This window comes from Shewanella putrefaciens, assembly GCF_016406325.1.
Taxonomy (GTDB): Bacteria; Pseudomonadota; Gammaproteobacteria; order Enterobacterales; family Shewanellaceae; genus Shewanella; species Shewanella putrefaciens.
In genome coordinates this window covers 3,804,598-3,862,268 of record NZ_CP066370.1, presented here as the reverse complement: position 1 = coordinate 3,862,268, position 57,671 = coordinate 3,804,598, and the positions used below count along the sequence as shown (strand labels likewise).

The 57,671-nt window shown below is 45.2% G+C and carries 48 protein-coding genes (2 of these 48 only partly in view); 25 read left to right on the top strand and 23 right to left on the bottom strand.

Annotated elements, in window-relative coordinates; translation table 11 throughout:
- The 4 genes in view from motA to JEZ96_RS17145 are tightly spaced (at most 34 nt apart) and all read left to right on the top strand, a layout consistent with a single transcriptional unit that may run on beyond the window.
- On the top strand, positions 1–779 hold the 3' portion of the coding sequence (motA, locus tag JEZ96_RS17160; RefSeq protein WP_011787879.1) for a flagellar motor stator protein MotA. It extends 79 nt beyond the left edge of the window; only the last 779 of its 858 coding nucleotides appear in the window; the start codon falls outside the window, past its left edge; the stop codon is at positions 777–779.
- Complete coding sequence (locus JEZ96_RS17155) at positions 779–1,696, top strand: flagellar motor protein MotB (protein ID WP_128090232.1); 918 nt, start codon at positions 779–781, stop codon at positions 1,694–1,696. The genes motA and JEZ96_RS17155 overlap by 1 nt, the downstream gene beginning before the upstream one ends.
- Positions 1,697–1,730: 34 nt before the next feature.
- Positions 1,731–2,165: a PilZ domain-containing protein gene (locus tag JEZ96_RS17150; protein ID WP_011787881.1), complete on the top strand. Its 435-nt coding sequence runs from the start codon at positions 1,731–1,733 to the stop codon at positions 2,163–2,165.
- An 8-nt stretch (positions 2,166–2,173) separates the two neighbouring features.
- Positions 2,174–2,461: a hypothetical protein gene (locus tag JEZ96_RS17145; RefSeq protein WP_011787882.1), complete on the top strand. Its 288-nt coding sequence runs from the start codon at positions 2,174–2,176 to the stop codon at positions 2,459–2,461.
- A 149-nt stretch (positions 2,462–2,610) separates the two neighbouring features.
- On the opposite strand, the gene fis is transcribed toward JEZ96_RS17145, so the two are convergent.
- The 3 genes from fis to prmA form a co-directional block, all read right to left on the bottom strand.
- On the bottom strand, positions 2,611–2,916 hold the full coding sequence (gene fis / locus JEZ96_RS17140; protein ID WP_006083371.1) for a DNA-binding transcriptional regulator Fis: 306 nt from the start codon (positions 2,914–2,916) through the stop codon (positions 2,611–2,613).
- A gap of 16 nt (positions 2,917–2,932) precedes the next feature.
- Entirely contained in the window at positions 2,933–3,901 is a 969-nt protein-coding gene (dusB, locus tag JEZ96_RS17135) for a tRNA dihydrouridine synthase DusB (protein ID WP_061783192.1), read from the bottom strand.
- Between the two features lie 174 nt (positions 3,902–4,075).
- On the bottom strand, positions 4,076–4,957 hold the full coding sequence (gene prmA, locus JEZ96_RS17130) for a 50S ribosomal protein L11 methyltransferase (RefSeq protein ID WP_011787884.1): 882 nt from the start codon (positions 4,955–4,957) through the stop codon (positions 4,076–4,078).
- 454 nt (positions 4,958–5,411) lie between these two features.
- Here prmA and JEZ96_RS17125 point away from each other — a divergent pair, with 454 nt between their 5' ends.
- The 4 genes from JEZ96_RS17125 (at position 5,412) to JEZ96_RS17110 (ending at position 9,813) form a co-directional block, all read left to right on the top strand.
- Positions 5,412–6,137: a fumarate reductase cytochrome b subunit gene (locus JEZ96_RS17125; protein ID WP_011787885.1), complete on the top strand. Its 726-nt coding sequence runs from the start codon at positions 5,412–5,414 to the stop codon at positions 6,135–6,137.
- 181 nt (positions 6,138–6,318) lie between these two features.
- Complete coding sequence (locus JEZ96_RS17120; RefSeq protein WP_011787886.1) at positions 6,319–6,990, top strand: fumarate reductase cytochrome b subunit; 672 nt, start codon at positions 6,319–6,321, stop codon at positions 6,988–6,990.
- A gap of 85 nt (positions 6,991–7,075) precedes the next feature.
- Entirely contained in the window at positions 7,076–9,082 is a 2,007-nt protein-coding gene (locus tag JEZ96_RS17115; protein WP_025008128.1) for a fumarate reductase flavoprotein subunit, read from the top strand.
- Complete coding sequence (locus JEZ96_RS17110; protein ID WP_025008129.1) at positions 9,082–9,813, top strand: fumarate reductase iron-sulfur subunit; 732 nt, start codon at positions 9,082–9,084, stop codon at positions 9,811–9,813. Before JEZ96_RS17115 ends, JEZ96_RS17110 begins: the two co-directional genes overlap by 1 nt.
- 50 nt (positions 9,814–9,863) lie before the next feature.
- Here JEZ96_RS17110 and JEZ96_RS17105 read toward each other — a convergent pair whose 3' ends face one another.
- A complete protein-coding gene (locus JEZ96_RS17105) occupies positions 9,864–10,148 on the bottom strand; it encodes a putative quinol monooxygenase (protein ID WP_025008130.1) in 285 nt (94 codons plus the stop codon).
- The gene (locus JEZ96_RS17100) at positions 10,145–11,167 is read right to left on the bottom strand and encodes a zinc-binding alcohol dehydrogenase family protein (protein WP_025008131.1); all 1,023 of its coding nucleotides are present in this window, start codon (positions 11,165–11,167) and stop codon (positions 10,145–10,147) included. The genes JEZ96_RS17105 and JEZ96_RS17100 overlap by 4 nt, the downstream gene beginning before the upstream one ends.
- Positions 11,168–11,301: 134 nt before the next feature.
- Here JEZ96_RS17100 and JEZ96_RS17095 point away from each other — a divergent pair, with 134 nt between their 5' ends.
- Complete coding sequence (locus tag JEZ96_RS17095; protein WP_061783193.1) at positions 11,302–12,228, top strand: LysR family transcriptional regulator; 927 nt, start codon at positions 11,302–11,304, stop codon at positions 12,226–12,228.
- 51 nt (positions 12,229–12,279) lie between these two features.
- Here the strand turns inward: JEZ96_RS17095 and rho are convergent, their stop codons facing one another.
- On the bottom strand, positions 12,280–13,545 hold the full coding sequence (gene rho, locus JEZ96_RS17090) for a transcription termination factor Rho (protein WP_011787892.1): 1,266 nt from the start codon (positions 13,543–13,545) through the stop codon (positions 12,280–12,282).
- 212 nt (positions 13,546–13,757) lie between these two features.
- Positions 13,758–14,084: a thioredoxin TrxA gene (gene trxA / locus JEZ96_RS17085; protein WP_011787893.1), complete on the bottom strand. Its 327-nt coding sequence runs from the start codon at positions 14,082–14,084 to the stop codon at positions 13,758–13,760.
- Between the two features lie 152 nt (positions 14,085–14,236).
- Here trxA and rhlB point away from each other — a divergent pair, with 152 nt between their 5' ends.
- Together rhlB and JEZ96_RS17075 are read left to right on the top strand one after the other, a co-directional pair.
- The gene (gene rhlB / locus JEZ96_RS17080) at positions 14,237–15,556 is read left to right on the top strand and encodes an ATP-dependent RNA helicase RhlB (RefSeq protein WP_011787894.1); all 1,320 of its coding nucleotides are present in this window, start codon (positions 14,237–14,239) and stop codon (positions 15,554–15,556) included.
- The gene (locus JEZ96_RS17075; RefSeq protein ID WP_061783194.1) at positions 15,557–16,483 is read left to right on the top strand and encodes a Ppx/GppA phosphatase family protein; all 927 of its coding nucleotides are present in this window, start codon (positions 15,557–15,559) and stop codon (positions 16,481–16,483) included. It abuts the gene before it with no gap.
- A 267-nt stretch (positions 16,484–16,750) separates the two neighbouring features.
- Here JEZ96_RS17075 and JEZ96_RS17070 read toward each other — a convergent pair whose 3' ends face one another.
- The 10 genes from JEZ96_RS17070 to nadC form a co-directional block, all read right to left on the bottom strand.
- Positions 16,751–17,287 carry a thioredoxin family protein gene (locus JEZ96_RS17070; RefSeq protein ID WP_011787896.1) on the bottom strand — a complete coding sequence of 179 codons (537 nt, stop codon included), beginning with the start codon at positions 17,285–17,287 and terminating at the stop codon, positions 16,751–16,753.
- A gap of 548 nt (positions 17,288–17,835) precedes the next feature.
- Positions 17,836–18,240 (bottom strand): 8-oxo-dGTP diphosphatase MutT, encoded by a 405-nt coding sequence (gene mutT / locus JEZ96_RS17065; RefSeq protein WP_011787897.1) that lies wholly within the window; start codon positions 18,238–18,240, stop codon positions 17,836–17,838.
- 51 nt (positions 18,241–18,291) lie between these two features.
- Complete coding sequence (yacG, locus tag JEZ96_RS17060; RefSeq protein ID WP_011920039.1) at positions 18,292–18,501, bottom strand: DNA gyrase inhibitor YacG; 210 nt, start codon at positions 18,499–18,501, stop codon at positions 18,292–18,294.
- A gap of 157 nt (positions 18,502–18,658) precedes the next feature.
- Positions 18,659–19,393, bottom strand: a complete 735-nt coding sequence (zapD, locus tag JEZ96_RS17055; protein WP_011787899.1) for a cell division protein ZapD — start codon at positions 19,391–19,393, stop codon at positions 18,659–18,661.
- Positions 19,386–20,003, bottom strand: coding sequence for a dephospho-CoA kinase (gene coaE, locus JEZ96_RS17050; RefSeq protein ID WP_128090233.1), 618 nt, complete (start codon positions 20,001–20,003; stop codon positions 19,386–19,388). The genes zapD and coaE overlap by 8 nt, the downstream gene beginning before the upstream one ends.
- A 342-nt stretch (positions 20,004–20,345) precedes the next feature.
- Positions 20,346–21,272 (bottom strand): prepilin peptidase, encoded by a 927-nt coding sequence (locus JEZ96_RS17045; RefSeq protein WP_025008132.1) that lies wholly within the window; start codon positions 21,270–21,272, stop codon positions 20,346–20,348.
- A gap of 165 nt (positions 21,273–21,437) precedes the next feature.
- Positions 21,438–22,703, bottom strand: a complete 1,266-nt coding sequence (locus tag JEZ96_RS17040; RefSeq protein WP_011787902.1) for a type II secretion system F family protein — start codon at positions 22,701–22,703, stop codon at positions 21,438–21,440.
- 381 nt (positions 22,704–23,084) lie between these two features.
- On the bottom strand, positions 23,085–24,794 hold the full coding sequence (gene pilB / locus JEZ96_RS17035; protein WP_061783195.1) for a type IV-A pilus assembly ATPase PilB: 1,710 nt from the start codon (positions 24,792–24,794) through the stop codon (positions 23,085–23,087).
- A gap of 74 nt (positions 24,795–24,868) precedes the next feature.
- Positions 24,869–25,342, bottom strand: coding sequence for a type IV pilin protein (locus JEZ96_RS17030; protein ID WP_025008133.1), 474 nt, complete (start codon positions 25,340–25,342; stop codon positions 24,869–24,871).
- A gap of 883 nt (positions 25,343–26,225) precedes the next feature.
- Positions 26,226–27,113, bottom strand: coding sequence for a carboxylating nicotinate-nucleotide diphosphorylase (nadC, locus tag JEZ96_RS17025; RefSeq protein ID WP_011787905.1), 888 nt, complete (start codon positions 27,111–27,113; stop codon positions 26,226–26,228).
- Positions 27,114–27,431: 318 nt separating this feature from the next.
- Here nadC and ampD point away from each other — a divergent pair, with 318 nt between their 5' ends.
- The 9 genes from ampD (at position 27,432) to JEZ96_RS16980 (ending at position 45,688) form a co-directional block, all read left to right on the top strand.
- Positions 27,432–27,971, top strand: coding sequence for a 1,6-anhydro-N-acetylmuramyl-L-alanine amidase AmpD (gene ampD, locus JEZ96_RS17020; RefSeq protein ID WP_025008134.1), 540 nt, complete (start codon positions 27,432–27,434; stop codon positions 27,969–27,971).
- A 112-nt stretch (positions 27,972–28,083) separates the two neighbouring features.
- On the top strand, positions 28,084–28,935 hold the full coding sequence (gene ampE, locus JEZ96_RS17015) for a beta-lactamase regulator AmpE (protein ID WP_025008135.1): 852 nt from the start codon (positions 28,084–28,086) through the stop codon (positions 28,933–28,935).
- Positions 28,936–29,444: 509 nt separating this feature from the next.
- Entirely contained in the window at positions 29,445–30,197 is a 753-nt protein-coding gene (gene pdhR, locus JEZ96_RS17010; RefSeq protein WP_025008136.1) for a pyruvate dehydrogenase complex transcriptional repressor PdhR, read from the top strand.
- 82 nt (positions 30,198–30,279) lie between these two features.
- Positions 30,280–32,946 carry a pyruvate dehydrogenase (acetyl-transferring), homodimeric type gene (gene aceE, locus JEZ96_RS17005; protein WP_011787909.1) on the top strand — a complete coding sequence of 889 codons (2,667 nt, stop codon included), beginning with the start codon at positions 30,280–30,282 and terminating at the stop codon, positions 32,944–32,946.
- Between the two features lie 12 nt (positions 32,947–32,958).
- A complete protein-coding gene (gene aceF / locus JEZ96_RS17000) occupies positions 32,959–34,965 on the top strand; it encodes a dihydrolipoyllysine-residue acetyltransferase (RefSeq protein WP_061783198.1) in 2,007 nt (668 codons plus the stop codon).
- Positions 34,966–35,112: 147 nt separating this feature from the next.
- Positions 35,113–36,540, top strand: a complete 1,428-nt coding sequence (lpdA, locus tag JEZ96_RS16995) for a dihydrolipoyl dehydrogenase (protein ID WP_025008137.1) — start codon at positions 35,113–35,115, stop codon at positions 36,538–36,540.
- A gap of 131 nt (positions 36,541–36,671) precedes the next feature.
- A complete protein-coding gene (locus tag JEZ96_RS16990; RefSeq protein ID WP_061783199.1) occupies positions 36,672–41,135 on the top strand; it encodes an EAL domain-containing protein in 4,464 nt (1,487 codons plus the stop codon).
- 93 nt (positions 41,136–41,228) lie between these two features.
- Positions 41,229–43,445 (top strand): patatin-like phospholipase family protein, encoded by a 2,217-nt coding sequence (locus tag JEZ96_RS16985; protein WP_198779824.1) that lies wholly within the window; start codon positions 41,229–41,231, stop codon positions 43,443–43,445.
- Between the two features lie 200 nt (positions 43,446–43,645).
- On the top strand, positions 43,646–45,688 hold the full coding sequence (locus tag JEZ96_RS16980; protein ID WP_061783200.1) for a M13 family metallopeptidase: 2,043 nt from the start codon (positions 43,646–43,648) through the stop codon (positions 45,686–45,688).
- Between the two features lie 48 nt (positions 45,689–45,736).
- On the opposite strand, the gene JEZ96_RS16975 is transcribed toward JEZ96_RS16980, so the two are convergent.
- Both JEZ96_RS16975 and hxpB read right to left on the bottom strand, forming a co-directional pair.
- Complete coding sequence (locus tag JEZ96_RS16975) at positions 45,737–46,063, bottom strand: DUF2845 domain-containing protein (protein WP_011787915.1); 327 nt, start codon at positions 46,061–46,063, stop codon at positions 45,737–45,739.
- Positions 46,064–46,117: 54 nt separating this feature from the next.
- The gene (hxpB, locus tag JEZ96_RS16970; protein ID WP_025008138.1) at positions 46,118–46,771 is read right to left on the bottom strand and encodes a hexitol phosphatase HxpB; all 654 of its coding nucleotides are present in this window, start codon (positions 46,769–46,771) and stop codon (positions 46,118–46,120) included.
- Between the two features lie 435 nt (positions 46,772–47,206).
- Between hxpB and acnB the strand changes: the two genes are divergently transcribed.
- Positions 47,207–49,804 (top strand): bifunctional aconitate hydratase 2/2-methylisocitrate dehydratase, encoded by a 2,598-nt coding sequence (acnB, locus tag JEZ96_RS16965; protein ID WP_014611441.1) that lies wholly within the window; start codon positions 47,207–47,209, stop codon positions 49,802–49,804.
- Positions 49,805–49,882: 78 nt separating this feature from the next.
- Here acnB and rsd read toward each other — a convergent pair whose 3' ends face one another.
- Positions 49,883–50,368 carry a sigma D regulator gene (gene rsd, locus JEZ96_RS16960; protein WP_082785973.1) on the bottom strand — a complete coding sequence of 162 codons (486 nt, stop codon included), beginning with the start codon at positions 50,366–50,368 and terminating at the stop codon, positions 49,883–49,885.
- Positions 50,369–50,464: 96 nt separating this feature from the next.
- Here rsd and JEZ96_RS19570 point away from each other — a divergent pair, with 96 nt between their 5' ends.
- The 4 genes from JEZ96_RS19570 to JEZ96_RS16940 all read left to right on the top strand — a co-directional run bounded on the left by JEZ96_RS19570 (position 50,465) and on the right by JEZ96_RS16940 (position 55,661).
- Positions 50,465–50,845, top strand: a complete 381-nt coding sequence (locus tag JEZ96_RS19570; protein WP_229781386.1) for a hypothetical protein — start codon at positions 50,465–50,467, stop codon at positions 50,843–50,845.
- Positions 50,826–51,890 carry a uroporphyrinogen decarboxylase gene (gene hemE / locus JEZ96_RS16950; protein WP_011787920.1) on the top strand — a complete coding sequence of 355 codons (1,065 nt, stop codon included), beginning with the start codon at positions 50,826–50,828 and terminating at the stop codon, positions 51,888–51,890. Before JEZ96_RS19570 ends, hemE begins: the two co-directional genes overlap by 20 nt.
- A 311-nt stretch (positions 51,891–52,201) precedes the next feature.
- Positions 52,202–54,781, top strand: coding sequence for a putative bifunctional diguanylate cyclase/phosphodiesterase (locus JEZ96_RS16945; protein WP_011787921.1), 2,580 nt, complete (start codon positions 52,202–52,204; stop codon positions 54,779–54,781).
- 76 nt (positions 54,782–54,857) lie between these two features.
- Positions 54,858–55,661 carry an SDR family oxidoreductase gene (locus JEZ96_RS16940; RefSeq protein ID WP_011787922.1) on the top strand — a complete coding sequence of 268 codons (804 nt, stop codon included), beginning with the start codon at positions 54,858–54,860 and terminating at the stop codon, positions 55,659–55,661.
- A gap of 3 nt (positions 55,662–55,664) precedes the next feature.
- Here JEZ96_RS16940 and JEZ96_RS16935 read toward each other — a convergent pair whose 3' ends face one another.
- The 3 genes from JEZ96_RS16935 to purH form a co-directional block, all read right to left on the bottom strand.
- Positions 55,665–55,892, bottom strand: coding sequence for a hypothetical protein (locus tag JEZ96_RS16935; protein WP_011787923.1), 228 nt, complete (start codon positions 55,890–55,892; stop codon positions 55,665–55,667).
- Positions 55,893–56,075: 183 nt separating this feature from the next.
- Entirely contained in the window at positions 56,076–57,374 is a 1,299-nt protein-coding gene (gene purD / locus JEZ96_RS16930) for a phosphoribosylamine--glycine ligase (RefSeq protein WP_011787924.1), read from the bottom strand.
- 70 nt (positions 57,375–57,444) lie between these two features.
- A protein-coding gene (gene purH, locus JEZ96_RS16925; RefSeq protein WP_198779823.1) for a bifunctional phosphoribosylaminoimidazolecarboxamide formyltransferase/IMP cyclohydrolase crosses the window boundary here: on the bottom strand, positions 57,445–57,671 show its 3' end. The gene runs 1,405 nt beyond the window's last position; 227 of the gene's 1,632 nt are visible here — the last part of the coding sequence; the start codon falls outside the window, past its right edge; the stop codon is at positions 57,445–57,447.

Below are 57,671 nucleotides of genomic sequence, written 5' to 3'. Positions count from 1 at the left end.
CATTATGGCAGCCTGCTGAAATTTTAATCATTATGGGTGCTGGAGTTGGGGCGCTTATTATTGCTAATCCACAATCAGTACTAAAAGAAATGCTGGAGCAATTAAAAGAGCTATTTAATAAAGGAAAAGAAGATCCTGAGCTATACCCTCAATTATTTCCTTTAATGGGCACTTTAATGGCCCAGATCCAATCTCAGGGTTTAAAAGTGCTCGATGAACATTTAGAAAACCCACAACAGAGCTCAATTTTTTTAATGTATCCAGCGGTGCTAAAGCACCCAAATGTTCTTCAGTTCTTAATCGATAACTTACGCGTACAATCTATCGGAAAAATATCTCCCCATGATTTAGAACATATATTAGAAGAGGAGATCCATCGAATAGAAGAGGACAGACTAAGGCCATCGGAAGCATTTAGCAAAGTGGGTGAAGCCATGCCTGGTTTTGGTATTTTAGCCGCTGTACTCGGTATTATTATCACTATGTCAAATATTGACGGGCCAATTACCATGATTGGTGTCAAAGTTGCTGCTGCATTAGTTGGAACATTTATCGGTATTTTTGCCTGTTATTGTTTTTTCGATCCTATGGCTAAAGCATTGGAGCATTTAGTCGATCGCAAGTCAGCACAGTTACGTTGCATTGCCGCTATTTTAGTGACCTTTTCCAAAGGGAAACCCCCTATGATGGCGATTGATGCAGGGCGTAAGCAAATACAAAGTGAGAATCGTCCCTCGTTTATAGAATTAGAGCGTTGGATGGAGGGGCAGAGAAGCTAATGCTCCATAAAAATGAGCCGATTATTATCAAGCGGCGAAAGCGCGGAAAGCGTAATCATGGTCATGGTGGGGCGTGGAAAGTGGCTTTTGCCGACTTTACTCTCGCGATGATGGTGCTCTTCATGGTCCTGTGGATCATGCAAATTGCCGATCAAAAAGAGCGAACTATGATAGTGCAATATTTGCGTGGGGATATGAATCCAACGGGACCGATAAATCCATTTGAGCTAAGCCAATCATCCTCGATCATTGATCTGGAAGGAAATATGTCTATTGCTCCCACTATTATACCTTCTCACCCTTCTCCACGTGCTGGCGCTGAAGGTATTGAGGAGGGCGCACTGATCCCTGGTCAATTTGATACTCAGGAACAACTCACTGTTTTAGCAAGGCAATTGAATCGAGTCGTACAAAGTTCGAGTATGGCGGAGAATATCACTGTCACTATAGTCCCCCAGGGTATCCGTATTTTGATCCATGATAATGTTAATCGATTTATGTTTACTCGCGGCAGTGCGCAGATGCAGCCCTATTTTGAAGAGTTACTGTTATCTTTAGGGCCAATTTTAAAAAATATCACCAACAGCATGGTTATCTCTGGTCATACCGACTCCACGCCTTATGCCGGCAGTTTATTTACCAATTGGGAGTTATCGAGTGAAAGAGCACTATTAGCACGAAGAGTGCTTGAGCGTGGTGGTGTTAAGCGTGATCAGGTGATTCAGGTAACAGGTATGGCAGATCAGGTTCCTTATATTACTTCGGATACTGCTGCGGCGGCTAATCGTCGAATTGAGGCGCTTATTTTAACCTCCTCTGCCGAGCAGTTATTAAGGGGCATGATAGGCGCGCCTAACGAGACTATCCAGAACGGTATTAGCATTAACGATATAAAACGACAGACTATCGCGCATTAGTGTTTGCACTTGTACTCATTTGTTAGGTATGACTATGAATATGTATGAAGAGTTTGTACATTCTGAGGATGAGGTTGAACCTACGCTTGAGTATCAAATTATTGAGTTTGATAATCGGCGAACTCATCAGAGACTCAGCCTACGACATGATAAAAGAGTGCCATTAGCGTTTGCCTGTGATGGCTTAACGGTTAACTTATCAACGACTCGTTGGTTTATCCTCACGCCACTCGGTACCGCGAACATAAAAGACATTAGTATTGGCGGTGTTGGCATTTTATGCAGTGAACCATTATCCATAGGGATGAAATTCTATATTGAACTTGATCAATATAGAGTCCTATGTGAAGTCACTCGAGAACACTCAATTAAAGGTCATTTAAAATTTTTGGGTGCTCGTTGGATTAATGGTAACGATACCGAGGTTCAAAATTTAATCGACGCAATTAAATTACGAGCCAAAATATAGGGCATGCAATGGCTGCATCTTTTAATCGTAATGGCTCAGATAAGCTACAAAAAGTCTTCCTTTATCTTATACTGCTAAACTGGCTATTACTCATTGTTATCGCTATCAATATCAACACATTGCGCTTTAGTAATGGTGTTATGATTTCCGTTATGATTTTTATATATAACTATTTTCTTGCCCATTTATGCTTTATACGCGCCGCAAGAGCCCAAGATGCCTACCTCATTTATCCTGTGGTGATTGGCGCACTCAGTTCCTTCTTTCTCGTTGTCTATTTTTTCTTCTTGCTTTAAATCGGGCTAGGTGTTGATAAGATATTTTCACTCAGTCTGTTCCAATATTATTCGGTGCAGTACACCCTTATATTTAAACTGATAATACAAAAAAGGGCTTCTCATTAATGAGAAACCCTTTTTCAATACGACAGCTTAACCCTTGCGGATTAGTTCATGCCGTATTTTTTCAATTTTTTACGCAGAGTACCACGGTTGATACCTAGCATGTTTGCTGCGCGGGTTTGGTTGCCACGAGTGTGTTGCATGATGATGTCAAGCAGAGGCGCTTCTACTTCGCTTAGCACCATTTCATAAACTTCCTGTGCTTCCTGACCGTCCAACTGTGCGAAGAAGTTAGTTACGGCACGTTTCACTGCGTCACGTAATAACTGGGGCTTGATAGTGCCGTTTGCGGTTTCGATTTTGCCAACGGTAAGCTGGTGAACTTCTGTATTAGTTGTCTGATCAAACATTCTATTCTGCTCTTTATTAATTCTGTGCTAATTCATCAAAATAACATTCCACGAGGGAATACTGTTCTGCAGCGGTTTCCAGCCGATTAAAGTCAGACCTAAATTGGCGCTGAGCTTCTTGGTCTAGGTACCATCCCATATGTTTTCTAGCGAAGCGGATGCCCTTATATTCGCCATATAAATCATACAGTTTGGTGAGGTGTTCCAGCATAACTTCTCGTTGCTGGGCAACCTCAATGGGCGCTAGCTTATTACCCGTTTCCAAGTAGTGCTGGATTTCTCTGAAAATCCAAGGTCGTCCTTGAGCACCCCGTCCTATCATCAGAGCATCGACACCAGTGTAGTCCAGCACGAAGCGGGCCTTTTCCGGACTGTCGATATCCCCATTGGCGACAACAGGAATCGAGACATTCTGTTTGATTGCTTTAATAGTGTCGTACTCGGCATCGCCTTTGTACATGCATTGTCTCGTACGGCCGTGAACGGCGAGTGAGGCAATACCACAATCCTCAGCAATCTGGGCGATTTGAACACCGTTCCTGTGTTCTGGAGCCCAACCTGTGCGAATCTTTAACGTGACGGGCACATTCACTGCGGCGACCACGGCTTGTAAAATGGCTTTTACTAAGGGTGGATTTTGCATCAGTGCTGACCCAGCCAGCTTTTTATTCACTTTTTTTGCAGGACATCCCATATTGATATCAATGATGTGGGCGCCTTGTTCAACGTTGAACTGAGCAGCCTGTGCCATTAAATCAGGATCGGCCCCTGCAATTTGCACTGAGCGTATACCTTCCTCGCCAGAATGCATCATGCGTTGGCGGCTTTTATCTGTTTCCCAAACATCAGGATTAGATGAAAGCATCTCTGACACCGCAAGGGCTGCGCCATAACGAAGACAGAGATTACGGAAGACTTGATCGGTGACACCTGCCATTGGTGCCACGATCAGCTGATTCTTCAGTTGATAGGGTCCAATCTGCATTTATGATTCACCTTAGCTCTTCAAAGGGGCGCTATAGTAGCCCTTTTTGTTGGCCGTGAAAAGGTCAATAAATGACCTAGGCGCAATTTTTTTTCTTGACTTTTAAGCGTTGAGAAGTAATTAGCAAAATTAGCCGAAGCCAGCCGTGGCGCATGTTAGGCCATGGCATTACTGCTATTTACGCTTACCTGTCAAGCGACTCCAGTCTTCTTTGTGAGCTGCTTCGTCCATATCGAACCATTGACTGTAAAAGTCTGAGATTTCTTGCGCTTGTTCTTTGAGAAGGCCTGAAAGCGCTAATTTACCACCACTTTTTACCCGTTCAGCGATAAGTGGAGCAAGTTCACGCAGTGGGCCTGCGAGGATGTTAGCCACTAATACGTCTGCCTTAAGATCGGCGGGTTGATCTTCAGGTAAGTACAACGCCAGCTTGTCGGCGACATTATTGCGCTCGGCATTAGCACGTGAGGCGTCAATGGCTTGATAGTCGATATCGATACCTGTGACTTTTTTCGCGCCAAGTTTTAGTGCGGCCACGGCTAAGATACCGGAGCCACAACCAAAGTCGATCACTTCTTCATTGCTTAAATCTAGACTGTCTAACCACTCTAAACACAGTGCAGTGGTTGGGTGAGTGCCGGTGCCGAAGGCTAGACCTGGATCGAGGATAACATTGACTGCGGTTGGATCAGGGATTTCGCGCCAGCTTGGGCAAATCCATAAACGAGAGCCAAATTGGATAGGATGGAAGTTATCCATCCACTCGCGCACCCAATCTTTGTCTTCAATCTGCTCAATTTTATGGCTGAAGTTGTCGCCTAAAAATGGCAGGGTTTTTAGCATTTCTATTGTTGGGGTGAGGTCGGTGTCCGCTTCGAACAACGCGACGACCACAGTATCACGCCACAATGGGGTTTCGCCCAGTTTAGGTTCAAAAATCGGTGTGTCTTTTCCGTCTTCGAAGGTGATTGAGACTGAACCTTCTTCCATGAGTAAGTCGCTAATGGTTTCAGCATCATCGCTATTGGTGTTTATGCGGAGTTGGATCCAAGGCATGGGAGGTATCCTGTGACTAAGCGTTCAAAAGGTAAGGGATGAAATATGGCGCTATTGTATACCCAAACTGCTTAAAAATGCAGGATTGAGCTGGAATTTAACGTGCTTTAGCTAAGCCGTAGGGAGGGCTACCATCGCGTAGCGTTTTGTTGCTGGTGATTGCGTTATTGCGCTTTTATCTGTCCAGACAAGGTGTTAGCGAGTGAGTCAGTATTAGTGTTAAAAAGCGAATTGTCAGTTTTATTTTTTACTATAACCATATGAAATTTATTGGTTAATTGGTTTTACCTTTGTTTAGTTTGAATGTGTGTTTTGTGATCTTCTTCTAAGAGTTGCATTCTGTCGAGTGAGGTAGCTCACGCTTTAAATCTGTGACGCTGAACGGCGATTTTTGTTGCTGCTATGGTGTAGCTTGCCCAGAGGTGCCAACAATAAACACATAGGTATAAGCAAGATGACAAGCGTAACTCGAGTCCACAATCGCGTGAATACACCCGCACTAGGACACCCATGGTCGGCTAGGGCAGATAAATTACAGAGTGCCACAGGTCTTATGCTTGGGTGTTTTCTATTGCTGCATATGCATTTTGAGTCGAGCATTCTGCTCGGTAAAGAGGCGTTTTACCACGTAGTACAGTTCCTTGAGGGGGGCATGTTCAGTAGTACTGGCCATGGTTTTCCTATAGTGACGAAAATATTTTCTGTATTTATGTTACTCGTGGTGATTGTCCATGCTGCGGTCGCGCTTAGACGATTCCCTGCCCAGCTAGGTCAGTGGCGCGCGCTTCGTTCACACTTAGGGGGAATTAAACACAAAGATACCCATGCTTGGTTTTGGCAACTCATCACGGGTTTTATTTTATTTTTCCTTGTGCCAGTACATCTTTTTACCATGATAACTAATCCCGAAATTGGCCCACATTTATCGGCAGAGCGTGTGTATCACAATAATGCTTGGCTACTGTATGCACTTTTACTCCCTGCCGTTGTGATACACGCCATGATTGGTTTGTATCGCGTGTCGGTTAAGTGGGGATTAACGACCAAGCGTTCTAGTCTGCGTAAAGTGGTTAAGGTCTTGATTATCTATTTAATATGCCTAGGTACAGCGAGCTTAATTTCTTACCTTTTTATTGGAAGTGAATTAAGTCTTCCCGTGCAGCCATTTGTCCCCCAGTAGGGATTGGGCTTATCGCCACTATGTCCGTAAAGCAGAATGTTATTTCACAGCTAATATTTAAGCATTTGGTTAATTATTTCTCTGTTGATTGATCTGTCTCAGGTTCTGTGATGGATTTGTGAGCGATATTAACTTTTAGCGTTGGATTTACTGGGGTTAGCTCACTGGGCGAGGGCGTGAAATGTCGATTAATTTAAAAATCAAAAAATGGAGTGCGTGGCTGGATTTAAGCCAGAGTTTATCGGGCGTCATTCTTGCTGTCTTTTTGTGGACCCATTTAGTGCTAGTGTCATCGATTTTGTTCGGTGCGGATGCGATGAGTTGGGTTGCGCGCATGATGGAGTTGAGTTTTTTATCTTCTGATGGTCATGGCTATCCTTGGGTTGTGACATGTATCGCCATTGGCATTGCTGTTTTGGCTTTTATTCATGTGCTTGTGGCGCTACAAAAATTGCCAATGAGTTTGCAGCAACAAAGGGCGCTACGCCAACAAATGCAGGTGATCAAGCACAGCGATACTCGCTTGTGGCGTTGGCAGGCGATTACCGGTGTGGTGATTTTATTGCTGCTTCCTGTACATCTGTGGCTGATTGGATCTGCCCCCGAAACTATTGGCCCCCAAGGCAGTGCTAATCGCATATGGAACCAAGGTGTGTGGATGTTGTACTTGCCATTACTGTTGACGGTGGAGTTACATGCTGCCATTGGTATTTATCGTGTGGCTTTGAAATGGGGCGCAGCGAGGGATCTCAACAGTCGTGCCCGATTACGAAAACTTAAGACAATTATCAGCGTGGTATTTGTATCAGTGGGTATTGCATCGCTGCTGGCATTTTTACCTCACGCAAGTTAAATAAATTCTAATAAAAACATAGTTGTAGTTGATGTGTTATGAGAGAAAACCCGACAATAATAGCAAATCCCGTTAAGGAGCAGGCGTGAAACTGATTTATACCGATTCATTAGTGGTAGGAGCCGGGCTTGCCGGTTTAAGGGTCGCCATTGCATCGAAAGAGCGTGGGCTGGATACCTTAGTTCTATCGCTTATTCCTGCGAAACGTTCACACTCGGCGGCGGCACAAGGGGGAATGCAGGCGAGTTTAGGGAATGCCGTTAAGGGGATGGGTGATGATGAAGATGTCCACTTTCAAGACACTGTAAAAGGTTCCGATTGGGGCTGCGATCAAGAAGTGGCGCGCATGTTTGCTCATTGTGCACCTAAGGCCGTGCGTGAATTAGCAAATTGGGGCGTGCCTTGGTCAAGGGTGAGTGCTGGCCCGAGAGAAGTGATAGTCAATGCGCAAAAGGTCACTCTCCATGAGGCCGAGGAAGCTCATGGTCTTATCAACGCCCGTGATTTTGGCGGGACTAAAAAGTGGCGAACCTGTTACACCGCAGATGGGACTGGTCACTCATTATTGTATGCGATGGATAACAAAGCGATTTCTATGGACATTCCCGTCCATGAACGTGTTGAAGCCTTGGCGCTTATTCACGATGGCAAACGCTGTCACGGCGTAGTGGCTCGTTGTTTGATTACGGGTGAACTGCGTGCTTATGTGGCCAAATCCACCACCATTGCTACTGGTGGTTATGGCCGTATCTATGAAGTATCAACAAACGCCATTATCTGTGAAGGTGTAGGGCACGCGCTCGCTTTAGAAACTGGTGTTGCGACCTTAGGTAATATGGAGGCTGTGCAATTCCATCCGACGGCTATTGTACCTGTGGGGATTCTCACGACAGAGGGATGCCGTGGTGATGGTGGCTTATTGCGCGATAAAGATGGTTATCGCTTTATGCCAGACTATGAACCCGATAAAAAAGAGTTGGCATCGCGGGACGTAGTATCACGCCGTATGACAGAGCATATGCGTAAAGGCAAAGGGGTTGACAGTCCTTATGGACCACATTTATGGCTCGATATTACCCTCTTAGGTCGTAAACATATTGAAACAAACCTTCGGGAAGTACAGGAAATTTGTGAGAACTTTCTGGGTATTGATCCCGCTAAAGATTGGATTCCTGTACGCCCAACTCAGCATTATTCTATGGGCGGTATTAGGACTAATGCCACAGGTGAAAGTCCACAGCTTAAAGGGTTATTTAGCGTGGGTGAGGCGGCTTGTTGGGATATGCACGGCTTTAACCGTTTAGGCGGTAATTCGCTAGCCGAAACTGTGGTCGGGGGCATGATTATCGGTAAATATGTTGCTGATTTTTGTGAAAATAACAGTTTAGAAATCAATACCCAACTTGCTGAAAAGTTTATGAAGCAAGTGCAAGATGAAATCGATACGTTAATCGAAGGGGACGGCACAGAGAGCCCCTTCGAGCTTAAGCATGAAATGCAGCGTATTATGATGGATTACGTGGGGATATTCCGTAATGGCTCCGAGCTTGAAAAAGCGGTTGCCGAGCTTAAAGTCTTGCTCGAGCGTTCACGTAAACTCGGGCTTAAGTGTAAAAAACGTCACGCTAATCCTGAGTTAGTTGAAGCATTACGGGTCAAGCGGATGTTGAAAGTCGCGTTAACCGTAGCCTGCGGCGCAGCAGCGCGTACCGAGAGCCGCGGCGCCCACGCTCGCGAGGATTACCCGCAGCGAAATGACCGAGATTGGCTGAATCGCACGTTGGCAAGCTGGCCTGATCCCAATGCACTTGAACCCATGCTTAATTATGAAGCCCTCGATGTGATGAAGATGGAATTACCGCCTGGCTATCGCGGTTATGGGATCGACAACGCCATAGTGCATCCCGATACCCAAAAACGTGAGCAGCAAATCGCTGAGATTTTAGCAGGGCTGGGTGATGATGCAGATCGCTATCAAAGGCAGCGAGCCCTTATGCCATTTGAATTACCCGAGAGCTTACAACCCAATAATGAACGTTTAAGTGACACGTTAAAAAAACCATCAGCCAATGCGTTAGGAGAAAAATCATAATGAGCCAAGGTCGCCAGTTAACCTTTAATATCTTTCGTTATGATCCGCAGGAGCCAAACGATAAGCCGAAAATGGTGCGTTATCAGCTCACCGAAACACCGGGGATGACGGTATTTATCGCTCTTAATAAACTTAGGGAAGAACAAGATACTTCGCTACAATTCGATTTTGTTTGTCGTGCAGGTATTTGTGGTAGCTGCGCTATGGTGATCAACGGTTTCCCGACGCTAGCTTGCCGCACCTTAACGGCCAAATACCCTAAGGGCGAAATCACTTTAATGCCGCTGCCAGGCTTTGAATTGATTGGTGATTTATCGGTCAATACGGGTAAGTTTATGCGTGAACTTGCTGAGCGTTTAAAGCTATGGTTACATCCTAAACCTAATGATATCAATGTGCATCGACTCGAAGATCCCATGGATCCTGACGAAGCTGCGCGCTTGTATGAGCTAGAACGCTGCGTTGAATGTGGCGTGTGTGTTTCTGCCTGTGCTACTAAGCAAATGCGGGACACTTTTGTTGGCGCAGTGGGCATGATGAAAATAGCTCGTTTTGAGATGGACAGCCGTGACGCTCGTACTGCCGAGGATTTTTATCATGTGATTGGCAATCAAGATGGTGTATTTGGGTGTATGACCTTGCTCGGATGCCAGGATAACTGCCCAAAAGATTTACCGCATATGCAGCAAATTGCCTATTTACGTCGAAAAATGGCAATGACGTTGATTTGATAAGTGATAAATGATGAAAAGCGCCAACGTGTTTGGCGCTTTTTTGTTGATTAGCAGGCGTAGCTTTTGTGAATGTCAGCTCGATTGATGATGTCTGCGGTTTGAGCGACGAATGCTTGAAAGTGCGTGCTCACCATATGCTCATCCAGTGCGGCTTGGGATTGCCAAATTTCGTATATCCAGAAGATATTTTCATCATCTAATGAGTGATGCAGTTTGTATTCGATGCAGCCAGCCTCGGTATGAGTGTCTGTCACGAGTTGTTTGAGTATCTTAAATAGCGTATCGCTTTGGCCTTGATTCGCTATGATTTGGGCAAATACTGTTATTTTCATTGGTTAAAACCTTCTAAAACAATTTTACCGATAGCTTTGCCAGACTCTATCTGAGCGTGAGCCTTGATTAAGTTTTGGGCATTAATGGTGCCGTAGTGCTCCCCGAATGTACTCTGCAATTCACCCGTATCAATAAGCGCGCTTAAGCGGTTGAGTAAGTGGTGTTGCGCAATCATATCCTCGGTCTGATAAAGGCTGCGGGTAAACATCAGCTCCCAGTGTAAGGATAAGCTTTTACGCTTAAGTTTCATCACATCTAATGGGCCTTTAGGATCATCAATGAGCGCCAGTTTTCCTTGCGGCTTAAGCACTTGTACTATTTCATCAAAATGCTGATCGGTTTGGGTTAAGCTAATCACATGGGTCACATCAGTAATGCCAATATTGGCAAGTTCCTGTGAAAGTGGCTTGGTGTGGTCGATAACTGCATCGGCACCAAGTTTGTGCACCCAAGCGGCGGATTCTGGACGAGATGCAGTGCCTATCACTTCTGCACCTGTGAGTTTTACTGCAAGCTGAGTGATGATTGAACCCACACCGCCGGCCGCACCGATAATTAAAATACGGGCGTCAGTTGCCGAACCATCTTGGGGTAAAGCTAAACGGTCGAATAAAATCTCCCATGCCGTAATCCCCGTTAAAGGTAATGCCGCGGCTTGGGTATAGGTTAAACTTTTAGGCTTATGGCCGACAATCCGCTCATCAACCAATTGATATTCTGCATAACTCCCACTGCGACTGATATCGCCCGCATACCACACTTCATCGCCAACGTTGAAAAGACTGACTTTCTCACCAACGGCTTTGACGACACCGACCGCATCCCAGCCGATAATTTTGTATTCACCTGCAGGTGCTGAGCTAGATGCACGGATTTTTGTATCAACCGGATTGACAGAAATGGCTTTGATTTCCACTAAAAGGTCAAAACCTGTCGCAGTTGGCTCGGCTAGCGTGATGTTTTCTAATGCATTGGGCGCTGTTATTGCACCTGCTGTCTGGTAACCAATGGCTTTCATGTTTATTCCTCTGGGTGTACTTGCTGGAGTTTACTTGTTTGCGTGTACTTGTATCGTGTAGCCATTGTGTGGAAGATTAGCCAAGAGATAAACAGGATAAAGTTTGTAATTTTTTCAAAGGATTTTTGATAATCATGCTAATTAATGATTTAGCTTTGTTCGTTCGAGTCGCTGATTGCGGCAATATATCTGCCGCAGCAGCCGAGATGGATATCTCGGCAGCTTCTGCCAGTGCTGCAATAAAACGGCTTGAGAAACAGCTTGATACTAGTTTATTTATCCGCACTACACGCAGCTTACGTTTGACTGTGCAAGGTGAACGTTATCTTATTCATTGCCGACGTGCGCTAAGCGATTTAGCACTTGGCGAACAGGCTATCGCCAGTGATAAAGGTAAAATATCCGGCACCTTAAGCCTTTCGGTTTCTTCAGACTTTGGCCGTAATCTGTTTGTGCCTTGGCTCGACGAGTTTTTGCTCGATTTCCCTCAACTGCTAGTGCGCTTGCACCTTGGCGACAATATCAGCAGTTTTTACCACGATAAAATTGATGTCGCCGTGCGCTATGGAAAACCGCAGGATTCTAACCAAGTGGCTTTTCCTATCTGTAGTGTTGATCGTGTTTTGTGTGCCTCACCTGAATATCTCGCCAAGTTTGGTGTGCTTGATTCATTAGAGCAATTAGTTGAGCATAATTGCTTGTTTTATAAGTTAGATGAGCGCACCCACGATCAATGGCTATTTAGGCGTGATGGTCAAGAATTCAAAGTGCGTGTCACGGGCAATCGTAGTGCTAATGATGCCGAGATTGCCCGCCGTTGGGCTGTTGCTGGCAAAGGGTTGGTATTTAAGTCGAGTCTAGATCTGGCCGATGACTTAATCTCAGGGCGATTAGTACGTTTGTTGCCTGAGTATCAGGGGGAGCCCGTCGATTTGTACTTAGTGTGCCCAGGACGTGAACATGTCACGCCCGTCGTGCTCTTACTGCGGGAAATGCTCCGGCAGCGAACACAGGCTCTAAGTAAAAACTTGAGTAAAATATTAGCAGTGAAAAAATCTTAGATAACAAAAAAGCCGCATAATGCGGCTTTTAGCTTAGAGACTCACTGAGATTTAAGACTTAGTGCGTTTCATGGCGGTAAAGAACTCTTCGTTAGTCTTGGTCATCGCCAATTTATCGATTAAGAATTCCATTGCGCTAACCTCATCCATAGGATTGAGGATTTTACGCAGGATCCACATTTTTTGCAGCTCTTCTTGAGTCGTGAGTTTTTCTTCACGACGCGTACCGCTGCGGTTGAAGTCAATGGCTGGGAACACGCGCTTTTCTGCCGCTTTACGTGACAAATGTAGCTCTTGGTTACCTGTACCTTTAAATTCTTCGTAGATCACTTCGTCCATCTTAGAACCCGTATCTACCAAGGCTGTGGCGATAATGGTCAAGCTGCCGCCGTGTTCGATGTTACGTGCCGCCCCGAAGAAGCGTTTTGGACGGTGTAGGGCGTTAGCATCCACACCACCAGTTAACACTTTGCCCGATGACGGGATAACAGTGTTATAAGCACGGGCTAAACGGGTGATTGAGTCGAGTAAGATAACGACGTCTTTCTTGTGCTCAACCAAGCGTTTTGCTTTTTCAATCACCATTTCGGCAACTTGAACGTGGCGGCTGGCTGGCTCATCGAAGGTTGATGCGATAACTTCGCCCTTAACGAGGCGCTGCATCTCTGTTACTTCTTCTGGGCGTTCGTCGATCAGTAATACCATCAACACCACTTCTGGGTTGTTGTAGCTGATGCTTTGAGCAATACCTTGAAGTAATAGCGTTTTACCGGCTTTTGGTGGTGCAACGATCAAACCACGTTGACCTTTACCAATCGGTGAGCATAAATCCAGAATACGCGCAGTGATATCTTCAGTTGAGCCATTTCCACGCTCCATACGCATACGTTCTTCGGCGTGGAGTGGGGTTAAGTTTTCAAATAGGATTTTATTGCGAGAGTTTTCTGGTTTATCGAAGTTAACTTCATTGACTTTCAGTAGAGCGAAATATCGTTCACCTTCTTTTGGTGGACGAATCTTACCAAAAATGGTGTCACCCGTTCGCATATTGAAGCGGCGAATTTGACTTGGTGAGACGTAAATATCGTCTGGACCAGCCAAATAAGATCCGTCTGAGCTGCGTAAGAAGCCGAAACCGTCTTGGAGTATTTCTAATACCCCACCGCCGAAAATGTCTTCTCCACTTTTGGCGTGGGCTTTAAGGATTGAGAAAATAATGTCCTGCTTGCGAGCGCGGGCCATATTTTCGAGTTTCATATTTTCGGCTAGCGAGACTAGGTCAGAAATCGGCGTGTCTTTTAATTCAGTTAAGTTCATTTTGGGGGTCTTGTGTTACGCGACAAAGCTTACCGCGATCAATCAGTAAAGTTTGTGATTCAGGATAGTGATTGACGAGCGAGAAGTGGTTTAGTTAGAAAGAATCTGGTTATTAAAGTAGCACTAACAAAGCGGGGCGTCCAGAAATTTAGGGAAATTCCGGCACAATTAATTTATAGCTTGTGCCGGAGGTCACTCAAGACGACTGCAAATTAGATTTGTGCGTCGATAAACTCTTTTAATTGCGTTTTTGAAAGTGCACCAACTTTAGTGGCCGCTAATTCACCATTTTTGAATAATAATAATGTTGGAATGCCACGAACGCCATATTTCGCCGGAGAAACATTGTTTTGGTCAACGTTTAATTTAGCGATAGTGACACGGCCTGCGTACTCTTCAGCAACGTCATCGAGGATTGGAGCGATCATTTTACAAGGACCACACCACTCAGCCCAGAAGTCTACCAACACCGGTAAATCAGACTTTAATACGTCGTTTTCGAAGCCGTCGTCACTCAGGTATATAATTTTATCGCTCATGATGTTCTCCAGTTTGGTTGCCATTGCTGGTTTGTTAATGGCTTACCATGTATATTGGGGGTGAAAAATAGCTTTTCAAGTTACCTTTTTACAATGTGGCTATTTCAAACGATCGAGTATCTTATTGCAACCCCAAATGGTATGCTTGCGCTATGAGCGAAACACATTTATCTACCCAAAAATTTGCCGACCTTCCTCTACATCCAGAGGTAAAACAGGCTCTTGCAGAGAACGGTTTTGAATTTTGTACGCCGATTCAGGCGTTATCATTACCCGTATTACTTCAATCAAAAGATATCGCTGGTCAGGCTCAAACGGGCACTGGCAAGACGATGGCTTTTTTGGTTGCTACATTTAATCATTTATTATCGACGCCAATACCAGAAGGCCGTCAGATAAATCAACCCCGTGCCATTATCATGGCACCCACCCGTGAATTGGCTATTCAAATTGCTAAAGATGCGATTTTATTGGCTAAACATACCCGCTTAAAAGTGGGAATTGTTTACGGTGGTGAAAGCTATGATGTACAACGCAAAGTATTAGATCAAGGTGTTGATATCTTGATTGGTACTACTGGGCGCATCATCGATTATGTGCGTCAGGGCATTATCAGCTTAACGGCTATTCAAGCTGTCGTATTAGATGAAGCGGATCGCATGTTCGATTTGGGCTTTATCAAGGATATCCGTTTCCTATTTAGGCGTATGCCTGATGCCAATCAACGGCTCAATATGCTGTTCTCGGCAACCCTCTCGATGAAGGTGCAAGAACTGGCCTATGATCATATGAATGATCCGGTCAAAGTGGATATTGCGCCCGACGAAAAAACCTCTAAGAACATTAAAGAAGAAGTTTTTTATCCTTCCCAAGAAGATAAAATGCGCTTGTTGCTGACCTTAATTGAAGAAGATTGGCCTGAAAAAGCCATTGTATTTTCAAACACTAAGCATAGCTGCGAAAATTTATGGTCTTGGCTCGAAGGAGATGGTCATCGCGTTGGATTGTTAACAGGTGATGTTCCTCAGAAAAAGCGTATTCGCATTCTGGAGCAATTTACTAGTGGCCAATTGGATATCCTAGTCGCGACAGACGTTGCTGCGCGTGGCTTACATATTTCTGATGTATCCCATGTTTACAACTATGACTTACCTGACGATTGTGAAGACTATGTACACCGAATTGGTCGAACAGGACGCGCGGGTAATAAAGGGGTTTCCATCAGCTTTGCCTGTGAAGAATATGCGCTGAACTTGCCGGCAATCGAAAGTTATATCAATCACTCCATCCCTGTGAGTAATTATGATAGCTCGGCATTGTTAGAGGATATTCCTGCGCCAGTTAAGATCCCGCGTAAACATCCTGCGGGTACGCGTAACCTACGCGAGCGTGCAGGAGCTGGTCGTCCACAGGGCGCCCATCGTAGTGGTGGACGTCCACCTCGCCATGACAGGACACGTAGACACTCGTAAATGCCAACACCCGCTTATGCCGCAATTACGTTAGGCTCTAATAGCTTTAATATGCTGATCGCCAAGACAAAAGGCGGTCAGCCACATATTATTGCAAAATATAAGCGTAAGGTAAGATTAGCTGAAGGTATTGGTGAGGATGGCAAGTTAAATCCAGAGGTTATGCAACGTGGTCTCGATTGTCTTGCCATGTTTGCGCAGATGCTGACACAGCATAAAATTCATCAAGATCATGTCGCAGTCATCGCCACCGCCACTCTTCGTAGTATCAGTAATGCCGATGAGTTTAATGAGCGTGCATTGCCTCTACTTGGGCATTCCATTGAGATTATCTCTGGGATGCGCGAAGCCGAGCTTATCTACCAAGGTATGGTGGCTACCACCTGTGGGCAAGGGCGGCGTTTAGTGATCGATATTGGCGGTGCCAGTACTGAGTTTATTATTGGTGATGGTCATCAAGTGTTGTTTAAAACCAGCTTGCCTATGGGAAGCGTGACTTATAATCGCCAATTTTTCAGTAATATGCCTTTTCAACAGTTAGATTTTGATGATGCGAAACAGCAGGTTTTAGTCACTCTGGCTGAGCATAGGAAGACACTGCGTGACTTAGGTTGGCATTGTGTAGTGGGAGCCTCTGGCGCGGTGCAATCTGTGGTTGAAGTACTATTACATCGAGAGCAATCTGAAACCATCACCCTTGAAGTGCTTAATCAGCTAAAGGCTGAAATTCTCGTTCAAGAGGATAGGCAGCTTTTGGGGATCCATGGTTTAAGTAGCGAACGTGCTCCGACCTTTGCCGCGGGTGTTGCGATCCTATTAGCACTATTTGAGCTATTGGGTATTGAGCATCTAAGCCTATCGGGTGGCGCATTACGTGAGGGTGTATTAATAATGTTAGCGCAGCGGGTCCTTGAAGAAGCAATTTAGTACTCAGGGCCTAGAACGCTTCGCTGCTAGAGCCTCGCATCGATAACTGCTCCTGCGTTATTCTACCTTCTGCATCCATGCAGTCGTTCGCGAGGATGACTGTTCAAGTGCGAGGATGTTGCTATTATCCTACTAGAACCTAGAACCTAGAACCTAGAACCTGCACTTTTTGCCGTGTCCTCGCGGGGCTAAACCCAGTCTACTTTTTCTAGGATCTAGTTCTAAAATCTATCTCAAAGAGTTATTTCAAAGAGCTATCTCAAAGTGCTATTTCAATATTTCTGCCAAATCTTTTTCAAGCGAAGTTGTTGGGCGCTCAATAATGCGGCCAATTTCCTTGCCTTGTTGCTGAATAATAAATGTTGGAATACGAGTAAATTCGTATTTAGCGGCTAAACCTTCGGGATCTTTCTTAGTGCGATCCACGCCAATATAGGTCACTTTAATATTGGGGTTCGCGACTTCTTCCATTATGCGAATAAAACGTGGTGTTTCACGGTGACAATCTGGGCACCAAGTACCGATGATCACGATGATTTCTGTCGGTTCTTTGATGTTTTTGAGTGGGGCGATTGCCGCTGTATCAACTTGATAGCTTTTATAGCCCTCAGTAAACTCATTGAGATCATTCACTAAATGTTGCGCTTCAACAATACCAGTTAAAATCACTTCTTGTTTCTCCTCACTGCAGGTTGCAATTAAGCCCTGTTGTTGTTCTTCAAATCCACAGCCACTATTGGCTAATACCTGACAGCTAAAAAATAAGGCTGTAGTGGCGAGTAATGCTTTAACATTATTGTGCATGATATGCCCTCGAAATCGAAGAAAAAAGAAATGGTGACTCAGCATTCAAGCATCAATCTCGATTTTCTAAAAGGCAATTGTTAATTTGCTGCAAGCCAGATCACGTATCGCTAATGTAAAGAAGATCACTAGGCTGCTAGGACAGCTTCGCTGTGAGAACATCGCTTGATAACTGCTCCTGCGCTATTCACCCCTGCATCTGATCAGCATAGCCTATGAAAAGGTCATATTGTGTATGGAACAAAATAGACTCGGCAGTCGTACGCTTCTGCTAGGTGTTCATGCTTGTCATTCCCGCGAAGGCGGGAATCCATAGTCATTTCTTTTCGTTTTAAAATACTAGAGAACTAAAAGCTGGATCCCCGCCTGCGCGGGGATGACAGTTTTTTTAGTGCGAGGTTGACAGTTTTTAAGTATGAGGATGATAGTTTAAGTGCGAGGTTGACAGTTTAGGTGAGGATGATGGCTTAGTGGAGAAGTGGCATACACTGCTTGCTAGATTCTCCACTCAGTGAGGAGAATCTAGGTGCTGTACTCTTAGCTTTGTCCTAGCAGGGCAAGGCATTTTCTAACAATTTTTCCAATATAGGCTTATTCGCATCGGGGAAGTCATAATTGATCAAATCGTGTTTTTCTACCCAAGCAATTTGCTGGCCCTCTAGGCCTTGGGCTTCCCCCGTAAAATGGATAACAGTATGGATATCGAGCAGGACTTGTTTGTCCGGGTAATCGTAGCTAAGCGCCATAAAAGGCTCGCTGGAGATGACCTCTATAGCGACTTCTTCTTTTAGTTCACGCATTAACGCTTGGGTAACGCTTTCACCCGTCTCAACTTTTCCTCCAGGGAACTCCCACTTACCTCCTTGGTGTAAATGATCTGGCCGTTTTGCGAGTAAAACTTGCTGTGCTTTGTTAACAATAATACCTACGGCAACATGAATACGCTTTGTCATAATATTTTCTACTAATGAGTGTGTGTGATTGCCTGTGGCATCCTGTTGTGTTTATTCCTTAAAGAACGCGTCTTCATCTAAGTCGAACTCGTCTAAGGCATCAAGATCGAACTCTGATTTTACAGGAATGGCATGTTTTTCAGATGCCCAGTCGCCAAGATCGATCAGCTTACAACGCTCGCTGCAAAAGGGCTTGAATTCAGATTGTGGCGCCCATTCAACGGGGGTTTTACAAATGGGGCATTTAACGGTTAATGGCATAATGTGCGTCTCTGTATGTATAAGCCTGATGTATGTGGTATGGGTAGCCTATAAAAAACGACCTATCACGTTATGGAAACTCAACGTGAGGCGATAACGAATGCGGCTATTTAATACGATTGGTCTAACATCTCACAGTGCTGATAGTTTAAAGGCTTCAGACACAGGTCGCTAGTAAGAAATCGATGGGTTTATCGGAGTGACGTTGTTGATCAAACTGGACAAAGTGAATGGCGTAGCGATTTTTATGTCCGCTAATAGTGGGGTAACACCCCTGTGAAGCATCAAGTTTAACACGAACTAAGGATAAAGCTTGGTTGCTATCGCCTTGATAAAAACCGGCATGGGCAATGGCATTATTAAAAATGGACGTGCTGCGGGTGAGTTGAAGTAGTTGGGTAATGGGGGTGAGCAGTGGGTCAAAATGTGCTATCCAAGCAAGGTAATCCTGTTGTCTTTCTTCCCAAGGTTTGGCTAACCAAAAATGTAGCTGGGGTAGGTCAAAACTACAACACGCACCAGGCATACCAAATCGTTGTCGTAGAGCGGATAAAAATCGATCTTGCTTGAGTTGACTGCCGAACCGCTCTGGTTTTTGAAGTAACTCACGGGCTTGGGTAAGGGCATTGATATAAAAGTTGATCTGCTGGTGGTCTGCTTGTTCGAGTTCTTGCCATTTATTGAGTTGTAACAGATGACGCTCAATATCCTTTAAGACTTCATTGCGGTAATCACAGCGTTCGGATAATTCACATAGCGAAAACAGCGGATAGAAGCATCTATGTTGGTGGTCATGATTGAGATTAGTTCGCAGCTGTTTATCGAGATATTCGAGCCGTAAATAGCTGCGAATTTTCTCGTTTAATGGCTGTTCGTAAACTAAGTCAGTCATGGGCGTTATCAATACCGGATAATTGTAAATAGCGTTGGTGCAATGCTAGCACCTCTCGTTTTAAGGCTGATATCTCTCCCTGATTATCAATAATGTCGTCGGCTCTGGCGAGTTTTTCACTCCGACTACATTGGCTATTAATGATGTTATTCACTTGAGTTGCATCAACTTGATCCCGTATTGCGGTGCGGCTGATTTGCAATTCTGGTGAAATATCCACCACTAAAGTCCGATTGACTAACCTATCTAACCCGTTCTCAAATAGCAAGGGCACAACCATAATTACATAGGGCGAAGTGGCATTTTTTACTTGTTCGAGCATTTCTTGGCGGATCATCGGGTGTAATAATTGGTTTAGCCATTCCCGCTCTGCACTTTGGTTAAAAATACGTTCGCGCAGTTTTGCGCGGTCGAGTTCGCCTTCAGGGGTTAGCATTTCAGTACCAAAATGTTCAACGATTGCCTTAAGCCCCTTTGAATCTTTAGCGACAACCTCTCTGGCAACAATATCGGCATCCACTAATGTAATGCCTTCTGCGGCAAATAAATTGGCGACAGTTGTTTTACCACTGCCAATCCCACCTGTAAGACCAACAACAAATTTAGACATAAAATTCTCTTGATAAGCTAAGAAGGACGCTGTGCTGCTAGAAGCTAGGACGCTGTGCTGCTAGGGCGGACTTCGTCCTGCTAGAGTCTAGCCGCTGCACCCCCATGGTTGTCATTCCCGCGAAGGCGGGAATCCACGGTAACATCTTTAGCTTACTTAGTTTTAAAAGACCTCAAATACTCAAAACTGGATCCCCGCATCCGCGAGGATGACAGCTTAAGAACTAAGGACGTATAGAATCTAGGGTCTAGATTCTAGCAGCTGTGCTGTTTGCAGTGTTCTAGCAGGGCGAAGCCCGCTCTATTTTCTCGTAGGGTGTGGCCTGTCCGGCTTTTCTAGCAGTTATAGTGTCCCTAAATACCAGTCGATGATAGTGTTTCCCCAAACCAGTGCAATCCAGCCTGCGGCGGCAATATAAGGGCCAAAGGGAATAGGGTTATCCATCTGATTACGTTTGCTGATAATCATGCCAATGCCCACAACAGCACCCACTAATGAGGAGAGTAAAATCACCAGTGGCAACATTTGCCAGCCAAGCCAAGCACCAAAAACGGCCAACAGTTTAAAGTCGCCATAGCCCATACCTTCTTTACCTGTGAGTAACTTAAACACCCAGAAAATTGACCATAGGCTTAAATAGCCTGCGGCTGCACCGATAATGGCATCCGTTGGGCTAGCAAAGGTATGGTGTAAATTGAGTAATAGCCCAAGCCACAGTAGGGGCAGTGTTAACTGATCCGGTAATAACATTTCATCCAGATCTATACCAGTCAGCGCAATCAATACAAAGGTGAGTAAAGAGGCAAAAACAAATTGCCAACTGGGGCCAAAATGCCAAGCTAGAGCTGCGATCAGTAAACCTGTGATTAATTCAATAATCGGATAACGGGTCGAGATAGGTGCATGACAGGCGGCGCATTTCCCCCTAAGGATTAACCAACCGAGAACTGGCAAATTATGCCAAGGTTTGATGGCGGTTTTACACTGAGGGCAAGCTGAGCCTGGCACCACAATATTGTACTTTTCGGGATAGCTATCTATGGGTTTATTAAGCCTATCGATACCGACTTGGTTAACGATATCCGCATGGTATTCCTGTAAATATTGATTACATTCCTGCTGCCATTCACGCTTCATCATGATAGGGAGTCGGTGGATGACCACATTCAGAAAACTGCCAATAGTCGCGGCAAAAATAAAGCTTAAGGTGACGAAGAGCCAAGGACTCTGTTCAAAAGATTGGCCTAATAAAGTGATAAATTCAGTCATACTCTTACTTATGAGAAGTTACAAAAAATACGAAAAAAGTAAAACACTATGCTTACGGAACACTGAGTTCACGGATAACGGAACGCTGCGCTTACTGTAAGAGCGAAGCCCGTTCCGTCAACGGTGAGCCGCGTACACGCAGTGGCATTCTAAAATCGCAAAGCCTTAGCCTACGACATTTCCCATTTGGAAGATAGGGAGATACATTCCCACAATTAAACCACCCACAAGGGTGCCAATCACCACCATCATAATGGGTTCAATTAGACTCGATAAACCATCCACAGCGTCATCGACTTGCATTTCATAAATATTAGCCACCTTATTTAGCATATTATCTAGCGATCCAGACTCTTCACCAATCATCACCATTTGGATCAGCATATCGGGGAACAAACCCGTAGTACGCATCGCGACGTTCATTTGCATACCAGCCATCACCTCTTGGCGTACTTTTAACAGTGCTTTGCGATATACGGCATTACCCGATGCTCCCGCTGCGGATTCCATCCCATCAATCAACGGCACACCTGCCGCAAAGGTGGTGGCTAAGGTACGAGAAAAGCGCGCCATGGCTGCCTTATGCAGAATTTCGCCGATAACAGGGATCTTAAGTACAAATTCATCAACACGGTCACGAACCATTTGTGAATTGCGATGGGCACGGACAAATAACCAAATCCCCACTGTAATCGCTATGAAAAAGAGATACCAAGAGCTTTGCAACCAGCGCGAGATACCAATGATCATCTGTGTAAAGGCGGGGAGTTCAGCGCCAAATCCTTTAAAAATATCTTCGAACTGAGGTACGACAAAGAGTAATAACAATGTGGTCACTAAAATAGCGACGACCACAACGGCGGCGGGATAAAACATGGCTTTTTTGATTTTAGATTTTAGCTGCTCGGCTTTTTCTCTATAGGTTGCAATACGATCAAATACCGCATCGAGCGAACCTGAGTGTTCACCTGCTGCCACTAAGTCTACATAGAGATCATCAAAATAACGCCTATGGGGGCGCAGGGCATCTGATAACGGAATACCCGATTGAATCTCTGACAGAATTGTCCCTAACAGATCGCGCATTTTGAGTTTTTCATGGCCACGCCCCAATATTTCTATTGTGGTCACAAGCGGAACGCCGGCGGCCAGCATAGTCGCTATCTGGCGAGTTGCCATCGCGATATCCATGGGCTTGATATCAGGATTACGGGCAAAGAAAGGAGATGCTTTTTTTCGTACGACTTTAGGATTTACTCCTTGGGATTTGAGCTGGCTTTTTACCTCTGCAACCGTTGCACCCTTTAACTCACCACCCGTTTTTTTGCCATCGCGGTTAGTGCCTTTCCATTCAAAGGTAAAAATCTTTGGTTGGCTTTTGGGCTCAATCTTCTTTGGGCGAGGCTTTTTTACTGTCGTTGCCGTAGCCATAAATAATCCCTGTTAGGTTGAATAAAGCTAATAAGAACGCTGCGCTGTTAGGGCGGACTTCGCCCTGTTAGGATGCTAGGGCGTCGCTGCGCTCCTGCTAGAATCTAGGACGCTTCGCTGCTAGAACCTAGGTTCTAAGTTTAGGCTCTAAGTTTAGGTTCTAATGAGTATAAATGGCGAAATAAACCCTAGTTTATATAAAAAACCGCTTTCGACTGCCGTCATTCCCGCGAAGGCGGGAATCCATAGTAATGTCTTTAACCTGCTTAGTTTTGAAAAACCTTAAAAACTAAAAGCTGGATCCCCGCATTTGCGAGGATGACAGCTTAGAACCCGAGCGCTTGTAGGGCGAAGCCCGTCCTGTTTTTAGAGGCCGCGCTGTTAAAAACTCGTCACCCGATTAACTTCGGCAATACTGGTGACGCCCTGTAATACTTTTAACAAACCCGATTGACGTAAATCGCGCATACCTTGTGCTTTCGCTTGGGAAGCAATTTGCAACGAGTTGCCGCCTTCCATAATGGTACGGGCAATTTCATCGGACATTTTCATCACCTCATAAATCCCCACTCGCCCCTTATAACCACCAGAGCAATGTTCACACCCCACTGGTTTAAAGGTAGTAAACCCTTGGGTAATTTGTGCAGGAGAAAAACCTAAACGTAAGAGTTCATGCTCGGGGATCACCTCTGCTTGTTTGCATTCTGGGCAAAGTCTGCGGGCAAGGCGCTGGGCAATAATAAGGTTAACCGAGCTGGCGATATTGTATCCAGGTACGCCCATATTGATTAAACGGGTTAAGGTTTCGGCGGCCGAGTTAGTGTGTAGGGTCGATAACACTAAATGTCCCGTTTGTGCGGCTTTAATAGCAATTTCGGCGGTTTCAAGATCGCGTATCTCACCCACCATCACCACGTCGGGGTCTTGGCGCAAAAAAGAGCGTAGCGCTGAGGCAAATGTCAGCCCGGCTTTTAGGTTAATATGAACTTGGTTGACCCCCTCAAGGTTAATTTCTACCGGATCTTCAGCGGTCGAAATATTGCGCTCGGCGGTATTGAGGATATTTAACCCCGTGTAGAGGGAAACGGTTTTACCCGAGCCCGTTGGTCCTGTGACTAAAATCATCCCTTGGGGTTTAGCGAGCATTTCAAGGTATAACTTTTCTTGATCGGGCTCGTAGCCGAGTTTTTCGATACCTAGTTGTGCGGAGGAGGAGTCCAAGATCCGCATGACAATTTTTTCGCCCCACAGGGTAGGCAAGGTGCTAACCCGAAAATCGATAGACTTAGTGCGGGAGAGCTTCATTTTAATTCGGCCATCCTGTGGTACGCGCCGCTCGGCAATATCCAGTTTTGACATCACCTTTAAACGGGCGGATAAACGGCCCGCAAGGCTAATAGGCGGCTCTGATACCTCATGCAAAATACCGTCAATCCGAAAACGAATGCGATAGCGTTTTTCGTAGGGTTCAAAGTGTAAGTCGGAGGCACCCTTACGAATCGCATCGGTTAAAATTTTATTGATATAAATAACAATGGGCGCATCGTCACTGCTGTCACCTGTTGGTTCTTCATTGCGTCTATCGGTATCGGTAATTTCTATCCCCGCCAGCGCCGCTTCATCCATGCCGCCTAAATCGAGGCTGGTAATATCTTCTTCAAGGATTTTTTCAAGGGCTTTAGCGAGTTTATCTTCTTCAACCAAAATCGCTTCGGCATGCAGGCCTGCGCTAAATTGAAAATCTTCAAGGGCGGCAATATTGGTGGGATCGGAGGTGGCGATATAGAGGCGATTTCCGCGCTTAAATAGCGGTAAACAGCGGTGTTTTTCAATCAGTTTTTTATTTAAAAAATCTTCGGGAATGGCTCGTATATCAAATTCCGCTAAATCCAGTAGCGGTGTGCCATATTCTTCATAGCAAAGCTCGGCAATAGTGCGGGATGAGACTAACTTACCTTGTACTAAAGTGGCCACTAATCCTTGTTTATTTTGGCGGGATTTTGCAATAGCCCCTGCCATCTGCTCTTCATTTAGCAGACCTTTACGGATAAATAGGGTAGATAAACCTAGATGAAGGCCTGTAGTTGGCATCTATGTTACTTTTGTCTATGTAATTATTGCAGATGATTAGGGGCGATGAATTGCCCCTAATCATTGGTCAGTATTTAAGGTGTAATCATTGATGTGGGGATATTTGCTCCGTCCACACATTGATCAAGTGTTGCACCAGTTGCACCTGCTGTTTGTGTCGCTTTATAAGTTACAACGCCAGCATTAGATATGGTTGCTGTAACTGTACAAGCTCCTTCATTAAAAGCAACCGTACCGCCAACACCTTCACCCCAGCCGGCTGTGCCACCAGCAGTTGTTGGACTAATGGTTACTTCAGTATAAGTTCCTGCATCAGTCACCAGTGAAGGACAACCAATGCCGGACTGCACGCATGCTACAGCCTTGGATGTAATCGCACTTACACCTTTCATCGCTGCGCCACCATGCGCTGCACCTACATAATCGCGATACGCAGGTAGTGCGATTGCCGCCAAAATACCAATAATGGCAACAACAATCATTAATTCGATTAGGGTAAAACCTTTAGCCTTATGATTTAACCCTGTTTTTAACGTTAGACCTTTCATATTTATCTCCAGCTTATACATTGATAATTAAAGAGTTAATTTGTTTTTTGCCACAATGCAAACATAACGGAAATATAACTAAATACCATTAAGTTGCTTATGGCTGATGCTATGGCGTGCTGCGACTTATAAGGGGTTGGTAATATTTAGGTTTTGCGATTTATAGGTTATCGACTCACCTTGGTATTATCGAATTCGCCCTTTACCTGCAACATTACTACTTGCAACATAACTAGCTGCATCATCATTGGCTGCCATATCATCTTGTTGTTTACGGTTTTACCCTGTTGCTTACTGTTTTATCCTACCGTTATCCGTTTTTGCTTCACTTTCGCGCGGGAGATTTGTTCAAATCAGGGATCTAATAAAAAACGCAGATTCCTCCTTTTACCACCTCACCTTAGGCTGGTTGACTTTTGGCCATCTCACCTCAGTAAAAGTTAGTACAAAGTTAAATAAATAGAAACAACTTTAAGTATAAAGTATTAATTAAATGATTAATTTGTCTAAGGACTTGACAGTGTGATGAGATAAGTTCTAACAAAAAATTGACAAAATAGGTTCAAATGGCGTCGGTGTGGTGGGTGTCAATATATAGTCGCCAAACGTCGTTATAAAAGCAGAGCACTCTTCTTATGTTTTTAAGCCATCATCCTTGTGAACGTGGGGATCTAGTATAGATGTCATCCTCGCGGATACGGAGAGCTTGTATCTGTGTCATCCTCGCGAATGCGGGGATCCAGCTTTGATTTTTTAAGGTTTTCAAAACTAAGCAGGCTAAAGATATTACTGTGGATTCCCGCCTTCGCGGGAATGACGGGAAGGAGAGGGAATGACGAGAAGGAACGCCTAGCTTCTAACAGCGAAGCGTCCTTCTTTGCTTTTAGCCTTTCAGTCGCATCGACAGATCTAATGCGCGTACATGTTTTGTGAGTGCGCCTACTGAAATATAGTCCACTCCGGTTTTGGCAAATTCGGCTAGGGTATCTAAAGTCACATTGCCAGAGACTTCGAGTTTTGCGCCCTTGGCTTTGCCGTTAGCGCGATATTGATTATTAAGTTCAACAGCTTCGACCATCATAGTGATATCGAAATTATCTAACATGATAATATCTGTGCCAGAGTCGAGTGCGAGCGCCAGTTCGCTTAATGATTCCACTTCAACCTCGACGGGTTTGTTTGGATGTAAATTGCGGGCTGCATCAACGGCTTGACGTATGCCGCCACAGGCCATGATATGGTTTTCTTTAATTAAGAATGCATCAAATAAGCCAATACGGTGGTTTTTGCCACCGCCGCAGGTGACGGCATATTTTTGAGCGGTACGCAGGCCGGGAATAGTTTTGCGGGTATCGAGTAAGCGAGTGTGAGTGCCTGCCAATTTATCGACATAGTGTTTAGTTAATGTGGCAACGCCAGATAAGGTTTGTATAAAGTTCATGGCAGTGCGCTCGCCCGTGAGTATGCTACGGGCAGGGCCTGATAGTTCGCATAACACTTGATTTGGCAGTATTAAATCGCCATCGTCAACATGCCAGTGGAGGGCGACTTCGCCGCCTAATTGATTAAACACTTGCTCTGCCCATGCTTTACCGCAAAATACGCCTTCTTCACGGGTAATTAAGGTTGCCTCGGCATATTTATCGGCGGGGATAAGTAGGGCGGTGATATCACCATAGGCAATGGCTTTTGTGTGCTCGTTGATATCGGTTCCGCCTAAGTCTTCATTAAGGGCGGTTTTAACGGCGTGGCGAATATCGTTTTCTAACATAATCTGATTCCTTGCATTTTGCATTCTTGTATAACTGAGATTGCCTACTTGCATATGGCGTTAAGATTATCATGGCAGCGCCGCTAGGTGCTAGGATGCTGCGCTGAAAGCTAAGAAGGACGCTACGCTGCTAGAGCGTAAGTACATAAAGCTGGATCCCCGCATTCGCGAGGATGACGGCTTAGGGGCTAGGACGCTGCGCTGCTAGGGCGGACTTCGTCCTGCTAGAGCGTCGCTTTGCTCCTTCTAGAATCTATCCGCTGCGTTCTTTGCAGCGTCCTCGCAGGGCGAAGCCCGTCCTGCTTTTAAGGAGTAAAAATGAGCTTTGAGTTTGGGTGGTATAGCGCCGCTCGGCGCAGTGAGTCGCCACATTTTAATCAACGGCCTGAGGCTGAAGTGAGTTTATTGGTGATCCACAATATTAGCTTGCCGGCGGGCTGTTTTGGTTTACCTTATATTGATCAATTATTTAAAGGGTGTTTAGATACCAGTGCCGATGACAGTTTTACTGAGTTAGCGGGCTTGCAAGTATCAGCACATTTTTTGATCCGCCGTGATGGTGAGTGTGTACAATATGTCAGTTGTCACGATAGGGCATGGCACGCTGGCGTATCTTGCTATGGTGAAAGGGAAAATTGTAATGATTTTTCTATTGGTATTGAGCTTGAAGGGACGGATACTGAGCCTTACGCTGATGCCCAATATGTGCGTTTGGTTGAGTTAACACAGGCATTGTTGGTTGAATATCCATTATTAAATACTAAGCGGATTGTTGGGCACTGTGATATAGCACCATTACGTAAAACAGATCCCGGGCAAAGTTTTGATTGGGAAAGATATTTAAGGGCGCTGCGTTGAGGGCTAAAAAGGACGCTGCGCTGCTAGGGCGTCGCTTCGCTCCTTCTAGAATCTAGAACCTGCGCTGCTTTTTACACAGCCCGTCCTGTTTTTTATACAAGGAGTACGACCGATGGCATTATTTTCATTGTTAGTCGCCATTTTGGTGGAGCGACTTAAATTTCTTCCCTCATCGTGGCAATTTGATCGATTGCTACAGTCTTATCAGATGACGTTTTTTGGTGATAAAGTGTCTTTGACCACACCTATGATAGCACTTGCTCTAGTGTTGCCTGCTTTGGTGGTGTATGTCTTATCTTGGTTAGTTGCAGGAATGTTTTGGGGAATACTCAGTTTGGCGCTTTGGATTGTTGTGGCGGCAATTTGTTTTAATCACCTGAAACAACGTGAAATTTTTAAAAAATATATGCAAGCCGCTTGTCGTTCGGATGTGCAAGCCTGCTATCTTTATGCCGCAGAGCTTGATTGTAGCGAATGCCTAGATGCGGTATCTGAAAAGGATTTAGGGGCTAAGGTTGGCCAGAGTGTGGCATGGATTAACTATCGTTATTATGGCGCTGTAGCACTGTTTTTGATTTTCTTTGGGCCCGTCGGCACAGTGCTCTATTGCACGGTACGGTATTATGCTGAAGAAAATGCGCGAAAATCTCTTAATTTACCTTTAGTGGATGAGTTTATCGCCGTTTTAGATTGGATTCCGAGCCGGCTATTTGCCTTTGGCTATGCATTAAGCGGCCAATTTAGTGAGGGATTAACGGCATGGCGTAATAACGCGCTACGTTTTAATACCAGTGCAAGAAGGGTGATTACTGAAACGGCAGTGGCTGCGCAACCTTTACCTGAGGTTTCTGATGCACCTATTTGTGTACAATCGACCCTAGCGTTATTAGTGTTGAGTAAACGTAACTTTACACTTATGGTTGCAATTGTTTCATTATTGACCATTTTCGGATTGGTGAGTTAAAAGAAGGACGTTGCGCTGCGAGAATCGAGAATCTAGGACGCTTCGCTGCTAGGGCGTCGCTGTGCTCCTTCTAGATCCTAGAGAGCGTAAGTACACAAAGCTGGATCCCCGCATCGATAACTGCTCCTGTGTTATTCTACCTTCTGTATCTGCCCACCATGGAGGGGGGAAATGTCATATTTTGTATGGAACAAAATAGACCATGCAGTCGTTCGCGAGGATGACGACTTAAGTGCTCCTTCTAGAACCTAGAATCTAGAGCCTATCCGCTGCATTGTTTGCAGCGCCTAGCAGGGCGGGGTCTGCTCTGTTGTTAAATGGTCTGACCCCATATCTCTTTTTTTAGGCTATGCTCTCACATCGTGAGTGCTTTTGAATAAGATCGCCTGTTTTGAGCAAGATCACCATTTTAGGTTGATTTTCAATCTGGACATCAAAAGTCTGATTTGATAAAGTGCGCTCACTCAAAAAAATTGGTAAGACCAATTTACAACGGAGCTGAGTGCCAAATGGCCTATAGTAAAATTAATCAGCCAAAAATTTCTGATGTGATCATGGCGCAATTAGAGCAAATGATCCTAGAGGGCAGTTTAAAGCCCGGTCAGAAATTACCGCCCGAACGCGAACTGGCGATCCAGTTTGAAGTGTCTCGACCTTCTTTGCGTGAAGCGATTCAAAAGCTTGAGGCAAAAGGACTGTTAATGCGCCGTCAAGGTGGCGGTACTTATGTCAAAGAACAACTCTGGCAGACTCTTGCCGATCCTATTGTTGAACTGATGAATTCCGATCCAGAAAGTCAATATGACTTACTGGAGTTCCGTCATGCGACTGAAGGCATGATGGCTTATTTTGCCGCGTTGCGTGGTACTGACGCCGATATGCAAAATATCAAACGTATGATCCACGAAGTTGAAGCCGCGACTATTATCGAACAAAAAGCCGCCGCGATTGTACATTTTTATCGTGCTGTGGCCGAAGCGTCACATAATGTGGCCATGTTACATCTCGTACTCAGTTTAACCCCTGTGCTGCATAAAAATGTGGCGCAAAATTTGGAGCTTTTAAGCCGCCGCGAAGAAGCTTCTACCATGGCAAACGATCATAGACGGGCTTTGCTCGCTGCTATCGTTCGCCGCGATCCCGACGCCGCCAGAGAAGCCTCGAATGAACATTTAAGTTACATCGAAGAGGTGATGTTATCTGTGCGGGAAGAAGACAGCCGGTTGCAGCGAAGCTTGCGCCGCTTAAAGAGTGGCGCTTAATTTCCTGAGATTTAGCACTGAGCTAAATCGGAATATGCCGCAAACACCATTCATTATCATGTATATAGAGAAGGACAGTGTCATGTCTGAAGATATGCTACAAGACGTAGATCCGTTAGAGACTCAGGAATGGGTTGATGCCCTGCAAGCCGTATTGGAACAAGAAGGTCCAGAACGCGCACATTTTTTATTAGAAAAGTTGATCGATAAAGCCCGTCGTAACGGCACTCACTTGCCTTACAACGCGACAACCGCTTATCTAAACACTATCCCAGCGGGTCAAGAACCGCATATGCCGGGCAACCAAGAGATGGAACGTCGCATTCGCGCCATCATCCGTTGGAACGCCTTAGCTATGGTGCTGCGCGGTTCTAAGAAAGATTTAGAATTAGGCGGTCATATCTCCAGTTTCGCCTCAAGCGCGACTATTTATGACGTGTGTTTTAACCACTTCTTCCGCGCACCGAATGAAAAAGACGGCGGCGATCTCGTGTATTTCCAAGGCCATATTGCCCCTGGTATTTATGCGCGTTCATTCTTAGAAGGTCGTTTAACAGAAGATCAACTGGCTAACTTCCGTCAAGAAGTGGATGGCAAGGGCTTGTCTTCATACCCACATCCAAAACTGATGCCGGATTACTGGCAATTCCCAACAGTTTCTATGGGCTTAGGTCCTATCCAAGCGATTTATCAGGCGCGTTTCCTGAAATATTTGACTGACCGTGGCCTGAAAGATTGTTCAGCACAAACCGTTTACTGTTTCTTAGGTGACGGCGAGTGTGATGAGCCAGAAGCCTTAGGTGCGATTGGTTTAGCGGCCCGTGAAGAATTAGATAACTTAGTCTTTATCGTTAACTGTAACCTGCAACGTCTGGACGGCCCAGTACGCGGTAACGGTAAGATCATCCAAGAACTTGAAGGCGAATTCCGCGGCGCAGGCTGGGAAGTGGTTAAAGTGATTTGGGGTCGTTACTGGGATCCATTATTGGCCCGTGACACTAGCGGTAAGTTATTACAGTTAATGGAAGAAACCGTAGACGGTGAATATCAAAACTGTAAAGCCAAAGGTGGCGCTTATACTCGCGAGCACTTCTTCGGTAAGTACCCAGAGACAGCCGAAATGGTAGCGAACATGTCAGACGATGACATTTGGCGCTTAAACCGTGGTGGTCATGATCCAGTTAAAGTGTACGCAGCCTTAGATCACGCGCAAAAAACCAAAGGTCGCCCAACGGTGATTTTAGCTAAGACTGTAAAAGGTTACGGCTTAGGTGATGCGGGTGAAGGTAAAAACATCGCTCACAACGTGAAGAAAATGGGTATCGAGTCTATCCGTTACTTCCGCGATCGTTTCAATATCCCCATTCCAGATGACCAATTAGAAGACTTACCTTTCTATCACCCAGGTCCTGATTCGGAAGAAGTGAAGTACATGATGAGCCGTCGTGAAGCGCTGCATGGTAGCGTGCCACAACGTCGTCAAAAGTTCACCGAAGAGCTTGAAATCCCATCACTGAAGATTTTCGATTCGATTTTACAGGGCTCAAATGGCCGTGAAATTTCATCGACGATGGCATTCGTTCGTGTACTGACAGCGCTGCTGAAAGACAAGAAAATTGGCAAAAACATTGTGCCAATCATTCCTGACGAAGCGCGTACCTTCGGTATGGAAGGTTTGTTCCGTCAAGTGGGCATTTATGCTCACGAAGGCCAAAAATATATTCCGCAGGATTCTGACCAAGTTGCTTACTACCGCGAAGATAAAACCGGTCAAGTTCTGCAAGAAGGGATTAACGAACTCGGCGCTATGTCTTCATGGGTATCGGCAGCGACTAGCTACTCAGTCAACAACGTGCCTATGATCCCGTTCTACATCTACTACTCAATGTTCGGTTTCCAACGTATTGGCGACATGGCATGGGCTGCGGGTGATATGCGCGCTCGTGGTTTCTTAGTGGGCGGTACTTCAGGCCGTACAACCCTGAACGGTGAAGGTTTACAGCATCAAGATGGTCACAGCCATGTATTGGCAAACACTGTCCCTAACTGTATTTCTTACGACCCAACTTATGGTTATGAAATTGCCGTTGTGGTGCAAGATGGTATTCGCCGTATGTACGGTGAAAATCAAGAAGATATCTTCTATTACTTGACCACAATGAACGAAAACTATGTTCAGCCTGAAATGCCTGAAGGTGCCGAAGAAGGTATCGTTAAAGGGATTTATAAGCTGGAAACTGTTTCAGGATCAGGCAAAGGTAAAGTTCAGTTAATGAGTTGTGGCACTATCCTTGAGCAAACTCGTAAAGCGGCACAAGCATTAGCGAAAGACTTTGGTATTACAGCCGACGTATTTAGCGTGACCAGCTTCAACGAGTTGACCCGCGATGGCCAAGCTGTTGAGCGCTGGAACATGCTGCACCCAACGCAAACGCCAAAACAAGCCTATATCAGCCAAGTGATTTCAAGTGATGCACCTGCGATTGCGGCGACTGACTATATGAAGATTTATGGCGAGCAGTTACGTGCTTACATGCCAACCGATTACAAAGTGTTAGGTACTGACGGTTTTGGTCGCTCAGACAGCCGCGAGAATCTGCGTCACCACTTTGAAGTGGACGCTAAGTTCATCGTGATTGCAGCGCTGAAATCACTGGTTGATCGTAAAGAGCTACCTGTCGATGTGTTAGCAAACGCCATTAAAGAATATGGTATCGACGCTGACAAGATCAATCCACAGTACGCGTAAGAGGCAATGAAAATGGCTGAATTAAAAGAAGTTTTTGTTCCTGATATCGGCGGTGATGAAGTGCAAGTGATCGAAATTTGTGCCGCTGTGGGTGATACCCTCGCGGCCGATGCATCGATTATTACCGTTGAAAGCGACAAGGCGACTATGGATATTCCAGCGCCTTTCGCTGGTGTGTTAGCTGAGTTGAAAGTGGCTGTGGGTGATAAAGTCTCTGAAGGTACTTTGATTGCTATGATGCAGGCAGAGGGCGCATCCGCTCAAGCTGCTGCGCCAGCGCCAGTTGCTGCACCATCATCCGCGCCAGTTGCAGCACCCGTTCAAGCGGCTCCAGCTCCAGTGGCATCAGCGACCCAAGCGGTTGAGACAAAAGTCGTTGAAGTGGCTGTGCCAGATATCGGTGGCGATACCGATGTATCGGTTATCGAAGTGCTGGTTGCCGTCGGCGATAAGATTGAGGTTGATAGCGGTTTAATTACCCTAGAAACTGACAAAGCGACCATGGATGTACCTTCACCTTTTGCTGGTGTGGTAAAAGAAGTCAAAGTAGCCGTTGGTGATAAAGTGTCGGAAGGCTCTTTAGTCATCATGCTTGAAGTGGGTGGCGCAGCTCCAGCTGTGACAGCAAGTGCGCCAACCGTTGCCGCTCAGGCGGCTCCTGCCGCTACGGTAGCGCCAGTGGCTCCGGCTTCTGCAACTCCCGCTGCAAGTGTGGTTACGGTAAAAGAAATTCAAGTGCCAGATATTGGCGATGCAAGCAATGTCGATGTGATTGAAGTGCTAGTATCTGTGGGCGATATGATCACGGCCGACCAAGGTTTAATCACCCTTGAAACGGATAAAGCCACCATGGAAGTGCCAGCGCCATTTGCCGGCAAACTATTGTCGTTAACCGTTAAAGTGGGTGATAAGGTTTCTCAAGGTAGCGTGATAGCCACCGTTGAAACGACTGCTGTTGGAGCCGCTGCGCCTGCGCCAGTTGCTCAAGCGCCAGCAGTGCAAGAAGTGGCGCCAGTTGCTGCTCAAGCACCTGCAAGCCGTCCGCCAGTGCCGCATCATCCAAGTGCAGGTGCGCCTGTGTCGACTGGTGCGGTACATGCATCGCCTGCGGTACGCCGTTTAGCCCGTGAATTTGGTGTGGATCTAACCCAAGTCACTGGTTCTGGCCGTAAAGGTCGCATTATGAAAGAAGACGTACAGGCGTATGTGAAATACGAACTGTCGCGTCCGAAAGCAACTGCGGCAACGTCAGTCGGCGCTGGCAATGGCGGCGGTCTGCAAGTGATTGCAGCACCTAAAGTGGATTTCAGTAAGTTTGGTGAAGTGGAAGAAATTCCATTAAGCCGTATCCAGAAGATCTCTGGCCCTAACTTACACCGCAACTGGGTGACTATTCCGCATGTGACTCAGTTCGATGAAGCTGATATCACTGAAATGGAAGAGTTCCGTAAGCAGCAAAACGACGCAGCGGCGAAGAAGAAAGCCGATTATAAGATCACGCCTTTAGTCTTTATGATGAAAGCGGTGGCTAAGACGTTGCAACAGTTCCCAGTGTTCAACTCGAGCTTAAGCTCTGATGGCGAATCACTGATCCAGAAAAAGTATTTCCACATCGGTGTGGCGGTGGATACGCCAAACGGTTTGGTTGTGCCAGTCGTGCGTGACGTGGATAAGAAAGGCATTATCGAGTTATCTCGTGAACTGGCTGATATCTCTATCCGTGCCCGTGATGGCAAGCTGAAATCTGCTGATATGCAGGGCAGCTGTTTCACCATTTCAAGTTTAGGTGGTATTGGCGGTACGGCGTTTACGCCTATCGTTAACTACCCAGATGTGGCGATTTTAGGTGTGTCTAAATCTGAAATTAAGCCTAAGTGGAATGGTAAAGAGTTCGAGCCTAAATTGATGTTGCCACTGTCGCTATCATACGATCACCGCGTGATCGATGGTGCCATGGCTGCACGCTTTAGCGTGACCCTGTCAGGAATTCTGTCCGATATTCGTACTTTGATTCTGTAAACATATAAGGCTGCTCAACTTGAGCAGCCTTTTGTTTATTGTGATCAGTATCAAACACAGGTTAAAATGCGCCCACCTTACGCGCTGGCGCATTTTCGGTTGGCAGGATAGCTCCTCCAACGGATTGAATGAGAATTAGAGGAAAACATGAGTAACGAAATCAAAACTCAGGTAGTGGTATTAGGTGCAGGTCCTGCAGGTTATTCTGCGGCTTTCCGTGCTGCTGACTTAGGTCTGGAAACCATCATAGTTGAACGTTTTAGCACTTTAGGTGGCGTGTGTCTTAACGTGGGTTGTATCCCATCTAAAGCTTTACTGCACGTTGCTAAAGTTATCGAAGAAGCCAAAGCGGTTGCCGCTCACGGTGTGGTCTTCGGCGAGCCAACTATCGATTTAGATAAGTTACGTAGCTTTAAAGAAAAAGTCATTGGCCAATTAACTGGCGGCTTGGGCGGCATGTCCAAAATGCGTAAAGTTAACGTGGTTAACGGTTTTGGTAAATTCACTGGCCCTAACACGCTAGAAGTGACTGCTGAAGATGGCACTGTGACTAAAGTGACTTTCGAGCAAGCGATCATTGCTGCAGGTTCTCGCCCAATCAAACTGCCATTTATTCCCCACGAAGACCCACGTATTTGGGATTCGACTGACGCATTAGAACTGAAAGAAGTTCCAGGCAAGTTGTTAGTGATGGGCGGCGGTATTATCGGTTTAGAAATGGGTACTGTGTATTCATCTTTAGGCAGTGAAATCGACGTGGTTGAAATGTTCGACCAAGTGATCCCTGCGGCTGACAAAGACGTGGTTCGCGTATTCACTAAGCAAATCAAGAAGAAATTCAACCTGATCCTCGAAACTAAAGTCACCGCGGTAGAAGCCCGTGAAGACGGTATTTACGTTTCTATGGAAGGTAAGAGCGCGCCAGCTGAACCAGTACGTTACGATGCGGTATTAGTCGCTATCGGCCGTACACCTAATGGCAAGCTTATCGATGCCGACAAAGCCGGTGTTAAGATCGACGAGCGTGGTTTCATCAACGTAGACAAGCAATTACGTACTAACGTACCGCACATCTACGCTATCGGTGATATCGTTGGTCAACCAATGTTGGCTCACAAAGGCGTGCACGAAGGCCACGTAGCGGCTGAAGTGATCGCGGGTATGAAGCATTACTTTGATCCAAAAGTGATCCCATCAATTGCTTACACAGACCCTGAAGTGGCCTGGGTTGGTTTGACTGAGAAAGAAGCGAAAGAGCAAGGTATTGCTTACGAAACTGCGACTTTCCCATGGGCAGCAAGTGGTCGTGCGATTGCGTCAGATTGCAGCGAAGGTATGACTAAGCTGATTTTCGATAAAGATACTCACCGCGTTATCGGTGGTGCAATTGTCGGTGTGAACGGTGGCGAACTGTTAGGCGAAATCGGTCTAGCGATTGAAATGGGTTGTGATGCTGAAGATTTAGCATTAACGATTCACGCTCACCCAACGCTGCACGAATCAGTAGGCCTAGCGGCTGAAATGTACGAAGGTTCGATTACTGACTTGCCAAATCCAAAGGCAAAGAAAAAGTAAATTGACCTTCATTTTTGAAAAAGCGCCCTTCAAGGCGCTTTTTTATTGCGTCGCGTAAAATGTAACTTTAATGTAAACGAGCGGGTGAATTGATAGAGTTGAACTGCTAGAGTACTAATACGAGTCGTCAAATGCAGATAAAAATAATTAAAACATTTCTGGCATGTTTCATTCTTGTGCTCACTAGCTTCCACTCGGTTTGGGCGGGCGGCTTTGTGCAGCGAGTCTTTACCGATAGGGACGGTTTGGCTGCCACAAGTATTCGCGGCTTAGCCTTAGACGATTATGGTTTTGTTTGGGCGGCGACTGAGCAAGGACTCTATAGGGTCAGTAACGCTAAAGTGAGGCGTATTGATAAAATTGGTTTTGAGTCTCGCCTAGCGGATGATTTTTTAACCTCAGTGGTGAATGTTGATCGTAACCATTTACTCGTCAGTACGCATTCCACTATTTATCTTTACAATATTCTGAATAATCAATTTACTGCCTTTGGCTCAGTCAAACTTTTTCCACAGTACGTAGGAGGAGCACTTCTTTCCGCTATTCGTAAAGATGACCAAACGTGGTTGTTGTTGACCGATGCTGGATATATTTACGATTTTTCCCCCGCAAAAACTGAATTGTCAGTGATTACTCAGCTACCAGTTAATCGCGATCTTCCTTGGCGTAAGTTACTTCCACTACCAAATGGTGAAATGTTAGTGGCAGGTCAACAGCAGTTAGTCCTGCTAGACAAAAATGGTGAGTCGGTATTCCATTATCATTGGACCGAAACCATGGGGAGTATTCTCGATATGCTTGAGGATACAAAACAGCGAATTTGGATTGCGACGGGGCGAGGGGTCTATCAGTTTGAATTGGCGAGCCGTCAAATTGTGCCAGTGCCCGAATTACCCGAATGGAGCACTTCAATTGTTGAAGATCCTAAAGGATTTTTGTGGTTTACCAGTCGTGTGGGCCTGCTGAAGTGGTCACCCGAAACTCGTCAAGTTGAAAACTATCAGAAAGAACTCAAGGCTCAGGCTAACATGGAAATACTGAAGGCCATGTTGTTTGATAGTTCAGGGCTTATGTGGGTTGGCGGTTCTGGGGATGGTTTAGCTTTGTTGGCCTCGTCGCCGGATTTTATCCTCGAGACTTATACCGCAGATCAACCTTATCAGTTGAGCGATGCAATGACTTGGTCCATATATGCAAATAATGATGGCGTATGGCTAGGCTCCTCAAATTTGGCTTTTATTGGCAAGCATAGCCAAAAAGCAGTGGATATTCCGATTAATGGATTAGAACCACATCAAAGCATTTATGATATTAATGATTTTGGTGAACATAACTTATTGATATCGACTACGGGAGGGCTTTTTGTTGTCGACAAGCAAACCTTACAAGGCAACAGTTTTTCCCAATGGGCCAGTGGCCAAGACGGATTTAAAAATAAGCTGATTTATAAAACCTATAAAGATCCACAGATAAAAGGGCGTATTTGGATCGCCACATCCACAGGATTGTATTATTGGGAGTCTGGTTTATCTGAACCTCGCCCCTTTGATATAGATAGACCCTCCAATAATACCAACGAACCTACACGCCCAACTATTCGCACTATGTATCGTGCTTCGGACGGAAAACTCTGGTTAGGCGGGAAAAAAATCTTTGGTTATATCGATGCTCAAGACGAGTTTCATGATCAGCGACTTTTGTTTAATGCCTTAGCTACACCGCCAACAGTGAGCCATATTGAGGAAATGTCATCTGGTGTGATGTGGTTTGGTTCCTACGAGAAAGGGTTATTTGAATATCATCAACATACAGAAGAACTTAAATCGCTGACCACTGAGTGGCAATTAAACTGCAGTTCGGTGTTTTTTATTCAAAAAACGCCAAAGTCAAATCTTGTTGGCTGTGCTAACTCATTGATCCGTCAAGATGTCGAGACCGGAAATATTGCCATCTTTAATCATAGGGATGGGTTTATATCCGATGAGATGAATGAAGGAGCCTATTTTTATTCCCCACAGGCCGGTTTCTATCTAGGCACGCCAGAAGGTGTAATGCGACTGGATGTTGATAGGTTGGTAAACCGAATTAATGATGACCATGTCATGCTTGAGTCGGTTTCGGTGTATTACGATGACCTCACTGAGGTGTCACTACTCCCTCAGCCCATGATGGTGATAAAGCCCGATGCCAATATTGTGAGCTTACAGATCACTAATCTTGATTATCTTGATGATTCACCCATGCAGTTTAAATACCGATTGCGTTATCAGGGGGAGGACGATAATTACGTTTTACTGCAGGGAGAATCTCAAATCAATCTTGCGGGCTTGGCGGCCGGTGAGTATGTGTTGGATATTTTAAGCCAAGTTAATGGGATATGGTCTAACAAGCCGTTTTCATACTCATTTTATGTTGAGCAGCACTGGTGGCTATCCCAAGGCTTTAAAGGTCTTTTAATGTTGCTGCTTTTGGCCATCGTCCTTAGCTTCGCTTGGTATCGGCAGCGGCAGGTAAACAGTTTTATGCTGATGAATCAGGCGTTAACTGAAAGTGACGATAGATTAAGGCAATCATTGCGCGGGAGTGACTCCGATCTTTGGGAGTGGCATAAAGACACTCAAAAATTTCATCTTGATAATCGTGGATCTGTACTTGGAAAACATACAAATGAAATTATCGTTTCATTAGAGGATTTACCGATACACCCGCTGGATAGAGACAAAGTCCTTGCTCAGTGGAACAGTATGCTGGTGGGTGAGGTCGATCGATTTGAGGCGGAATACCGTTATCAGCACCGAGAGGGTCATTGGGGGTGGTTAAGGGTTAGGGGTCGTCCCATTAGTCGCAATAAGCATACCCAAGAGATTGAACGTGCAGCAGGAATTTACAGTGATATTACGGTGCAGAGGCTGCTTGAGGATGAAGTGAAATTACTTGCCCAAGCTTTTGAAAACACCTCAGAAGGCGTGTTGATTTTAGAGAGCAATGAAAATATACGGGTTGCTAACCATGCCGCACAGCAGATTATTGGTTCAGGCGATACTGATTTAGTTGGCTTATCCTTTTCGCAATTTTTGCGGATGAATGATGGTTTATCCTACGAGATTAAACAGTTGCTAGACACCGAAACCTCTTGGACGGGAGAGCGAGAGTTAGTTAACCAAAGGGGGCATTTGTGTCCTGTATGGCTCAATGTTTCGATGATGCAAACGGCTAATATTAAAGAACATTATTATGTTGTGGTGTTTTCAGATATTACTGAACGTAAAAGAACAGAAGCCGATTTAAGGCGCCTCGCTAATTATGATGTGTTAACAGGCCTACCCAATCGTTCATTGTTTTCGAATCGATTATTGCAGTCGATACAAGTCGCGCAGCAGACGGGAGAAAAACTGGCGCTACTCTTTCTCGACCTTGATAGATTTAAGCATGTTAATGACTCCTACGGTCACAGTATGGGAGATGCGCTTTTAGTTGAAGCATCAAACCGACTTCAATCCTGTATCTCCAGTGAACATTTACTCTGCCGTTTTGGTGGTGATGAGTTCGTTATTTTGCTTAGGAATGCAAGTAACATCGATGAGATTAATCATATTGCTGAGCGTTTATTGGCACAGATAGTGGCACCTTTTAAGCTGTTCGGTCGGGAGTTTTATATTTCCACCAGTATTGGTATTAGTATTTGGCCTGATGATGCCATTCAACCTGAGGCCTTTATTAAAAATGCCGATCTTGCTATGTATCATGCTAAGGAAGAAGGGCGGGGTAATTTCAAATATTATTCATCAGAACGTAATGCGCAGGCTTTATACCATTTACGTTTAGAAGCCGATTTACGAAAAGCGATTGAGCGCGAAGAGTTTGAGCTTTATTACCAGCCGCAGATTGATATTGTGCAGGGGGATAAATTTATTGGCATGGAGGCCTTGATCCGCTGGCGCCATCCACAGGAAGGATTTATTCGTCCTGATATCTTTATTAAGGTAGCGGAATCCTGTGGTCTTATTGTTGATATTGATCGCTGGGTATTACGACAAGCCTGTTTGCATGGGGCTAAGTGGATTAAAGCGTATTCTGAGCCATTTAAGTTGTCGGTCAATATTTCAGCGGTGCACTTTCGGCAAGCTGATTTTATCGAGGGTATTCAACAAATTTTGTTAGAAACTCAGATGCCGCCTTCATCCCTTGGGTTAGAAATTACCGAAGGTGTATTAATGAAGGAACTGCAAGTCGCAAAAAGTCATTTAAATCAACTAAAGTCCTTAGGTATTGAAGTCGCAATTGATGACTTTGGAACAGGGTATTCATCACTGGCATATTTGCGGCATTTTGATGTTAACACGCTAAAAATTGATCGATCATTCCTTATTGATATTGCGACGAATACTGCAGACCAAGCGATAGTCAGCAGTATTATTGAACTGGCACGCAATCTTAAATTAAATGTCGTTGCCGAGGGGATTGAAACGGTAGAACAGTTAGAGCAGGTTTTCAGCCGAGGCTGTTATGTTATCCAAGGTTACTATTTTGCAAAACCTATGTCGGTGAGAGATTTTGAGTTATATATCGCTGCAGCTAATAGAGTTCACGATTAATGAACTCATCGGTTCAGATAAAATATGACTGACGGTTAAATGCATAAGTTTGTTAATATAACGCGAATTTTATCCTATAAAAAGTGATCCTTAATGATGCGCCGAATACTCGCTTCCCTCTTTTTATGCTTGTTATTTACCCCCTTAATTGCGGCTGAGCGACCTAAAATTGGGGTAGTACTCAGTGGTGGTGGAGCGAAAGGTGCAGCCCATGTGGGCGTACTTAAAATATTAGAGGAACATAATATCCCTGTGGATTACATTGCGGGCACGAGTATCGGCGCTTATGTCGCAGGAATGTATGCGCTTGGTTACAGCGCCAGTGAAGTTGAAAGTATTATGATGGGCGTTGATTGGGATAGTGGCTATTCGGATACGATCCCCCGGAATATTTTGAGTTTTAGGGATAAACAGTTACGCGATCGTTACAATATTCCCCTTAATATCGGTTACAACGAAGGTGAAGTGAGGGCGCCAAGTGGTGTGTTACGGGGGCAGACAATGTCACAGCTACTCAGGCAATCAACGGATTTAGTACAACAATTTGGAAATTTTGATGATTTAGCGATTCCCTACCGCGCGGTGGCAACTGATTTGGAAACGAGTCAACCCGTGATCATTAGCCATGGTAGCCTAGTGAATGCGATGCAAGCCTCTGCGACTGTGCCTGGTGCGCTTCAACCTACACAATTTGAGGGTAAACTGCTCGTCGATGGGGGAATTGCGAATAATATGCCTGTGGATGTAGTTAAAGCCATGGGGGCCGACATTATTATTGCCGTCGATATTGGTTCACCTCTAGTCAAAAAAGATAAGTTATACAGCACCATAGCGGTACTCGATCAGTTATCAAACTTTCTGACCAACGCTAGCACCGAGAAGCAAAAACAGCTATTAACAGATAAAGATGTGCTAATTCGTCCCGCTATTGATGCCTTAAGTACAACCGATTTTACTATCATGCCTCTAGCATTAACCCTCGGCAAAGAAGCGGCAAATAACCATCTCGATAAACTGAGCAGCTTGAGTTTGAGCCCAGATGAATATGCTGCTTATGTTGATGCGAAAAGAGTTAAAGGCAAAACCTTGATGACGGATGTGTCGCATCCTATTCACGAAATTGTATTTGATAACCAATCGAAGGTCAGCTTAAACCTCCTAAAAGAAACGTTAAATCTGCAGAAGGGGCAAACCGTTTCTAAAGATGAATTAAATGAAGCATTAAAACGCATTTATTCTCTGAATAAATTTGAACGTGTTGATGCTGAGTTTGTTGAAGGAGAAGAGGGGCGCATACTCACAGTGACGACTAAAGCGAAGTCTTGGGGACCGAATTATTTTCAGTTAGGCTTTAATTGGGAGGATGATTTTAACGCCGATTCAGCCATCAGTTTTGATATGGCATACACTATGACGGATTTAACGTTCAATGGTGGTGAGTGGCGCAATGAAGTCAAACTGGGATTTGAAAAATTATTTGCCACTGAATTTTATCAACCACTCGATAGGGATCAGGAGTTCTTTAGTCGGGCCAGATATCAATACGATATCCGTAATTGGGATCTTTTTGATAATAATAGCCGCGTCTTAATTTTCGATAAGAAAACCCATACCGTTGAGTTAGGTATTGGTTATAACTATACCCTTCAGGGAAGTATTGAATTAGGTGTTGTTGGTGAAAAAGGCACGATAGAAAATGATGCTTGGTTAATTGATGATTTAGACTTCAGCTCCTATGGTGCCTACTTGAGGTTTGGCTACGATAGCTTAGATAGCATTAGTTTCCCAACATCAGGAAATCGAATCACACTGAATGTCTATGTTCGTAATGAAGATTTTGATGATGTTATCGACAACAATGAAAATAATTATAGTGTACAGATAGAAGCGGATTGGAAAGGTGCTCTCAGTGTAGGCAATCATGCTTTTGTGGGTAAGACTTCTATTGCGACCAACAATAATGACGGTATCAATGCACTTCATCTATCTGATCTGGGCGGATTCTTAAATCTTTCTGGTTACCATAAAGACTCGCTTACTGGGGCACATAAGTTATTTGGTGCTTTTATTTACCAATACGATCTTGGGCGTGATGCCCTCGGTATGACGGATTATCCTCTTTATCTTGGTTGGAGTTTAGAGGCTGGAAATGTTTGGTTTGAGCGCAGTGAGGTTTCATTGACGGATCTGATTTATGCATCAAGTCTATATGTTGGGACTGATACCGCATTGGGGCCAGCAGCATTAGGATTTGGGATCACCGATTTTGGAGATCGATCTTTCTATCTGTTTGTGGGTAAAAACTTTTAAAAGCGATTTAGCTGTGCAATAAAATCAGGGCATAACATGAGTTATGCCCTGATTTTTTGAGAAATAATCGAAACAAAATCGAAACAAAGTGGGTGAAAGTGTCATAACCTTTTACAAAATCTTGCTATTGCGGACTATAGCAAGATGGTATGGTTTGTGGGTAAAAATAATAACACTCTCAATGTAAGCTGGGGAAAACAATGAAAAAGATTAGTACACTGGCACTGGGCATCGCCTTGAGCTTAGGCTTGGTTGCTTGCAGCAGCGAGCCTAAAACTGAAGTTGCAGCGGTTTCTGGCATTGAACTACAAAATTTTGATACCTCCGTTCGTCATCAAGACGATTTTTATTACAGCGTGAACGGTAAATGGCTTGCCAATACCCCCATTCCTGCGGATAAGTCAAATTACGGTGCATTTTCTGTACTTTATGATCAAAGCCAAGATGCATTGAAAAAAATCATCGATGAAGCTGCCGCCAAAAAGAATGCTGCCCCTGGCTCTAATGAGCAAAAAATTGGTGATTTTAACGCCAGTTTTATGAACACGGATTTGCTTGAAACCCTAGGGGTGACTCCTCTTAATCCTTTACTTGCCGATATTGCCGCTGCTAAAACCCATGCAGATTTACCTGCTGTGATGGGTAAATTATTGACGAGCGGAGCGGGGATCCCTTTCGGCTTTTATGTTAATAATGACGCTAAAAACTCGACTCAATATGCGGTGTATTTAAGTCAATCTGGCCTCACGCTGCCAGATCGCGATTATTATCTTAAAGATGATCCTAAGTTTGCAGCCAATCGCCAAGCGATGGCCAAGTATGTGACTGATTTATTGACTGAAGCGGGTTACAAAGACGCTAAACGTGCGGTGAAAAATGTGGCAGATATCGAGATGATGATTGCCAAAAACCAGTGGAGTCGCGTTGAGTCTCGTGATGCAAATAAAGCCTATAACAAATTAGATCGTGCTGAACTGCAAAAACTGATGGGATCTTTTGATTTTAATGCCTTTGCTAACAGTGCCGGTTTAGGCGATAAGGCCTCCGAAGTTATTGTGCGCCAGCTTTCTTACTTTGAAAAACTGGGTACGAGCTTTGATACCTTTCCAGTCTCTGCTTGGCAAGATTATTTAACCTTCCACTTAGTCGATAGCTATGCTGAGTTGCTGAGCAAAAACTTTGTTGATTTGAACTTCGCCTTTAAGAGCAAAACCTTAATGGGTATCGAAGAACAACAACCGCGCTGGAAAAAGGCTGTTGACGGTGCCGATACTGTGATTGGTGAGCTAGTGGGTGAGGAGTATGTGAAGCAGTACTTCAAACCAGAAGCCAAGGCGCGTATGGAAACTATGATCAAAAACCTGATCAAAGGCTTTGAGGTTAGCATTAACGAACTGGAGTGGATGACACCAGAAACCAAAGTCGCCGCTCAGGAAAAGCTGGCTAAGTTTACCTATAAAATCGGTTATCCAGACAAGTGGAAAGATTATTCAGGTTTAGATATCAAAGCTGACGAGTTAGTGGGCAACTATCTGCGCTATGCTAAGTTTGAATATCAAGACATGATCAACAAGTTAGGTAAACCAATCGATCGCACTGAATGGCATATGACGCCACAAACAGTGAATGCCTATTACAGTCCTGTCAGTAACGAAATCGTATTCCCAGCTGCTATTTTGCAACCACCATTCTTCAATATGGAAGCCGATGATGCGGTGAACTACGGTGGTATTGGTGCTGTGATTGGCCATGAAATCAGCCATGGTTTCGACGACCAAGGCGCTAAGTATGATGGTGATGGCAACTTGCGTGATTGGTGGTCGGATAAAGACAGAGAAGAATTCCAAAAACGCGGTAAGCAATTGTCGGCACAATATTCCCAGTACGAAGCACTGCCGGGCAAATTTGTTAATGGTGACTTAACATTAGGCGAAAATATTGGTGACTTAGGTGGATTAACCGTTGCTGCGCGCTCATACATTATGAGTCTAAACGGTCAGCCTGCCCCTGTGATTGACGGCTTAACGGGTGAGCAACGCTTCTTTATTGGCTGGTCTCAAGTGTGGCGCCGTAATTATCGCGATGAAGAGTTGGGGCGTCGTTTACTGACCGATCCCCATTCTCCAAGCCATTACCGTGCTATGGGCACACCACGTAATATCGAAGCCTTCTACAAAGCCTTCGAGATGAAAGAAGGCGATAAGATGTATTTAGAACCCAATGAAAGGGTGAAAATCTGGTAACAGATTGAGTTAATAAAAAGCCAGACAATGTCTGGCTTTTTGCTTAGGTTAATGCCCATACCCTAAGGTTTCTATTTTTTCGATTTTCTGATCGGCGGCATAAATACGCCGCATCAATCTTGACGGGCCAAAATCATAGATCCATTCAGTATACTCAATCGGTAACTTGCTCGGATCGACGACGATATCGCCCGCGGAGTTTCGATAAGTCGCCGGTTGGCTGTATTCTTTGGCTTCGCTGGGATGACCACACTTTTCTAATACTATGTCCAGAGGATCGCCAACGCTAATAACGAATTGCTTACAGCGCATGGAATCTGTAGCTAAGGCGGGTAAACTCGCCGTCCAGAGGGCTAACAACACATAATACTTCATCAGTTTGTCCTCGCGGTGATTCAAGTCTCTCAAATCAATTTGGGTTGCTCTTATCTATAACACTTTGTTTAGCTCAGACAAACTCTCCAATTGGTGGTGAGCAATTATCCATTTGGCCTCGCCGCGTTGCTCTAGCGCAGGGATAGCAACAGTTTGCATATTGGCGGCGCGGGCCGCAATCAGGCCATTGAAAGAGTCTTCGATGGCAAGGCAATAACGTGGATCGACCCCTAGAGCGGTCGCACAATTGAGATAAACCTCGGGATGTGGTTTGCCATAGGTGAGCGCCTCTGCTGATTCTACTGCCATAAATTGGCTCTTGAGCTTAAGTCTTGCCAGCACTGCGTCAATCAAAGCTGTTGGTGATGAGGTCGCTAAGCCTATTTTTAATCCTTTGGCTTGGCAGTATGCTATTGCTTGCTGAACGCCAGGCATAGGTTCACCGGTTTGCCGAATTTCTTCAGCAACTTTGTCAACTATGGCTTTGCTGACCTTAGTATTGTCGTAATCGGCCCAAGGCGCCTTGTGATACCAATAATCGACACATTGGTCGATACGCAGCCCCGTGGTTTGCTGAATCGTTTCGATAGTGACAGGGACGCCGAGTGCGGATAAAACATCGTATTCAATACGTTGCCACAGGGGTTCTGAATCAATTAATATGCCATCCATATCAAAAATAACGGCTTGAATACTAAGGGATGTCATTACTACTCCAAAGGATGGGAATGATAACTAAGCGTTATGCTCTGGGAGCTTGAGTGTATGTTTAAGGCTCGCCATCTTCAAAGCCTAAATACACAAAGTTGAGAAATATTTTTGGTGGAAAGGAATTGGTGTGCAAAAAAATAATCGTTCGATTTTAAATTGATTAACTTATGTTAACTCTTTGTAGCTTATGATTTTTTGTCTGTTTTCAAACTATTGTCTAATTTCGCTTGTTTTATTATTCCCGTAAGTTTGTTTATACCGCCGGGTTTAGCCCTTATTTCGCCTTTCGCTGAGTGTGACCTGATTCATACTTTTGCAAAGCTGTAGTATACTGCTGGCCGGAAATACGGGTCGATCATGTCGGACTGTCAGCTTCAATAAAGAAGACGTGCAGTTTCGTTGTTAGAGCGCCAAACAAAGAGGAATGTTGCCGTGCTAGAAGCATATCGTAAACACGTCGCAGAACGTGCTGCAGAGGGCGTAGTCCCTAAGCCATTAGATGCACATCAAGTGGCTGAACTGGTTAAATTGGTTCAAACCCCACCCGCAGGTGAAGAGGCTTTTATCCTTGACCTGCTCGAAAATCGAATTCCCCCCGGTGTTGATGAAGCGGCTTATGTGAAAGCGGCCTTCTTAGATGCGGTTGCCAAAGGCACTGTAACTTCACCTATTCTGTCTGCTGAGCGTGCTACCGAGTTATTAGGCACTATGCAAGGTGGCTATAACATTGAACCTCTGATCGCGCAGTTGGATAATCCAACCCTCGCACCATTGGCCGTTAAAGCCCTAGCTCATACTCTACTGATGTTTGACTCTTTCCACGATGTGGTTGAGAAGATGGAAGCAGGTAATGAGTTTGCTAAGCAAGTGGTTGAAGCTTGGGCGAATGCAGACTGGTACTTAAGCCGTCCAAAATTAGCGGACAAAGTAACCCTGACAGTATTCAAAGTCTCTGGTGAAACCAACACCGATGACTTGTCTCCAGCGCCCGATGCTTGGTCACGTCCTGATATCCCATTGCACGCGTTAGCGATGCTGAAAAACGCCCGCGACGGTATCGAGCCTGATGTACCTGGTAGCGTAGGTCCAATCAAGAAATTAGACGAACTGAAAACCAAAGGTTTCCCATTGGTGTACGTGGGTGACGTTGTGGGTACGGGTTCATCGCGTAAGTCAGCGACTAACTCAGTGCTGTGGTTTATGGGCGATGATATTCCATTCGTCCCTAACAAACGTGCTGGTGGTTTCTGTTTAGGCGGTAAAATTGCGCCGATTTTCTTCAACACGATGGAAGATGCGGGCGCCCTGCCAATTGAGCTTGACGTGAGCAAAATGGAAATGGGCGATGTTATCGACATTTACCCCTATGCTGGCATTGTTAAGCGCCACGGCAGCGATGAAGTCATTTCAGAGTTCAGCTTAAAAACAGAAGTCTTGTTAGACGAAGTCCGTGCGGGTGGCCGTATTCCACTGATCATTGGTCGCGGCTTAACTGACAAGGCTCGTGAAGTCTTAGGCTTGCCTGCATCTGACGTATTCGTACGTCCACAGGATGTCGCCGATACAGGTAAAGGTTACACGCTGGCGCAGAAGATGGTCGGTAAAGCATGCGGCGTAGCGGGTGTGCGTCCTGGCCAATACTGCGAACCTAAGATGACGTCTGTGGGCTCACAGGATACTACAGGTCCTATGACCCGCGACGAGCTAAAAGATTTAGCTTGTTTAGGTTTCAGTGCCGATTTGACGATGCAGTCATTTTGCCACACAGCGGCCTATCCAAAGCCAGTTGATGTGAACACACATCATACGCTGCCAGACTTCATTATGAACCGTGGTGGTGTATCACTGCGCCCAGGTGACGGTGTTATCCACTCATGGTTAAACCGTATGCTGCTACCAGATACAGTCGGTACTGGTGGTGACTCACATACGCGTTTCCCTATCGGCATTTCATTCCCAGCAGGTTCTGGCCTAGTGGCGTTTGCTGCCGCGACTGGCGTTATGCCGCTCGACATGCCTGAATCCGTATTAGTGCGCTTCAAGGGCCAAATGCAACCGGGTATCACACTGCGTGATCTGGTGCATGCTATCCCGCTTAAAGCCATTGAGCTCGGGATGCTGACCGTTGAGAAGAAAGGTAAAGTGAACATCTTCTCTGGTCGTGTACTGGAAATCGAAGGCTTAGAATCCCTGAAAGTTGAACAGGCATTCGAACTGTCTGATGCATCAGCAGAACGCTCTGCAGCGGGTTGTACTATCAAGTTAGACAAAGAGCCTATCATCGAATATCTGAACTCGAACATCACTATGCTGAAGTGGATGATCGCCGAAGGCTACGGTGATCGTCGTACGATAGAGCGTCGTATCAAAGGCATGCAAGAGTGGTTAGCGAATCCTGAGCTGATGAGCGCCGATAAAGATGCCGAGTATGCTGCAGTAATCGAAATCGATCTGAACGAGATCAAAGAGCCAATCCTGTGTGCGCCTAACGATCCAGACGATGCAGTATTACTGTCATCTGTTGCGCAAACGAAGATTGACGAAGTGTTTGTCGGTTCTTGTATGACTAACATTGGTCACTTCCGTGCGACTGGTAAGATGTTAGACAAGTTCGCTAAGACATTGCCAACGCGTCTGTGGATTGCGCCACCGACTAAGATGGACAGAGATCAACTGACCGAAGAAGGCTATTACGCGATTTTTGGTCGCGTCGGTGCGCGTATCGAGATCCCTGGCTGTTCACTGTGTATGGGTAACCAAGCACGTGTGGCCGAAGGTGCAACCGTGGTGTCGACTTCTACCCGTAACTTCCCTAACCGTTTAGGTACAGGCGCGAATGTTTACTTAGCCTCTGCGGAATTAGCGGCAGTTGCAGCGCTATTGGGTCGTCTGCCAACGGTTGAAGAATACCAAGAATACGCGAAAGAGTTGGATGCTACGGCGGCTGACACTTACCGTTACTTGAACTTCGACCAAATCGATTCTTACACGAAAAAAGCAGCGGAAGTGATCTTCCAGACGGCAGTGTAATTAATTGATATAAAATAAAAAAGCCAGCTTACGCTGGCTTTTTTATTGTCTGAAAAAGAGCATTCGTTGTGGGATGAATTATATCTGTTGGGTTTGCTCTGAATGCTTGTTATACAGGACCTCAAGGAGTTCATCCTCAAGTTCAAAACGGGTTTCCATGGTATGGGCAAGGTCAGATAAGTCTTTATCGAGTTGATATAAGACATGATCATCCTGAGCCTCGGCATATTTATCATTAAAATCTAATGCCGCACTTGTGGTAGGAGTAATTTTTGGTAGAACTTGTTGCGCTAAGGTTTTACTCGATGCACCAAATTTTTCACAGGCGGTAACGACTTGGTCGTACACTTCAAAATGGCCTTCAGAAACATAATCCACTAACAGATCACAGAAGGACTTAACATGCTCTAAAGAGGGGAGAGATTTTTCGGATTTGCCGTAGGGCGGTAGGCCAGCAATCTGACAATAATGCACTAGTAGTTTGCGGCGATTTTCTAGCCATTGATCTATAAGCTTATTTGAACCGCCCCACTTTCGTTCTGCCTTTTCAAGTTTTCTCAGCATGATGCATTCCATTTAGCTGCTAGCACATGATCCTAATGTAGGGATAAGTCTGGATTCGATCAACCCTTTTTATTGGCTTTTGCGATAAAGAACCAAATGAACAAACAGGCTGTTTTGTATGAAAAAATAGAAATAAAAAGCCCAACGATAGAAAGCTATCGTTGGGCGAGTAAAGTATATAGCAGGCTCGATGCGACGAGCTTCTTGATTGTTCTTGCTAGCGCAGACTTTTTATACCAAAGGCAGGGAACTGGCGCAACTTTTTTCTGTCTGACTGTGACTTCTGGTTTGATTATTAAACAGTATGTTATCTGGCTAACATTTTGGATTGAACTGGCTAAATGGACGTCAATGATGGGGATTAGCTCACATAAATTAGCTCATATTGGTTACATTATTCGCGTAAATGCTAAACTACCGGCCCAGCGGATCTCAATAAGTCTAGGAATCAAGCCAAATGGCAGAATTAAAGAATGATCGTTATTTACGCGCCCTACTAAAACAGCCTGTCGATATGACCCCCGTTTGGATGATGCGTCAAGCTGGCCGTTATCTCCCTGAATATAAAGCGACTCGCGCACAAGCGGGTGACTTTATGTCTCTATGTAAAAACCACGAATTAGCTTGTGAAGTGACTTTGCAGCCATTGCGCCGTTATGAACTTGATGCTGCTATTCTATTTTCCGATATTCTGACAGTGCCTGATGCTATGGGCTTAGGTCTGTATTTTGAGGCGGGTGAAGGTCCACGTTTTGAGCGCCCCACAGACACTATCGATGCGATTAAAAAGCTTTCAATCCCAGATCCTGAGGATGAACTCGGTTATGTGATGAAGGCTGTGAGCACGATTCGCCGTGAGTTAAATGGTGCCGTGCCATTAATTGGTTTCTCTGGTTCACCTTGGACGCTTGCGACTTATATGGTGGAAGGTGGTTCAAGTAAAACCTTCGAAAAAATCAAGAAGATGGCCTACGCCGAGCCTGCTGCATTGCATATGTTGCTTGATAAGTTAGCTGATTCTGTAATTTTGTATTTGAATGCTCAAGTGGCTAACGGTGCCCAGTCATTAATGATTTTTGACTCATGGGGTGGTGCGTTATCGCACACGGCTTATCGTGAATTCTCATTGCGCTATATGCAGAAAATTGTTGATGGCCTGACTCGTTTCGCCGATGGTCGCCAAGTCCCTGTCACACTATTCACTAAGGGCGGCGGTCTATGGTTAGAAGCCATGGCTGAAACCGGTTGTGATGCTTTAGGCTTAGATTGGACAGTTGATATTGCCGATGCTCGTCGCCGTGTCGGTCATAAAGTGGCACTGCAAGGCAATATGGATCCATCCATGTTATATGCGCCAATTCCACGTATCGAAGAAGAAGTGAGCCAAATCTTAGCGGGTTACGGTGAAGGAACTGGCCATGTGTTCAACTTAGGGCATGGTATCCATCAACATGTGGATCCTGAACATGCTGGTGCTTTTATTAAAGCTGTACATGCACAATCAAAACAATACCATAAGTAATAAGTTGTGTTCTGTAACAGGCCCATAATGGGCCTGTTTTTTTTGTCTACTCTTTAAGATAAATTGATAATAGTGCTAGTGTTGAGTTAAGCCAGTTGGGAACAGATAGTCAGAATTAAGTTTTTACTGTGTTTATTTAATGAATTAATGCGTTAAATCAAAAGGGTAAAATAGAATTAATTGCATGCTATTGCTTACTTTAGCAACGGATAAAGCTAAGTGATGTTTAATACTATTCGTAAATGGGATATGTTGCATGGCACAGTGAAGGATAGTGCGAAGCCCTTAGTCTTAATAAGCCGTGGTAAAAGATGCACATTGGCAAGAAAATACTGATATTTATAGTGGGCTTTTGTCTTCCAGCGGTGGTTTTAGTCTCCTATTGTTTAGGTAGTTGGTATGACCATCGTGTAGAGTTATTACGTCAAGACAGTGCTAACCGTGAACTTGCTAATATCCAGCAGCAATTCCAAATCGATGTCGATCGTTTGGGCTTTCTCACCAATATCTATGCGTTACCTTTATCGCAGCTAGACAATACTCAGCTTAAAGATCTCGAATCCTCTTGGCACGCTAGTTCAATGTCTGCCAATCTCAGTTGGTATATCTTACGCCAGGGGGAGCTACAGACCTTCTTTCCTAATGAGCGAGCCTTTCCAAATGATAACCTACGGGAAATTGCGACAGCGGTGACTGAGGCCGATGATCAAAGAGTCGAAGGGGCATATTTAATTGGTAATCAGGCTTATGTCGTTACAGCGGTAAAATCTGCTCCCAATCAGTATGTGTTACTTGTGCGCCATTTGGCAGATAACGATTTGCTTGAATATGCTCAGGCATTGTTAGTGTCAAAGGTGTCTATGAGTCACGCAGCTTCGGTGCTCCCAACGATAGAAGGGGTTCACAGTGAGGTGATTGAAGTTCCCAGTTTATTAAAAAACACCCCCATTTATCTGCAAGTTCAATTTTCCGATGGGCCTTTTCGAGAGGTGAGATTTAAACTCGATTGGGTATCGATGGGTTTTATTCTGCTTGGCGTCTTTATTGTTGGTTTAGGTTATATCTGGTTACGAAGAGGTTTGCTCAAACCTTTTAAGAATCTGATGCAACAATTGGCGTTAATCGATCCTATGGCGAGCGTTTATCAGCCTGTAACCGCAGACGGTAATGAAGAATTAGAAGTGCTGGCTAGTCGAGTGAATAGTTTATTAGCGAGGATTTATCAGCAAAAAGAACGAGCTAAAATCACTTTAGAATCGATTGCCGAAGCGGTCATTTTAACCGATGTGGACGCCAGAGTCATTTATATGAATCCTCGGGCAGAATCACTTTTGAATATGGCAAGTTGTTATGCGATTAATCAGACACTTGCTAGTTTATTAAAAGCAGGAGAACAGTTAAATCAGGCTGTATTTACCTGTATTCGTCTCGGAGAGACTGCGCCACAGGTCGAGAAAATCAAGTTATTAACCGCTACACCTCGGATTATGGAGCGCAGTATCAGTAATCTACGCAATCACGATAAAGAAATCGTCGGCACCGTAGTGATATTACGCGATATTACTCAAGAAGAGTTACTGAAGCGCCAGTTACAAAAAAGAGCCGATTTTGACAGTATTACTTTACTGCTTAACCGTCAGGCCTTCGATGAGCGACTGCTGAGTTTTGCTGACAACGCCAAAGCCATTGCCGTATGCTATCTCGATTTAGAGCAATTCAAGCTTATCAATGACAGTTGTGGCCATGCGGCAGGGGATCGCATGTTGGCCATGGTTGCTAAAGTGATGCAAGCCTGCCTTGGTCCACAGGAGTTATTGGGGCGGATTGGTGGGGATGAGTTCGGTTTAGTGATTTGTAATCGCAGTGCTTTATCTGTGGTGCAGTTGTTAAAGCAGATCAGTGCTCAAGTCTCATTACAAGTGCTAAATGATAAAAACTGCAATTATAAAGTTGGCTTAAGTATCGGTGTCGCCTTTGGTCGTGCACCTTATATCAATGCGCAAGAGTTGTTGAAAGATGCTGATATTGCCTGTCTTGCTGCTAAAGCGAAGGGGGCGAATCAAATCCATATTTATGATGATAAAGATAAAGAGCTCACCTACCAACGAAATGCACCTAAGTGGGCGGTAAGGATTGCTCAAGCCATTGAAGAAAATGAACTTATTTTGTACTACCAACCTATTAGAGGCTTAGGAACGGGTCCACAACGGCAACGGATGGAGATCCTACTGCGAATACAGGAACCCTGTGGTCGCATTTTAGCCCCTGCACAGTTTATTGCTGCCGCAGAGCGATTTAAGCTGATGCCAGAAATAGATAAAGAAGTGATCCGAAAGGCTTTTTTATGGTTGTCTTTACATCCAGTCCTGTGGCCAGATCATTGTATTTCAATTAACCTTTCAGGCAATAGCCTTGGTGCTGAAGGGATGGTGGAATATATTGCCCAACAGCAAAGGGTATTTGATATTCCAAGCCAATGTATTTGTTTTGAAATTACCGAAACTACGGCGATTCAAAATCGAAACCGCGGCATGGAAATGCTCAAACAGTTACGAAAACTCGGTTTTTCATTCGCGTTGGATGACTTTGGTAGTGGTTTTGCCTCCTACGGCTACTTGCGTGAACTCCCTGTGGATTATGTGAAAATCGATGGTTGTTTTATCAAAAACTTAGCCGTAAACGCTAAAGATTACGCCATTGTTAAATCGATTCAGGATGTTTGCCGTGTGATGGGCATTGAAACTGTTGCTGAGTTCGTTGAAAATCAAGATATTATTGATAGGTTACAAACTATAGGGATTAATTATGCCCAAGGGTATGCAATAGGGCGCCCACAACCACTCAGCTTGTATCGTGAGCAATATGAGATGGGTTTAGCACAACGCGCATGATGAATTTGCGCTTTTAGTCCGATTATGTCAGTTTACCCGATTCTAGGTTAACGCTTTTGCAACATAGGGTAGTGTTATGGATGGACTCACTGGAAAAGTCGTCATTATTACAGGCGCCTCTGAAGGAATAGGTAGAGCCCTTGCGGTGGCATTAGCCCGTGTCGGTTGCCAACTTGTACTGAGTGCGCGCAATGAAATACGGCTTGCCTCACTCGCCTTAGACATTGCCAATTATGGCCCAGCTCCCTTTGTCTTTGCCGCTGATGTCGCTAGCCAAGAACAATGCGAAGCGTTAATCACTGCCTCCATAGCCCATTATGGGCACCTTGATATCTTGATCAATAATGCAGGTATGACCATGTGGTCACGCTTCGATGAACTAACCCAACTCTCTGTTCTTGAAGATATTATGAGGGTGAATTACCTTGGTCCGGTTTACTTAACCCATGCTGCCTTACCCTATTTAAAGTCTCGTCAAGGTCAAATAGTTGTAGTCGCGTCTTTGGCTGGTTTGACGGGCGTTCCCACTCGTAGCGGTTATGCTGCCTCTAAACATGCTGTGATTGGTTTTTTCGATTCTTTACGGATTGAATTAGCGGATGATAACGTCGCTGTGACGGTAATTTGTCCTGATTTTGTTGTGTCAGAAATTCACAAACGTGCGCTTGATGGTAAAGGTAAACCCTTAGGCAAATCCCCCATGCAAGAATCAAAAATTCTCTCCGCGCAGCAATGTGCTGAAATGATGCTGCCTGTGATTACCGCCCGAGATCGATTGTTGATCACATCCTTACGTGGCCGTGTTGGCCGTTGGCTTAAGTTGATAGCCCCAGGGATAATCGATAAAATTGCCCGTAAGGCTATCGCTTCTGGGCGTTAGTACCTATTTATCGCGGTTATTAAGGTGCTGGACTATGGCTTGTTCAGCCTCACTTTGCGTTGCCTTTTCCCCATTGATATCGATAGCTGCAGTTGCCTTATGGCCTGTCATATCTTCTGCAATATGTAACCAGTCAGGGTGCCAGTAGTAACTCATACCTTCGAGAGTCTGCCAGTTATGCACACCGGATTTTTCACCTTGATAAATCAGATCTTTTATCGAAAAACTCATATATTAACCCCATTATTTTGATTCTAAGAGAAACAAGACCTTAGATACTGCGCGCCATCCGCTTCTATGAGTGTGCTCTGGTTCACATTTGGGTGAAAATTAAACGGCTCACAGCCATCATTTGGAGATAAAAAAGCCGACATATACAGTCGGCTCTCATTCAGCGCTAAAGTCGATTAACTGCTAGCCCTGCTGTTCACGGGCAATGGCACGGTAGCCAATATCGGTGCGGAAATACACATCATCCCAGTGGATTTCATCGACCAATAGATAGGCCGCTTTTTGTGCTTCGGTAACTGTATTACCCAATGCTGTTGCACACAATACGCGGCCGCCATTAGTGACTACATGGCCGTCTTTCATCTCAGTACCCGCATGGAAGACTTTGCCGTTGTTATCGCCAAGGCTTAAACCGTCGATCACATCGCCTTTGCGATACTCATCGGGATAACCGCCTGCGGCTAATACCACCCCCACGGCCGCACGCTCGTCGTATTCGGCAGTCACTTTATCGAGTTCGCCACGGGTGGCGGCTAAACAAAGTTCCACTAAATCAGACTTTAAGCGCATCATAATCGGCTGAGTTTCGGGATCGCCGAAGCGGCAGTTGTACTCGAGCACTTTGGCACTGCCATCGGGCGCTATCATCAAACCCGCATACAGGAAGCCTGTGTAGACATTGCCTTCAGCCGCCATACCATCAACCGTTGGGCGAATGACGTTGGCCACAGTCCAATCGTGTACCGCTTGAGTTACCACAGGTGCTGGCGAGTAAGCGCCCATGCCGCCGGTATTTGGACCATGGTCGGCATTATCGCGGGCCTTATGATCTTGGCTGGTGGCCATGGGCAGAATGTTTTTACCATCGACCATGACGATAAAGCTGGCTTCTTCACCTTTAAGGAATTCTTCAATGACCACGCGCGAACCCGCTTCGCCAAACTTGTTGCCGGCGAGCATGTCATCGATAGCGGCATCGGCTTCGGCTTGGTCTTGGGCAATGATCACGCCTTTGCCCGCGGCTAAGCCGTCGGCTTTGATGACGACAGGGTAGCCAGTGGTGGCGGTTAATTCACGCACGAAGGCTTTGGCATCGCTGATCTCAGTGCAGTTTTTATAACCCGCCGTTGGAATATTGTGGCGGGCTAAAAAGTCTTTAGTGAAAGCTTTTGAACCTTCAAGCTGCGCTGCCGCCTTAGTTGGGCCAAAAATCGCTAAACCTGCGGCGTTGAAGGCATCGACGACACCGATAACGAGCGGCGCTTCAGGGCCGACTATGGTCAGTTCAATCTGATTAGTTTTGGCAAAATCGAGCAGAGCAGGGATGTCGGTGGCGCTGATGGCCAGATTCTCTACATTAGGTTCTAGGGCTGTACCCGCATTGCCCGGTGCTACATAAACGGTATCAACTTGAGCCGATTGAGCGGCTTTCCAAGCTAGGGCATGTTCGCGGCCGCCGCCACCAATGATTAACACTTTCATGGTTAAAACTCCCACATATCGCAAAGGAAAAGGCCCTAATCGCTAGGGCCAAGTTTGATTTAAGTTGTTATCAATGACGGAAGTGGCGCATGCCTGTCATCACCATAGCCATGCCGTGCTCGTCTGCAGCAGCGATGATTTCAGCATCGCGCATTGAGCCACCCGGTTGAATGATGCAGCTAATGCCTGCCGCCGCAGCGGCATCGATACCGTCGCGGAAGGGGAAGAAGGCATCGGAGGCCATCACTGAGTTGACCACTTCTAGCCCTTCATCGGCGGCCTTGATGCCGGCGATTT

Bases quoted from the DNA above. Each gene is read 5' to 3' on its own strand.
- JEZ96_RS16945 (WP_011787921.1), top strand. From the start codon at position 52,202: ATGCACATTGGCAAGAAAATACTGATATTTATAGTGGGCTTTTGTCTT.
- ampE (WP_025008135.1), top strand. From the start codon at position 28,084: ATGGCATTATTTTCATTGTTAGTCGCCATTTTGGTGGAGCGACTTAAA.
- yacG (WP_011920039.1), bottom strand. From the start codon at position 18,501: ATGCCATTAACCGTTAAATGCCCCATTTGTAAAACCCCCGTTGAATGG.
- hemE (WP_011787920.1), top strand. From the start codon at position 50,826: ATGGCAGAATTAAAGAATGATCGTTATTTACGCGCCCTACTAAAACAG.
- JEZ96_RS17145 (WP_011787882.1), top strand. From the start codon at position 2,174: ATGGCTGCATCTTTTAATCGTAATGGCTCAGATAAGCTACAAAAAGTC.
- JEZ96_RS16980 (WP_061783200.1), top strand. From the start codon at position 43,646: ATGAAAAAGATTAGTACACTGGCACTGGGCATCGCCTTGAGCTTAGGC.
- JEZ96_RS17095 (WP_061783193.1), top strand. From the start codon at position 11,302: ATGCTAATTAATGATTTAGCTTTGTTCGTTCGAGTCGCTGATTGCGGC.
- lpdA (WP_025008137.1), top strand. From the start codon at position 35,113: ATGAGTAACGAAATCAAAACTCAGGTAGTGGTATTAGGTGCAGGTCCT.
- JEZ96_RS16985 (WP_198779824.1), top strand. From the start codon at position 41,229: ATGATGCGCCGAATACTCGCTTCCCTCTTTTTATGCTTGTTATTTACC.
- JEZ96_RS17155 (WP_128090232.1), top strand. From the start codon at position 779: ATGCTCCATAAAAATGAGCCGATTATTATCAAGCGGCGAAAGCGCGGA.
- JEZ96_RS16990 (WP_061783199.1), top strand. From the start codon at position 36,672: ATGCAGATAAAAATAATTAAAACATTTCTGGCATGTTTCATTCTTGTG.
- JEZ96_RS17120 (WP_011787886.1), top strand. From the start codon at position 6,319: ATGTCGATTAATTTAAAAATCAAAAAATGGAGTGCGTGGCTGGATTTA.
- JEZ96_RS17045 (WP_025008132.1), bottom strand. From the start codon at position 21,272: ATGACTGAATTTATCACTTTATTAGGCCAATCTTTTGAACAGAGTCCT.
- aceF (WP_061783198.1), top strand. From the start codon at position 32,959: ATGGCTGAATTAAAAGAAGTTTTTGTTCCTGATATCGGCGGTGATGAA.
- nadC (WP_011787905.1), bottom strand. From the start codon at position 27,113: ATGTTAGAAAACGATATTCGCCACGCCGTTAAAACCGCCCTTAATGAA.
- hxpB (WP_025008138.1), bottom strand. From the start codon at position 46,771: ATGACATCCCTTAGTATTCAAGCCGTTATTTTTGATATGGATGGCATA.
- rho (WP_011787892.1), bottom strand. From the start codon at position 13,545: ATGAACTTAACTGAATTAAAAGACACGCCGATTTCTGACCTAGTCTCG.
- JEZ96_RS16935 (WP_011787923.1), bottom strand. From the start codon at position 55,892: ATGAGTTTTTCGATAAAAGATCTGATTTATCAAGGTGAAAAATCCGGT.
- coaE (WP_128090233.1), bottom strand. From the start codon at position 20,003: ATGTCTAAATTTGTTGTTGGTCTTACAGGTGGGATTGGCAGTGGTAAA.
- JEZ96_RS17150 (WP_011787881.1), top strand. From the start codon at position 1,731: ATGAATATGTATGAAGAGTTTGTACATTCTGAGGATGAGGTTGAACCT.
- JEZ96_RS17030 (WP_025008133.1), bottom strand. From the start codon at position 25,342: ATGAAAGGTCTAACGTTAAAAACAGGGTTAAATCATAAGGCTAAAGGT.
- JEZ96_RS17125 (WP_011787885.1), top strand. From the start codon at position 5,412: ATGACAAGCGTAACTCGAGTCCACAATCGCGTGAATACACCCGCACTA.
- JEZ96_RS17105 (WP_025008130.1), bottom strand. From the start codon at position 10,148: ATGAAAATAACAGTATTTGCCCAAATCATAGCGAATCAAGGCCAAAGC.
- prmA (WP_011787884.1), bottom strand. From the start codon at position 4,957: ATGCCTTGGATCCAACTCCGCATAAACACCAATAGCGATGATGCTGAA.
- pilB (WP_061783195.1), bottom strand. From the start codon at position 24,794: ATGCCAACTACAGGCCTTCATCTAGGTTTATCTACCCTATTTATCCGT.
- JEZ96_RS17070 (WP_011787896.1), bottom strand. From the start codon at position 17,287: ATGCACAATAATGTTAAAGCATTACTCGCCACTACAGCCTTATTTTTT.
- trxA (WP_011787893.1), bottom strand. From the start codon at position 14,084: ATGAGCGATAAAATTATATACCTGAGTGACGACGGCTTCGAAAACGAC.
- zapD (WP_011787899.1), bottom strand. From the start codon at position 19,393: ATGACTGACTTAGTTTACGAACAGCCATTAAACGAGAAAATTCGCAGC.
- rsd (WP_082785973.1), bottom strand. From the start codon at position 50,368: ATGCTGAGAAAACTTGAAAAGGCAGAACGAAAGTGGGGCGGTTCAAAT.
- JEZ96_RS19570 (WP_229781386.1), top strand. From the start codon at position 50,465: ATGAACAAACAGGCTGTTTTGTATGAAAAAATAGAAATAAAAAGCCCA.
- JEZ96_RS17110 (WP_025008129.1), top strand. From the start codon at position 9,082: ATGAGCCAAGGTCGCCAGTTAACCTTTAATATCTTTCGTTATGATCCG.
- rhlB (WP_011787894.1), top strand. From the start codon at position 14,237: ATGAGCGAAACACATTTATCTACCCAAAAATTTGCCGACCTTCCTCTA.
- JEZ96_RS17100 (WP_025008131.1), bottom strand. From the start codon at position 11,167: ATGAAAGCCATTGGTTACCAGACAGCAGGTGCAATAACAGCGCCCAAT.
- JEZ96_RS16940 (WP_011787922.1), top strand. From the start codon at position 54,858: ATGGATGGACTCACTGGAAAAGTCGTCATTATTACAGGCGCCTCTGAA.
- JEZ96_RS16975 (WP_011787915.1), bottom strand. From the start codon at position 46,063: ATGAAGTATTATGTGTTGTTAGCCCTCTGGACGGCGAGTTTACCCGCC.
- JEZ96_RS17040 (WP_011787902.1), bottom strand. From the start codon at position 22,703: ATGGCTACGGCAACGACAGTAAAAAAGCCTCGCCCAAAGAAGATTGAG.
- mutT (WP_011787897.1), bottom strand. From the start codon at position 18,240: ATGACAAAGCGTATTCATGTTGCCGTAGGTATTATTGTTAACAAAGCA.
- fis (WP_006083371.1), bottom strand. From the start codon at position 2,916: ATGTTTGATCAGACAACTAATACAGAAGTTCACCAGCTTACCGTTGGC.
- dusB (WP_061783192.1), bottom strand. From the start codon at position 3,901: ATGCAGATTGGACCCTATCAACTGAAGAATCAGCTGATCGTGGCACCA.
- purD (WP_011787924.1), bottom strand. From the start codon at position 57,374: ATGAAAGTGTTAATCATTGGTGGCGGCGGCCGCGAACATGCCCTAGCT.
- ampD (WP_025008134.1), top strand. From the start codon at position 27,432: ATGAGCTTTGAGTTTGGGTGGTATAGCGCCGCTCGGCGCAGTGAGTCG.
- pdhR (WP_025008136.1), top strand. From the start codon at position 29,445: ATGGCCTATAGTAAAATTAATCAGCCAAAAATTTCTGATGTGATCATG.
- aceE (WP_011787909.1), top strand. From the start codon at position 30,280: ATGTCTGAAGATATGCTACAAGACGTAGATCCGTTAGAGACTCAGGAA.
- JEZ96_RS17075 (WP_061783194.1), top strand. From the start codon at position 15,557: ATGCCAACACCCGCTTATGCCGCAATTACGTTAGGCTCTAATAGCTTT.